The organism is Pseudomonas sp. AKS31 (genome assembly GCF_023634765.1).
In the GTDB taxonomy this organism is placed as follows: Bacteria; Pseudomonadota; Gammaproteobacteria; order Pseudomonadales; family Pseudomonadaceae; genus Aquipseudomonas.
Genome location: NZ_JAMLFX010000005.1, coordinates 227847 through 283136, shown reverse-complemented (window position 1 = coordinate 283136; position 55290 = coordinate 227847). Strand labels below are relative to the sequence as shown.

Genomic DNA, 55290 nt, shown 5'->3' with positions numbered 1-55290 from the left:
GCGAAGGCGGCCTGTACAGCACATCAATACTTACTGAATTGCTATAAACCTCGATTGCGCCCCAATCAAACCTTGCGCAAACATCACAACGATCAGCGATCTCCAGCGCAATAAAATCCCGCAAAAACCCGCTTTCCGAGTATTCCTCTCAATTTTTTCCGACTGCTTGCCATCCTCTCCCCTCGCGGTTAGGGTTGAAGGCATGAAAACCTCTCACACCCTCATTCAGCTTCGCCAGCACCGCAGCCTGTGCCTCGTCAGCGCACGACTGCCAGGCTGAATCGCTGCGCCTCGTCCCACGCTTTTCCAAGAACATTCGTAACACCGGCAGGCCGCCTCTTTTCGGCCCAGACAATAAGGAATTTCCCGATGAGCATGCTCAAAGATCCGTCTTCGAAATACCGCGCGTTTCCCGTCATCAACCTGCCGGATCGTACCTGGCCGTCGAAAACCATCGACGCCGCGCCGATCTGGTGCAGCTCCGACCTGCGTGACGGCAACCAGTCGCTGATCGAGCCGATGGACGCGGCGAAAAAGCTGCGCTTCTGGAAGACCCTGGTGCAGGTGGGCGTGAAGGAAATCGAAGCGTCGTTCCCGGCTGCTTCGCAAACCGACTTCGACTTCGTGCGTACGCTGATCGAAGAAGGCCACATCCCGGACGACACCACCATTCAGGTGCTGACCCAGGGCCGTGAAGACTTGATCGAGCGCACCTTCGAATCCCTGCGCGGAGCGAAGAAAGCCATCGTTCACCTGTACAACGCCACTTCGCCTTCTTTCCGTCGCATTGTCTTCAACCAGGACAAGGACGGCATCAAGGCCATCGCGGTCAACGCCGCCAAGCTGTTCGTCAAGTACGCAGCGATGCAGCCAGACACCGAGTGGACCTTCGAATACTCGCCGGAAACCTTCAGCGCCACCGAACTGGAATTCGCCAAGGAAGTCTGTGACGCGGTGATCGAGGTGTGGAACCCGACGCCTGAGCACAAGATGATCCTCAACCTGCCCGCCACCGTTGAATGCGCGACGCCGAACGTCTACGCCGACCAGATCGAGTGGTTCGGGCGCAACATCAACCGTCGTGACAGCGTGATCATCAGCCTGCACACCCACAACGACCGTGGTACCGGCGTCGCCGCTACCGAGCTGGGCCTGATGGCCGGCGCGGATCGCGTCGAAGGCTGCCTGTTCGGCAACGGCGAGCGTACCGGTAACGTCGACCTCGTCACCGTCGCACTGAACATGTACACCCAGGGTCTCGACCCGCAGCTGGACTTCTCCGACATCGACGGCGTGCGCAAAGTGGTCGAGGAGTGCAACCAGATTCAGGTTCACCCGCGTCACCCGTACGTTGGCGACCTGGTGCACACCGCGTTCTCCGGCTCGCACCAGGATGCGATCCGCAAGGGCTTCTCCCAGCAGAAACCGGACACCCTGTGGGAAGTGCCGTACTTGCCGATCGACCCGGCCGATATCGGTCGCAGCTACGAGGCGGTGATTCGCGTCAACAGCCAGTCGGGCAAGGGCGGCATCGCTTACTTGCTGGAGCAGGAATACGGCATCAGCCTGCCACGTCGCATGCAGATCGAATTCAGCCAGGTCGTGCAGCGTGAGACCGACCGTTTGGGTCTGGAGATGACCGCCAAGCAGATCCACTCACTGTTGATCAGCGAATACCTGCAAGCCAACACCCCGTATGCGCTGGTCAGCCATCGCCTGCAGGAAGAAAACGGCAACAGCGCCGTCGAAGTGGAAGTGGCGAGCAAAGGTCAGGGCGAAACCAACCTGCACTGGCGTGGCAAGGGCAACGGTGCGCTGGAAGCACTGGTCGCCGGCCTGCCGATTCCGGTGGAGATCATGGACTACAACGAACACGCGATCGGCGCGGGCACCAACGCCAAAGCAGCGGCTTACATCGAACTGCGGGTGAACGGCGAACGTGCGGTACACGGTGTGGGCATCGATGAAAACATCACCACTGCCAGCTTCAAGGCGCTGTTCAGCGCGCTGAACCGCTCGCTGAGCCAGCCTGAGGCGAAAGCGGCGTAATCGATCGCTGAAATGCAAAAGGCCCCGGAGTGCGAACTCCGGGGCCTTTTTGTTGAAGATCAAAAGATCGCAGCCTTCGGCAGCTCCTACATTGTGATGTCGTACGCCATGTAGGAGCTGCCGAAGGCTGCGATCTTTTGCTTTTCAGGTGAACTCAAATGTGTCGGCATCCAGATTCGCTGGAAAGCGTTCACGATAAGCCGCCAATGGTGCGGCTTCCAGAACCACCTTGAACACGCCGTCCGCCTCCCCCGCCGCCAGCAAGGTTTCACCCTGGAAATCCAGCACCTGACTGTCACCGGTGTAAGCGAAGCCCTTGCCATCGGTGCCGACGCGATTCACCGCCGCCACATAGCAAAGGTTTTCGATAGCGCGTGCCGGCAACAGGCGATTCCAGTGCAGACGCCGCGCACCCGGCCAGTTGGCGGTGTACAGCAGCAGATCGGTGTCCTGGGCATCGCGGCTCCACACGGGGAAACGCAGGTCGTAGCAGATCAGCGGGCGAATCCGCCAGCCCTTGAGTTCGAACTGCACCTGACGCTCGCCGGGTGTGTAGTGGTTGTGCTCACCGGCCATGCGGAACAGGTGACGCTTGTCGTAATGCAGCACTTCGCCGTCCGGCCGCGCCCACAGCAGGCGGTTGCGATGGCTGCCGTCGGCGGCCTGAATGATCACGCTGCCGGTAATCACTGCATTGAGCTTCGCCGCCTGAACCCGCAACCATTTGCTGGTCGGGCCATTCTCGGCTTCGGCGAGGGTTTCGGACTCCATGGAGAATCCGGTGGTGAACATTTCCGGCAGGATGATTAAATCCGCCCCCTGGGCCTGCTCCAGCAACACCTCGAAATGCTCAAAGTTGGCCTGGCGGTCATGCCAGGCCAGGCTGGTCTGGATCAGCGCAAGATTCAGATCGGGCAACGCACTCAAATCACGCATAGTTTTGCCGCTGCTTCGCGCAGCGTCTCCTCGCGTTTGGCAAAGCACAGGCGCACCAGGCGCTGGCCTTGCGGTGGGTTCTGGTAGAACACCGACACCGGGATACTCGCCACGCCGTGTTCGCGGGTCATCCACATGGCCATCTCGACGTCATTGAGATCAGGGCGAATCTGCGAGTAATCGACCAGTTGGAAATAGGTGCCGGTGACCCGGGTAAAACTGAAGCGCGACGGCGCCAGCAGATCGCAGAACAGATCGCGCTTGGCCTGATAGAACCCCGGCAGTTCTTCGACGTGTTCCGGGTGCTCGACCATGTAATCGGCCAGCGCGTACTGCAACGGCGTGACGCCGCAGAAACTGACGTACTGGTGCACCTTGCGCAGTTCGGTAGTCAGCGCGGGGGGCGCGACGACGTAACCGGTTTTCCAGCCGGTGACGTGATAGGTCTTGCCGAACGAGCTGACCACGAAGGCGCGCTGATACAGCTCTTCATGGGCCAGCACGCTGACATGCGGCACGCCGTCGAATACCAGGTGTTCGTAGACTTCGTCGCTGATCAGGTAGATGTCGCGACCACGGATCAACTCTGCCAGTTGATCAAGCTCGGCACGACTGATCAGCGCGCCGCTCGGGTTGTGCGGGGTGTTGATGACGATCATTTTCGTGCGCGGGCTCAGGGCCGCGGCGAGCTGGTCGAAATCGATGGAGAAGTCGTCCGGGTTCAGCTGCACATGCACGCAACGACCGCCCGCCAACTCCGTCGCCGGTTCGTAGCTGTCGTAGCACGGATCAAACACGATGACTTCGTCGCCGCTGTGGATAACCGCCTGAATCGCACAGAAGATCGCCTGGGTTGCGCCCGGGGTTACGGTCACTTCGTTATCAGCATCGACGTTGACGCCGTAACTACGAGCGATTTTCGCCGCAATCTGCTCGCGCAAGGCCGGCAGGCCGGTCATCGGTGAATACTGGTTATGACCACTGGCGATGTGCCGAGCGACCGCGTCACGCAGGGACTGTGGGCCGTCGAAGTCAGGAAAACCCTGGGACAGGTTGATCGCTCCGGTTTGCGCCGCGAGCTGAGACATCTGCGTGAAAATAGTGATGCCGACATTCGGCAGCTTACTGGTGATCATCGGGGGTTCCCTGCTCAACACCCGGCTCTGACGACGGCGCGGGAGAGCCCGAGGATAGCCCATCCGGCGCCCATAAAAAAAGGGCGCTCTGGTGAGCGCCCTTCTTATCGCCGAACCCATGTAGGAGCTGCCGAAGGCTGCGATCCTTTGATCTTGTCTTTGAAGCAAAATCAAAAGATCGCAGCCTGCGGCAGCTCCTACACGAAGTGATAAATCACTTCTTGTCGCGGCGCTTCTTGCTGGCTTTCTTGTTGTGCGACATCAAGCGACGCTTCTTGTTGACCTGGCGGTCGGTCAGCGTGTTCTTGTTGCCTTCGTACGGGTTCTCGCCGCCCTTGAACTCGATGCGGATCGGCGTACCGACCAGCTTCAGCACACGACGGTAAGTGTTTTCCAGATAGCGCACGTACGACTTCGGCACTTTCTCGATCTGGTTACCGTGGATCACGATGATCGGCGGGTTCGCACCACCCAAGTGAGCGTAACGCAGCTTGATCCGGCGGTTGTTGACCATCGGTGGCGCGTGCTCGCCCACCGCATCTTCCAGAATCTGGGTCAGACGGTTGGTCGGCCAGCGGGTGACCGCCGATTTGAACGAGTTCTGTACGGACGCGTAGAGGTTACCCACGCCAGTGCCGTGCAGGGCCGAGATGAAGTGGATGTCGGCGTAGTCAACGAAGAACAGCCGACGTTGCAGCTCGACCTTGACGAAGTCGCGCTCGCTCGGCGTCATGCCGTCCCACTTGTTGATCGCGATCACCAGTGCACGACCGGATTCGATCGCGAAGCCCAGCAGGTTGAGGTCGTGATCGACCACGCCTTCGCGGGCGTCCATCACGAAGATCACCACGTTGGCGTCTTTGATCGCCTGCAGGGTTTTGACCACGGAGAATTTTTCGACTTCTTCGTGGATCTTGCCGCGCTTGCGCACACCGGCGGTGTCGATCAGCGTGTACTTCTCTTCATTCCGCTCGAACGGGATGTAGATACTGTCGCGGGTGGTGCCGGGCTGGTCATAGACGATAACCCGATCTTCACCGAGCATGCGGTTGACCAGGGTCGACTTGCCGACGTTCGGACGGCCGATGATGGCGATCTTGATCCCGTCTTTTTCGCTCGGGCCAGGAATGCGCTTGGCTTCCTCGCCTTCGGCAACGATCTCTTCCTCGCCTTCTTCCGGCTCTTCTTCGTCTCTGGGGAAATCACCCAGGGCGATTTCCAGCAACTGGGTGATACCGCGACCGTGGGCACCGGCGATCGGGATCGCGTGGCCCATGCCCAGCGGAGCGAATTCAGCGCGGGCCATTTCCGGGTCGATGTTGTCGACCTTGTTGGCGACCACGTGAGAACGCTTGTTACGCTTGCGCAGGTGTTCGGCGATCATCTGGTCGGCGGCGGTGAAACCGGCCTTGGCATCTACCAGGAACAGCACAACATCCGCTTCTTCAATGGCCAGCAGCGACTGCTCAGCCATTTTTTCGTCCATACCATGCTCGTCACCGGAGATACCGCCGGTGTCGACCAGAATGTAGGAACGCCCTTGCCACTTGGCCTCACCGTACTGGCGATCACGGGTCAGACCGGACAAGTCGCCGACGATGGCGTCACGAGTCCTGGTCAGGCGGTTGAACAAGGTGGACTTGCCGACGTTCGGTCGGCCCACCAGGGCGATTACGGGAACCATGCGGCTCTCCACTTCGTTATTTCAGAAAATACAAAAGCCGCTGCGAGGCAGCGGCTGGTGCTCGGGGCAACACTGCGGAAGTGAACAGGTCCACTTCCACAAGTGAAGCTGCCTGGGGTGTTATCCCCAAGCATAGTTGTTACTTGATGGTCAGGGCTTCCAGTTTGCCGCTGTTGCCATAGACATAAATCGTGTCACCCACCACCAGCGGACGGGCACGCAGGCCGTCGCTGTCGATGCGCTCACGGCCGACGAAACGACCGTCAACCTGACTCAGCAGGTGCAGATAACCTTCCAGGTCACCCACTGCAACATAGCTGGAGAACACTTCCGGAGCCGACAGTTGACGGCGAGCCAGCGAGTCGTTGCTCCACAGTGCTGTGGTGGAACGCTCGTCGACGCCTTCAACAGTGCCCGAGGACAGGCTCACGTAAACGCTGCCGAAACCCTGAGCAATACCGGCGTAGCTCGACGCATCGCGCTGCCAGAGTTGACGACCGCTTTCCAGATCCAGTGCCGCAACGCGACCCTGGTAGCTGGCGACGTACAGCGTCCCGCCGGACAACAGCAGACCGCCGTCGATGTCCACCACGCGCTCCAGTTCCGAACGGCCTTGCGGGATCGCAATCCGTTGTTCCCACACCGGCACGCCGTTGGAAATATCCAGAGCGACCACTTTACCGGTCGACAGGCCAGCCACCGCGAGGCGGTTGGTCACGAGCGGAGCACTGGTGCCACGCAGGGTCAGTACGGCTGGCGTGCTGTCATACACCCAGCGCTGGGTACCGGTGGAAGCATCCAGACCGATCAGACGATCGTCCTGAGTCTGTACCACTACCACGTCACCGTTGTTGGCCGGCGGCGCGAGAACTTCGCTGTTTACACGAGCACGCCACTTCTCTTCACCATTGCTGGTGTCCAGAGCGACGACTTCGCCACGCAGCGTACCGATCAGAACCAGACCGTAACCCACGCCAACAGCGCCGGAGACAGGCAGATCAAGATCCTGCTTCCACTTCACGTCGCCATTGCTGCGATCCATGGCCATTACCACGCCGGTCACATCAGCGGCGTAGATGGTGTCACCGTCGATCGCCGGTACGAGCATGTTGTAGGTTTCGCCCTGACCGTCACCGATCGAACGACTCCACTGCTTGTGCAGAACCACTTCTTCTTTGAAGTCGGTCAGTTCAGCCGGTGGCAATTCTTTCTTGCTGTTGCTGCTGCAACCCGCGGCCAGAAGGGCCAGAGCCAGCAATGCTGCATGCTTCCAACGGATCACGTCACGCATCCCCTTTGGCCAGGTCGTCGAGCTTGATTTGAAGGCCACCGACCGCCGCTTCATCCGACAGTGCCGCCTTGGCTTTTTGATACGCCTTGTTTGCGTCATCGGTACGGCCCAGCTGCACCAGCAGGTCGCCCTTGAGTTCTTCGCGAGTGGCCAGGAACGCTTTGTCGGCATCGCCGTCGAGCAGTTTCAGGGCATCTTCAGCCTTGTTCTGCGCGCCGAGCACCTGCGCCAGACGCTGACGGGCGATTTCGCCCAGCGCCGGGTTGGCCGGTTTGTCGACAATGGCTTTGAGTTCGGTCGCGGCGTCATCCAGCTTGCCGCTGTCGACCGCCACTTTGGCCACGAACAGGCTGCCGTACTGCGCGTAGGCAGAACCGCCGAACTCGCTGTTGAGCTTGCCGGCCAGATCCGCAACGCGGGCCGCATCAGGCTTGCCGTCAGGCGTCAGCGTGGTTTCCAGCAGTTGCTGATAGAGCACCGAGGCGCCTTGCGACTGGTTGCTCTGGTATTTGTGATATGCCTGCCAGCCGAACACGATGACCAGCGCCAACAGGCCGCCGGTGACCAGAGGTTTGCCGTTGCGTGTCCACCAGTCCTTCAAATCCGCCAACTGTTCGTCTTCGGTACTCGACACCCCAATACTCCTTAATCGCTAAATCGGCTGTTTGGACAGCTTCAACCCTGCACGACGCAGGTGGCCAGGTGAGCGGCGAGCGCGTCCCAGGCAATGCTTTGTTGTTCGCCCTGGCCACGCAGGGGTTTGAAACCTACCACTTGCTGGGCCATTTCGTCGTCGCCGAGGATCAGTGCGTACAGCGCACCGCTCTTGTCGGCCTTCTTGAACTGGCTTTTGAAGCTGCCGGCGCCGGCATTGACTTGCAGGCGCAGGTTTGGAAGTTGATCGCGAACACGTTCAGCCAGGGCCAGACCGGCCAACTCGGCTTCTTCGCCGAAGGCGCACAGATAGACATCAACCTGACGGGAGATTTCTTCCGGGATCTGCTCCAGGGTTTCGAGCATCAACACCAGACGTTCGATGCCCATGGCGAAACCCACACCAGTGGTCGGCTTGCCGCCCATCTGCTCGACCAGACCGTCGTATCGGCCGCCCGCGCAGACAGTGCCCTGAGCGCCGAGCTTGTCGGTGACCCATTCGAATACGGTTTTGCTGTAGTAATCGAGGCCACGTACCAGTTTCGGGTTGAGCACGTAAGGAATGCCGACGGCATCCAGACGGGCCTTCAGGCCTTCGAAGTGGGCACGGGATTCGTCATCGAGGTAATCGGCCATTTTCGGCGCATCGACCAGCACCGCTTGGGTGTCGGCATTTTTCGTGTCGAGCACGCGCAGCGGGTTGGTTTTCAGGCGACGCTGGCTGTCTTCGTCGAGTTTGTCGTGGTGCGCCGAGAGGTACTCGACCAGCGCTTCACGATAGCGACCACGGGACTCGCTGGTACCGAGGCTGTTGAGTTCGAGCTTGACCGCATCACGAATGCCCAGCTCGCCCCACAGGCGCCAGGTCATGGTGATCAGCTCGGCGTCGATGTCCGGACCGTCGAGGTTGAAGACTTCCAGACCGATCTGGTGGAACTGGCGATAACGGCCTTTCTGCGGACGCTCGTGGCGGAACATCGGGCCGATGTACCAGAGTTTCTGCACCTGGCCACCGCCGGTGATGCCGTGTTCGAGCACAGCACGCACGCACGCTGCGGTGCCTTCCGGACGCAGGGTCAGGGAGTCGCCGTTGCGGTCTTCGAAGGTGTACATCTCTTTTTCGACGATGTCGGTCACTTCACCGATCGAGCGTTTGAACAGCTCGGTGAATTCAACGATCGGCATACGGATCTGCTTGTAACCGTAGTTATCCAGCAGCCGCGCAACGGTGCCCTCGAAATATCGCCACAGCGGGGTCTGCTCGGGCAGGATGTCGTTCATGCCACGAATGGCTTGCAGAGACTTGCTCACTATAAATCCTTAAATTCGTTCGGCGTTCAGTCAGGCTCAGCCGCGCGCGATAACTGCTGCGTCGGCTTCGACCTTTTCGGCCGCTTTCTGGCGGATCAGCTTTTCCAGCTCGTCCACCAGATTGTCATTCGTCAGTTTCTGCGACGGCTTGCCGTCGATGTAAATCAGGTTTGGCGTACCGCCGGTCAAGCCGATATGGGCTTCCTTGGCTTCGCCGGGGCCGTTGACCACACAACCGATCACCGCGACATCCAGCGGCACCAGCAGGTCTTCAAGACGCCCTTCCAGCTCGTTCATGGTTTTCACCACATCGAAGTTCTGCCGCGAGCAGCTCGGGCAGGCGATGAAGTTGATGCCACGGGAACGCAGATGCAAAGACTTGAGAATGTCGTAACCGACCTTCACTTCCTCGACCGGGTCGGCCGCCAGCGAGATGCGAATGGTATCGCCAATCCCCTCGGCGAGCAGCATACCTAGGCCCACGGCGGATTTCACTGTGCCCGAACGCAATCCACCGGCTTCGGTGATGCCCAGGTGCAGCGGCTGGACGATTTCTTTCGCCAGCAAGCGGTAGGCTTCGACGGCCATGAACACGTCAGAGGCCTTCACGCTGACCTTGAAGTCCTGGAAATTCAGGCGCTCCAGGTGTTCAACGTGACGCAGAGCGGATTCGACCAGTGCGGCCGGGGTCGGCTCGCCGTATTTCTTTTGCAGGTCTTTTTCCAGGGAACCGGCGTTGACGCCGATGCGGATCGGAATGCCGCGATCACGGGCAGCATCAACGACAGCGCGAACCCGGTCTTCACGACCGATGTTGCCCGGGTTGATGCGCAGGCAATCGACACCCAGCTCGGCGACGCGCAAGGCGATCTTGTAGTCGAAGTGAATGTCGGCAACCAGCGGCACCTTGACCAATTGCTTGATCTTGCCGAACGCCTCGGCGGCGTCCATGTCCGGCACCGAAACGCGGACGATGTCGACGCCAGCGGCTTCCAGACGGTTGATCTGCGCAACAGTGGCGGCAACGTCATTGGTGTCGCTGTTGGTCATGCTCTGCACAGCGATAGGCGCATCGCCACCCACCGGCACATTACCGACCCAGATCTTGCGCGAAACGCGACGTTTGATTGGAGATTCGCCGTGCATGACTTATTGACCCAACTTCAGGCGAGCAGTCTCGCCACTGGTGAACGGAGCGATATCGACCGGCTGGCCGTTGTAGCTGACCTGTGCGGCACGGGCAACACCCAGACGCACGGCAAGCGGTGGCTTACCGGAAACAGAGACGCTATCGCCTTTGTGCTTCAGACCACTGAACAATACTTTGCCACGGCCATCGGTGACCTGTGCCCAGCAGTCGGCGCTGAACTGCAGTTGTACCTGACCGTCGCCAGCAACAGGAGCAGCCGCTTCAGCGGTTGGCGCGGGCGTTGCAGGTACTACCGGAGCGGTAACGGTCGGGGCTGGCGTGGCTGGAACGTTTGGCGCCGGGGTGGCCGGAGTAGCGACAACCGGCGCTGACGTATGAACCGGGGCGGTCGGCGTTGCACCCGGAGCACCCAGAGCAACCGGTGCTGCCGGTGCTGCCGGTGCTGCCGGAGCAGTCGCTGGCGCGGCAGCTTCGGCACCGGTGGACTCAGCGGTGGTTGCAGACTGAGGCAGCGCCAGTGCCGTCGAACTGTCGGCCTGGTTTTCCTCGACAGCCTGGTCTTCCGGCTCGTCGATCGGGTGAATCTGGGTGGTGCCGTCAGCACCTTCGACTTCAACGTGCTCAGGCGCCAGAGACGTCAGGTCCTTGGTGCGCTGCGACGTCTGATCCTGCCACCAGACGAAACCGCCGCCGATGACCGCGATCAGCAACAGCAGGCTGACAATACGCAAAATGGTGTGAGAGACCCGCACAGGCTCTTCGATACGGCCGAGGGCATGCACGTTGCTGCCCTGGGAATCGGTGCCGGTGGACTGGTCGAATTGCTGAACCAGCACGGTCTGGTCCATGCCGAGCAATTTGGCATAGGCGCGAATGTAACCGCGAGCGAAGGTATGCCCCGGCAGCTTGTCGAAAGCGCCGGCTTCAAGATTGCTCAGGGAAGTCACGGTGAGGTTGAGCTTGAGGGCCACTTCGGCCAGCGACCAGCCATTGCTTTCGCGGGCCTGGCGCAGGGTCTCACCGGGGTTAACGCGATTCGCTGCTACAACTTCGGGATGCGCCGCTTTCATCATTGCTCCGACAGGTATTGCTGATATTCCGGCGTACCGGGATAGAGTCGTTTTAATTGCAGGCCATAACTGGCGGCCTTGTCGCGATCTTCAAACACTTTTGCCAGCCGAACGCCGAGCAATAGACTACGTGCATTTTGTTCGGTCAGCAGGCTGAATCGGTCGTAATAATCTCGCGCGGGCACATAATGCCTGTCTTCGAAGGACAACTCAGCCATTTCCAGCAATGCGCGGGGCTGTTGGCGGTTCAAACGCAGCGCCTTTTCCAGTTGCTGCTGCGCCAGATCACGCTGACCGAGTTTTGCCGCCGTCATGCCGAGGTTTTCGAACACACGCGAACGCTCAGGATACAGGGTATCGGCGGCGGCCTGTTCAAAACGCTCGTAGGCTTCTTTATAACGCTGTTGTTCGTAGAGAAAACTGCCGTAGTTGTTGAGGATGCGCGCATCGGCGGGACGGGAGGACAAAGCCTTGCGGAAGTGTTCGTCGGCCAGCTCAGGCTCCATTTCGGACTGAAACACCAGGCCGAGGGCAGCGTTGGCGTCAGGATCGGAACCGTCGATTTCCAGCGCCTTTTTCAGCGGCACCTTGGCCCGCTCGGTCATGCCCTGCTGCAAATAGCCCAGCCCCAGTTGCACGTAGGCAGCCCGCGCTTCATCGCGGCCCTTGCTGGTCTTCATCGGGTTGTAGTCACCCGACAGGACACAACCAGCACACAGGCTGGCCAACAGCAACAGCAGCGCAAAGCGCAGGGACATAGAGATCCTCTCTTAATTTGTGTTCGCGGCGTTCTGTGCCAGATCGCTGTCGGCGCTCAACTCGCGCACGGCGATGTAACGTTCGCTGCGACGGGTGCGATCCAGCACCTGCCCTACCAATTGACCACATGCAGCGTCGATGTCTTCACCACGGGTGGTGCGGACAGTGACGTTGAAACCGGCCTGATGCAACTGATCCTGGAAACGACGGATCGCGTTGTTGCTTGGCCGCTCGTACCCGGAATGCGGGAACGGGTTGAACGGAATCAGGTTGATCTTGCACGGGATATCTTTCAACAGCGCGATCATTTCCACCGCGTGCTCGACCTTGTCGTTGATGTCCTTGAGCAAGGTGTACTCGATGGTCAGCACACGTTTCTCGCCAAGGGCGGACATGTAGCGCTGGCACGACTCGAGCAGCATCTTAAGCGGATACTTCTTGTTGATCGGCACCAATTGGTTACGCAATGCGTCATTCGGTGCGTGCAGCGACAACGCCAGGGATACGTCAATGTGCTTGGCCAGCTCATCGATCATCGGCACCACACCCGAGGTGGACAGGGTCACGCGGCGCTTGGAGATCCCGTAGCCGAGGTCGTCCATCATCAGGTGCATGGCGGCGACGACGTTGTCGAAGTTCAGCAGCGGCTCACCCATGCCCATCATCACCACATTGGTGATGGCACGGTCGACGGTTGCCGGGACGCTGCCGAAAGATTTGTTGGCAATCCACACCTGGCCGATGACTTCGGCGGCGGTGAGGTTGCTATTGAAGCCTTGCTTGCCGGTGGAGCAGAAACTGCAATCCAGGGCACAGCCTGCCTGGGACGAAACGCACAGAGTGCCGCGTTTGCCCTGGGGAATGTACACGGTCTCGACGCAGCTGCCGGACGCCACGCGCACCACCCACTTACGGGTGCCGTCGCTGGAGATGTCCTCGCTGACCACTTCCGGACCACGGACTTCAGCAATCGCCTTGAGCTTGTCGCGCAAGGCCTTGCTGACGTTCGTCATGGCGTCGAAATCATCGACGCCAAAGTGGTGAATCCATTTCATTACCTGACCGGCACGGAAACGCTTCTCCCCGATTGAGTCGAAGAATTTTTCCATTTCCTGTTGAGTCAGACCCAGCAGGTTGGTTTTTACAGTCGATGTAGTCATGGATTCACCTTCACTCTTAAGCCAATGCTTAGCGAGTGGTTACTTCAGTAGCTGCGAAGAAGTACGAGATTTCACGAGCAGCTGCGGCTTCGGAGTCCGAACCGTGAACAGCGTTGGCGTCGATGGAATCAGCGAAGTCAGCGCGGATGGTGCCGGCAGCAGCTTCTTTAGGGTTGGTAGCGCCCATCAGCTCACGGTTCAGAGCGATAGCGTTTTCGCCTTCCAGAACCTGAACAACAACAGGACCGGAGATCATGAAAGCAACCAGGTCGCCGAAGAAACCGCGCTCTTTGTGCTCAGCGTAGAAGCCTTCAGCTTCAGCTTTGGACAGTTGCTTCAGTTTCGAAGCTACAACGCGCAGGCCGGCTTTTTCGAAACGAGTGGTGATTTCGCCGATGACGTTTTTTGCAACAGCGTCAGGCTTGATGATGGAGAAAGTGCGTTGAACAGCCATGGTGTAACTCCAGAAACGGTAATTTGCGAAAAATTAAACCCGCGAATTATACGCGGGTTCTTGGGTATTGCCTAACCTGCGAGGACGATCAGTCCAATTCTTCAGCCCAGAGCGTCTGAACCGCTTCCAACACCTTCTCGCCTACGCGACCAGAGGTGTTGTCGAAATCCGGCAGCTCTTTGATCCATTGCTGCAGATCGACGAAATTGACAGAAAACGGATCTACGCCCGGCTTGGCCTCGGCCAATTCTTCTGCAATACGTTGAACATCATTCCAACCGTAGCTCATGACAGTCTTACCAGTCAGTGCGGCGCTTCAGCCGCATGGTTAAGCGAATATTTCGGAATTTCGACGGTGAGATCTTCTTCACCGACAATTGCCTGACAAGCCAGACGCGATTGCGCTTCCAGGCCCCAGGCGCGATCGAGGAAGTCTTCTTCCAGCTCGTCAGCCTCTTCCAGCGAGTCGAAACCCTCGCGGATGATGCAGTGACAAGTGGTGCAAGCACACACGCCGCCGCAGGCGCTTTCCATCTCGATGTGGTGTTCGTGGGCCAGTTCGAGAATCGATGTGCCGGGCTCAGCCTCGACCACCATGCCTTCCGGGCAGAACTTCTCGTGGGGCAGAAAAATGACCTGCGGCATCAGATATCCTCGATTTCATTCAGATTGCGCCCCGACAGAGCGGCTTTCACCGTCAGATCCATGCGGCGGGCAGCAAAAGCATCGGTCACTTGCGACAGACGCTTGGTCTGCTGCTCGATGGCGTAACCATCAGTGCCTTTCATCAGTTCGGCCAGTTCCTGCAACTGCAGATCGATGACCATGCGCTCTTCGGCGTCGAGCAAACGCTCGCCATCCGCCTCCAGAGCGCCCTGCACCGCTTCAATCAGGCGCTGGGCATCGACTTGCTGCTCGCGCAGGACGCGGGCGACTTTGTCGTCATTGGCGTGCTGGAACGAATCTTTCAGCATCTTGGCGATTTCGCCGTCGGTCAGACCATAGGACGGTTTGACCTGAATGCTTGCCTCAACGCCTGAACCCAGTTCACGGGCAGACACGCTTAGCAGACCGTCGGCATCGACCTGGAAGGTCACGCGAATCTTCGCTGCACCGGCCACCATCGCCGGAATGCCGCGCAATTCGAAGCGCGCCAGCGAGCGGCAGTCGCTGATCAGCTCGCGCTCACCTTGCAGGACGTGGATCGCCATGGCCGACTGGCCGTCTTTATAAGTGGTGAAATCCTGTGCACGCGCGACGGGGATGGTGGTGTTGCGCGGAATCACCTTCTCCATCAGGCCGCCCATGGTTTCCAGCCCCAGGGACAGCGGAATCACGTCGAGCAGCAACAGTTCGCCGCCATCGCGCTTGTTGCCAGCCAGCGTATCAGCCTGGATCGCGGCACCGATGGCCACCACTTGATCCGGGTCGATTTCAGTCAGCGGCTGACGACCGAAGGCTTCGGCAACGGCTTCGCGAACACGCGGAACGCGAGTCGAACCGCCGACCATGACCACGGCGTGCACGTCTTCCAGCTCGACACCGGAGTCACGAACGGCGCGACGGCAGGCTTTCAGGCTACGAGCGACCATCGGCTCGATCAGCGCATCGAATGCTTCGCGGGTCAGCTGTGCCTTCCAGTCGCCATAGGCCACTTCAACGCTGGCCGCATCGGTCAGGGTTTCTTTGGCCGCACAAGCAGTTTGCAGCAGATTGCGTTGTGCGCCCGGGTCGAGATCGGCGGACAGACCAGCGCTCTCGATGATCCAGCCAGCAATCGCGTGATCGAAGTCATCGCCACCCAGCGCGCTGTCGCCGCCGGTTGCCAGCACTTCGAAAACGCCGCCAGTCAGACGCAGAATGGAAATATCGAAGGTGCCGCCGCCCAAGTCATAAATCGCCACCAGGCCTTCGGCGTGTTGATCCAGACCATAAGCCACGGCGGCTGCGGTCGGCTCGTTGAGCAGACGCAGCACGTTCAAACCGGCGAGTTTCGCCGCATCCTTGGTGGCTTGGCGCTGAGCATCATCGAAGTACGCCGGAACGGTAATTACCGCGCCAACCAGCTCGCCACCCAAGGTCGCCTCAGCGCGTTGACGCAGCACCTTGAGGATGTCGGCGGAGACTTCGACCGGGCTTTTCGGGCCTTGCACGGTGTCGATGAACGGCATGTGCGATTCGCCACCGACAAAGCGGTATGGCAGTTGTTCGCCCAATTGCTTGACGTCGGACAGACCACGACCCATCAAGCGCTTGACCGACAGCACGGTGTTCAAAGGATCGGAAGCGGCGGCCAGCTTGGCCGACTCGCCGACTTCGATATGATCGGCGTGGTAACGCACGGCGGACGGCAGGATGACCTGCCCGTTTGCGTCAGCCAGCGGCTCGGAAAGACCACTGCGCAACGCAGCGACCAGCGAATTGGTAGTGCCCAAGTCGATCCCCACAGCCAGACGACGCTGGTGCGGTTGAGGACTTTGGCCGGGTTCGGCGATCTGCAGTAGGGCCATCGTGATCAGGACTTATCTGTATATCAGGCGTGCGACCGGAGCGGCACTGGGTTAATCGTCGAGGCGCTCTTCTAACTGGCGCACTTCGTAGGTGAGCTTGTCGAGAAACTGCATGCGCCGCATCAGGCGTTCGGCCTGTTCGCGTTGCGCCGCGTCATCCCAGCAAGCTGCGAAACTTTCGTTGAGTTCTTCCTGAGCCACTTTCAAGCGCCGCTTGAAAACGGCGACGCCGTCGAGGTCGGCACTGTCCTGGAGGTCTTCAAGTTCTTCGCGCCATTGCATCTGCTGCAGAAGAAACTCGGGGTCGTGGACCGTGACTTCCATCGGCACTTCATGCCCGCTGATGGTCAGCAGGTAGCGTGCGCGCTGGGCCGGACTCTTGAGCGTCTGATAGGCGTCGTTGAGCCGCGCAGACTGCTCAAGCGCCGACCGCTGCTCACGCTCGGAAGCGTCGGCAAATCGGTCAGGATGAACGCCGCGCGCCAACTCACGATAGCGCGTGGCCAACTGCTCGAGATCCAGACGGAAACCCGGTTGCAGCTCGAATAAAGCGAAATGACAAGGAATACCCACGACAAGCCTCAGATGTTGAAGCTTTCGCCGCAGCCACATTCACCGCGTACGTTGGGGTTGTTGAACTTGAAGCCTTCGTTCAACCCTTCCTTGACGAAATCGAGCTCGGTGCCGTCCAGGTAGGCCAGGCTTTTCGGGTCGATGATCACTTTTTCGCCGTGACTTTCGAACACCTGATCCTCTGCAACCACCTCGTCGACAAACTCCAGCACGTAGGCAAGGCCGGAACAGCCTGTGGTGCGAACACCCAGACGAATCCCTTCACCTTTGCCGCGCCCGTCGAGGGAGCGCCGCACGTGTCGAGCAGCCGCTTCTGTCATGCTGATAGCCATCGGTGACTCCTTACTCGTCGCCAAATCCAGAAAGTCAGATCAAGCCTTTCTTCTGCTTGTAATCGCGAACAGCCGCTTTGATAGCGTCTTCAGCCAGTACCGAGCAGTGAATCTTCACTGGCGGCAGGGCCAGTTCTTCGGCCAGCTGGGTGTTCTTGATGGTTTCGGCTTCGTCCAGGGTCTTGCCCTTCATCCACTCGGTGGCGAGGGAGCTGGAAGCGATGGCCGAACCGCAACCGTAGGTCTTGAACTTGGCGTCTTCGATAACGCCCTGATCGTTGACCTTGATTTGCAGACGCATCACGTCGCCGCACGCCGGAGCGCCGACCATGCCGGTGCCGACATCAGGATCTTCCGCGTTCATCTTGCCGACGTTGCGCGGGTTTTCGTAGTGGTCGATGACCTTGTCGCTGTAAGCCATGATTCTCAATCCTCACTCATCAGGGCCGCTCTTGAGACCCTGCAACTGCGCTGCGTAAACCGCCGCGTCGCTACAGGATCTGTATCTGGCGGCTTCTATATTTAGTGTGCCGCCCACTCGATTTTCGAGATATCGACGCCGTCTTTGTACATGTCCCACAGCGGCGACAAAGCGCGCAGCTTGGTAACGGCCTCGCAGACTTTCTGCGCGGCGTAGTCGATTTCTTCTTCAGTGGTGAATCGGCCGAAGGTGAAGCGGATCGAGCTGTGTGCCAGCTCGTCGTTGCGGCCCAGGGCGCGCAGTACGTACGACGGCTCCAACGATGCCGAGGTGCAGGCCGAACCGGACGATACCGCCAGATCCTTGAGCGCCATGATCAGCGACTCGCCTTCAACGTAGTTGAAGCTCAGGTTCAGGTTGTGCGGAACGCGGGCGGTCAGGCTGCCGTTGACGTACAGCTCTTCCAGATGCTCGACCTGTTTGTAGAAACGGTCGCTCAAGGCTTTGATACGGACGTTCTCTGCAGCCATGTCTTCCTTGGCTACGCGGAACGCTTCACCCATGCCGACGATCTGGTGGGTCGCCAGGGTGCCGGAACGCATGCCACGCTCGTGACCGCCGCCGTGCATGGTCGCTTCGATGCGCACACGCGGCTTGCGGCTGACGTACAGCGCGCCGATGCCTTTAGGGCCGTAGGTTTTGTGGGCGGAGAACGACATCATGTCGACTTTCAGCTTCTGCAGGTCGATTTCGACCTTGCCAGTGGACTGAGCGGCGTCGACGTGGAACAGAACGCCCTTGGCGCGCAGCATTTCGCCGATCGCGGCGATGTCGTTAACGGTGCCGATTTCGTTGTTCACGTGCATTACGGAGACCAGAATGGTGTCTTCGCGCAGTGCAGCTTCAATCATGGCCGGGGTGATCAGACCGTCTTCGGTCGGCTCGAGGTAAGTAACCTCGAAACCTTCACGCTCCAGTTGGCGCATGGTGTCGAGGACAGCCTTGTGCTCGATCTTGGAGGTGATCAGGTGCTTGCCCTTGGAGCCGTAGAAATGTGCCGCACCCTTGATTGCCAGGTTGTCGGACTCGGTGGCACCGGAAGTCCAGACGATTTCACGCGGGTCGGCGTTGACCAGATCGGCCACCTGACGACGGGCGTTTTCAACGGACTCTTCAGCCTTCCAGCCGAACACGTGGGAACGGGACGCCGGGTTACCGAAGTTTCCGTCGACCAGCAGGCATTCACTCATTTTTTGCGCAACACGCGGATCAACCGGGGTGGTCGCAGAGTAATCAAGGTAAATCGGCAATTTCATGGACTATCTCCTAAATCAGGGCTGGCGTGCCGCTAGCTCTTTGGCTGTCATTCGACGGCGGACGCTTCAATCTTGTCCAGGCGTGGCGCCTTGCTGTTGCAACGACGCTGGTCCTGACGCTGGGCTACTTCTTGCACCTCACGGCGAGTCACAAGATCAGCCAAGCTGATACCACTTAGAAATTCGTGAATCTGCAGGCTCAGGTCGCACCACAGATGATGGGTCAGGCAGGTGTCGCCGGAATGGCAATCGCCTTGGCCCTGGCATTTGGTGGCATCAACCGATTCGTTTACCGCATCGATCACCTGAGCGACCTGGATGCCCTGCATGTCGCGGGACAACTGGTAGCCACCACCCGGGCCGCGAACGCTGGAAACCAGGTTGCTGCGGCGCAGCTTGGCGAACAGCTGTTCGAGGTAGGACAGGGAGATGCCTTGGCGCTCGGAGATATCGGCCAGGGACACGGGCCCGTGCTGCGCGTGCAACGCCAGGTCAAGCATGGCGGTCACGGCGTATCGGCCTTTTGTAGTCAGTCGCATGGACAGTTACCACGGAGTTCAGAATGGGGCGAGTATGCAATTCCCGAGTATTTAAGTCAACTTTAAGACCTAGTACTTTAGTCAGGTTTACCCGCAAAAGAGCGCGCGAATGATAGCAGGGTCTGCGGCTTAATGGCACACCGGCTGGCGCAAGCCTTTCTAGGAGCTGCCGCAGGCTGCGATCTTTTGATTTTGCTCTTTAGAAGATCAAGGGATCGCAGCCTTCGGCAGCTCCTACAGGGGGCGTTAGCTGGCCTTGGACTCGTCTTTGCCTTTGACGCAGGCGAAGTCTTCTTCACGCAGCTCAGGCAGATCTTTCGCACAGTAATTGCTGCCCAGATCCTTCAGAGCCCCGCACATCCCCTCCAGCCGCCCGTCCACCGCTTGCAAGTGATCGAGCAACTGACCAATGGCGCGCGCCACCGGGTCAGGCATGTCTTCGCTGACGCCGTAGGCATCGAAACCGATCTTCTCGGCCATGGCCTTGCGCTTGGCGTCCTGCTCTTCGTCGGATTTGACGATGATGCGCCCCGGAATACCGACAACAGTGGCGCCCGGCGGCACTTCTTTGGTCACCACGGCGTTGGAACCAACCTTGGCGCCGGCGCCGACCGTGAACGGGCCAAGCACCTTGGCGCCCGCGCCCACGACCACACCATCACCCAGCGTCGGGTGGCGCTTGCCTTTGTTCCAACTGGTGCCACCCAGGGTCACGCCCTGATAAATGGTCACGTCATCACCAATCTCGGCGGTCTCACCGATGACAATGCCCATGCCGTGGTCGATGAAGAAGCGACGACCGACCTTGGCCCCCGGATGAATCTCGATCCCGGTCAACCAGCGACCGAAATTCGACACCAGCCGCGCCAGCCATTTCAGCTCATTGCGCCAGAGCATGCCGGCCAATCGATGGATCCAGATCGCATGCATGCCGGGGTAGCAGGTCAGGACTTCAAAAGCGTTACGCGCCGCCGGGTCTCGATGGAATACGCTCTGGATATCTTCACGCAAACGCTCAAACATCATTTAGTCCTTCCGCTTAAGAAGCTCACCACGGGCCGCTTTCTGGGTTTCCGTGAGGATGCCACGCAAAATATTCATTTCCGCCCGGCTGACCGAGCTGCGTCCGTACAACCGGCGCAGGCGCGCCATCAAGTGCCGCGGCTTTTCCGGATCGAGGAATTCGATGGCGACCAGCGTCTGCTCCAGATGCTCATAGAATCGCTCCAGCTCATCCATGGTCGCCAGCTCGGCACTTTTCACCGAAGCCACTTCTTCTTTCTCGATCTTGCTCGGCTGACCTTGGGCGGCCAGCCAGGCCATGCGCACTTCGTAGCTCAACACCTGCACCGCCGCGCCGAGGTTCAGCGAACTGAACTCAGGGTCGGAGGGGATGTGCACGTGAAAGTGACATCGCTGCAGCTCGTCATTGGTCAGGCCGGAATCTTCGCGACCGAACACCAGGGCGATTTCAGCGCCCTGCCCGGCTTCCTCGACCACTTTGGTGCCGCACTCGCGCGGATCCAGCAGCGGCCAGGGAATACGCCGGTCACGGGCGCTGGTGCCAAGCACCAGATTGCAGCCGACCAAGGCGTCTTCCAAAGTGGCGACGACTTGCGCATTTTCAAGGATGTCACCGGCACCGGAAGCACGAGCGTCGGCTTCGTGATGCGGGAAGACCCGCGGTTCGACCAGCACCAATCGCGACAGACCCATGTTTTTCATGGCGCGCGCGGCCCCGCCGATGTTGCCGGGGTGGCTGGTATTGACCAGGACGACACGAATGTTCTGCAGCAAGGGAGGCGCTCTCGGACACAGGAAAGGGGTGCAAATCTTACAGAACAGCCTACCGTTAAGCTATGAAAGCGAACAGCGTCCTTCACCTGAAGAAAAGTTCTGATAGAATGCGCGGCTTTCTTTAACAACCTTAGGTGACACATCCATGCAGCCCATGCTGAATATCGCGCTGCGCGCCGCCCGCAGCGCCAGTGAACTGATCTTCCGCTCCATCGAGCGCCTGGATACCATCAAGGTCGACGAAAAAGACGCCAAGGATTATGTATCCGAGGTCGATCGCGCCGCTGAACAGAAAATCATCGACGCCCTGCGCAAGGCTTACCCGAATCACTCGATCCAGGGTGAAGAGACTGGCCTGCACGCCGGCACCGGCATCGAAGGCGAAGAGTACCTGTGGATCATCGATCCACTGGACGGCACCACCAACTTCCTGCGTGGCATTCCGCACTTCGCTGTCAGCATTGCCTGTAAGTACCGTGGCCGCCTGGAACACGCAGTGGTTCTGGACCCGGTTCGCCAGGAAGAATTCACCGCCAGCCGTGGTCGCGGCGCTCAACTGAACGGTCGCCGTCTGCGCGTCAGCGGTCGCACCAGCCTCGACGGCGCTCTGCTGGGTACTGGCTTCCCGTTCCGTGACGACCAGATGGACAACCTCGACAACTACCTGGGCATGTTCCGCGCCCTGGTTGGCCAGACCGCCGGCATCCGCCGCGCCGGTTCCGCCAGCCTGGACCTGGCTTACGTCGCTGCCGGTCGTTTCGACGCGTTCTGGGAATCGGGCCTGTCCGAGTGGGACATGGCTGCAGGCGCCCTGCTGATTCAAGAGGCCGGCGGCCTGGTGAGCGACTTCACCGGTGGTCACGACTTCCTTGAAAAGGGCCACATCGTTGCCGGCAACACCAAATGCTTCAAGGCAGTTCTGACGGCAATCCAGCCGCACCTGCCGGCTTCGCTGAAGCGCTAAGCTTTTCGCGAAACGCAAAAAGCACCCTTCGGGGTGCTTTTTTTATGCCTGGAATTCGATCTTCAGATCACCAAAATCTTCATGTGGGAGCGAGCCTGCTCGCCCCCACAAGGGATCACGGCACAGCCAGAAATGGCGGGCACAAAAAAAGCACCCCGCAGGGTGCTTCTTGTTAAAACAGTCGGACCTTACTGAGCCGGCTCATTCTGCGACAGAATCAGCTTGCCTTCCTTGTCGACCGGAATCTGGTTGCCCGGATCGCGATCCATCCGCACTTTGCCTTCCTTGCCATCGAGCGAGTAACGCACGTCGTACCCGACAACCTTGTCACTGATGTCATTAACCGTATTACAACGGGTTTGCGTGGTGGTGTAGGTGTCACGCTCTTGCATGCCTTCCTGCACCTTGTTGCCCGCATAACCGCCACCGACCGCACCGGCCACCGTGGCAATTTTCTTGCCGGTGCCGCCGCCAATCTGATTACCCAGCAAACCACCTGCCAGCGCACCGACAACGGTACCGGCAATCTGGTGTTGATCTTTTACCGGTGCCTGACGCGTCACTGTCACGTCCTTGCACACTTCACGTGGAGTCTTGATCTGTGTTTTAACCGGTTCGACGGCCAATACTTGCGCATACTCAGGGCCGCTTTTAACCAGGCTGTAGGTGGCAACAGCACCCCCGGCAGTCACACCGACAGCACCCAATACCGCACCAACCAGCAACGACTTGTTCACATGAACCTCCTGACCATCACATGCGGGACGCGCCCGCGCTTCTCCCAGCCTTGGAGCATAAAAAAAGGCGCGAGTTCAACTCGCGCCTTTCTTGGGCTGACAGCCGGGAAAACGATGGCCGTTATGGACGGTCGTCGACTTCCTTCTCGGTGTTCGCCGGAGGAATCAGATCCTCGGTGCTCAGGTTCAGCCAGATCAGCACCACGTTAGCGATGTAGATCGACGAGTAAGTACCCGCCAGAACACCAATAAACAGCGCGATCGAGAAGCCGAACAGGTTATCGCCACCGAAGAACAGCAGCGCTGCGATCGCCAGCAAGGTGGAGATCGACGTCGCCATGGTGCGCAACAGGGTCTGCGTGGTCGAGATGTTGATGTTCTCGATCAGCGTTGCCTTGCGCAGCACACGGAAGTTCTCACGAACTCGGTCGAATACCACGATGGTGTCGTTCAGCGAGTAACCGATGATCGCCAGCACCGCCGCCAGTACGGTCAGATCGAAGGTGATCTGGAAGAACGACAGGATACCAATGGTCACGATCACGTCGTGAATCAGCGAAACGATGGCGCCGACCGCGAACTTCCACTGAAAGCGGAAAGCCAGGTAGATCAGGATGCCGCCGAGCGCCAGCAGCATGCCGAGGCCGCCCTGGTCGCGCAGCTCTTCACCGACCTGCGGGCCGACGAACTCGACACGCTTGACCGTTGCCGGGTTGTCGCCGCCGAGCTTCTGCAGCGCCTCCGCGACCTGATGGCCCAGCTGCGGGTCTTCACCCGGCATGCGCACCAGCAGATCGGTGGTTGCACCAAAGCTCTGCACGATGGCTTCGTGGTAACCCGAAGTCACCAGCTCTTCACGCACCTTGGTGACATCGGCCGGACGCTCGTAGGTCAGCTCGATGAGCGTACCGCCGGTGAAGTCCAGACCCCAGTTCATACCCTTGGTCACGACACTGAATATAGCCAGCAACGTGAGAAACACTGTGACGCCGAACGCGAAGTTGCGAACGCCCATGAAGTTGATTGTACGTAACATGGCAGCCCCTTAAATCCACAACTTCTTGAAGTCACGTCCGCCGAAGATCAGGTTGACCATTGCGCGGGTCACCATGATGGCCGTGAACATCGAGGTAAAGATCCCGAGGGACATGGTCACCGCGAAACCTTTGACCGGGCCGGTGCCCATGGCAAAGAGAATCCCGCCGACCAACAACGTGGTCAGGTTGGCGTCGAGAATCGCGGTGAATGCCCGGCCGAAGCCTTCGTTGATTGCGCGCTGCACGGTCATGCCGGCGGCGATCTCTTCACGGATCCGCGAGAAGATCAGCACGTTGGCGTCGACCGCCATACCCATGGTCAGCACGATACCGGCGATACCCGGCAGGGTCAGCGTTGCCCCCAGCAGCGACATCAGGGCCAGCAGCAACACCATGTTCACCGCCAGTGCGACGGTGGCGATGATGCCGAAGAAGCGGTAGATGGCGATGATGAACAGCGACACGAACAGCATGCCCCACAGCGACGCATCGATACCTTTGGTGATGTTGTCAGCACCCAGGCTCGGGCCGATGGTGCGCTCTTCAGCGAAGTACATCGGAGCAGCCAGACCACCGGCACGCAGCAGCAGCGCCAGTTCGGACGATTCGCCCTGACCGTTCAGGCCAGTGATGCGGAACTGAGCACCCAGCGGCGACTGAATGGTCGCCAGGCTGATGATCTTCTTCTCTTCTTTGAACGTTTGAACGGCAACGTCTTTCTCGACGCCATCAACCACTTGCTTGGTGTAAGTGGTGACCGGACGCTGTTCGATGAAGATCACCGCCATGCTGCGACCGACGTTCGAACGGGTGGCGCGGCTCATCAGCTCGCCGCCGTGACCATCCAGACGGATGTTCACTTCAGGTGTGCCGTGCTCGCCGAAACCGGCCTTGGCGTCGGTAACCTGGTCACCGGTGATGATCAGGCCACGCTCGATCTGCGCTGGCGGACGATTGCCTTCACGGAACTCGAAGGTTTCGGAAGTGGCTTTCGAAGCGCCAGGCTCTGCAGCCAGACGGAACTCAAGGTTGGCCGTCTTGCCGAGAATACGCTTGGCTTCGGCAGTGTCCTGCACGCCCGGCAGCTCAACCACGATGCGGTTGGCGCCCTGACGCTGAACGATCGGTTCGGCAACACCCAGCTCGTTGACGCGGTTACGTACCGTGGTCAAGTTCTGCTTGATGGAGTATTCACGGATTTCCGCCAGCTTGGCCGGGGTCATCGCCAGACGCAGCACCGGTTGACCGTTGAGGTCGGCCGGAACAATGTCGAAATCGTTGAAGTTCTTGCGGATCAGTGCACGGGCCTGTTCGCGGGAGTCTTCATCGCTGAAGCCCAACTGAATGGCACCGCCCAGTTGCGGCAGACTGCGATAGCGCAGCTTCTCTTTGCGCAGCAGGCTCTTGACGTCGCCTTCGTAGACTTTCAGGCGTGCATCGAGGGCTTTGTCCATGTCCACTTCCAGCAGGAAGTGCACACCACCGGACAAATCCAGACCCAGCTTCATCGGGTGCGCGCCCAGATTGCGCAGCCATTGCGGGGTGGTCTGTGCCAGGTTCAGCGCGACGACGTAGTCATCACCCAATGCCTTGCGCACAACGTCTTTGGCCGGCAACTGATCTTCAGCCTTGCTCAGACGGATCAGACCGCCCTTGCCGTTGGCGGCCAGCGTGGCTGCCTTGACGTTGATCCCGGACTCTTTGAGCGCTGTGCTTACGCGATCAAGATCGGCCTGATTGACCTGCAGGGCCGTGCTGGCGCCGCTGATCTGAATGGCCGGGTCATCGGGGTATAGATTGGGAGCGGAATAAATCAGACCGATCGCCAGCACCGCCAGGATCAGAATGTATTTCCACAGAGGATATTTGTTCAGCATCACGCCGCCCGTTATGAACGCGGGGCGCCTTGCGCGCCCCGTCGATTGAGTAGAAGTTGGAACCTTAGATCGCTTTCAGCGTGCCTTTTGGCAGCGTGGCGGCGATGGCGCCTTTCTGGAACTTCATTTCCACGGTGTCGGAAACTTCCAGAACCACGAAGTCATCGGCCACTTTGGTGATCTTGCCAGCGATGCCGCCGGTGGTGACCACTTCGTCGCCCTTCTGCAGGCTGCTCAGCAGGTTCTTCTGCTCTTTGGCGCGCTTGGCCTGTGGACGCCAGATCATCAGGTAGAAGATGACCAGGAAGCCGACCAGGAAAATCCACTCGAAACCGCCGCCCATTGGGCCGGCAGCAGCCGGTGCAGCCGCGTCAGCCATGGCGTTAGAGATAAAAAAGCTCATTTAGCACTCCAGTTGCAAATGTTGAATCTTGGGGTCAGAAAACTCAGTCCAAAGGCGGAACGGGGAGCCCGCGTTTGGCGTAGAAGGCATCGACAAAGGCGGCCAATGTACCCTGTTGAATAGCCTCGCGCAAACCAGCCATCAGCACCTGATAATGGCGCAAGTTATGGATGGTATTGAGCATGCTTCCCAGCATTTCGCCGCACTTGTCCAGGTGATGCAGATAAGCGCGGGAGAAGTTCTGGCAGGTATAGCAATCGCAGGTCGGATCCAGCGGCGATTCATCATGGCGATGGAACGCGTTACGGATCTTCAGCACGCCTGTATCAATGAACAGATGCCCATTGCGAGCATTACGGGTTGGCATCACGCAATCGAACATGTCCACACCGCGGCGCACACCCTCAACCAGATCTTCCGGTTTGCCAACGCCCATAAGGTAACGAGGTTTGTCAGCCGGCATCATGCCCGGCAGATAATCCAAAACTTTGATCATCTCGTGCTTCGGCTCGCCCACCGACAGACCGCCGATAGCGAGGCCATCGAAGCCGATCTTGTCGAGGCCTTCGAGCGAACGCATGCGCAGATCCTGGTGCATGCCGCCCTGCACGATGCCGAACAACGCTGCGGTGTTGTCACCGTGAGCATTTTTCGAACGCTGAGCCCAGCGCAGCGACAATTCCATCGATACGCGCGCGACGTCTTCGTCAGCCGGATATGGCGTGCATTCGTCGAAGATCATCACGATGTCAGAGCCGAGATCGCGCTGCACCTGCATCGATTCTTCCGGGCCCATGAACACTTTGGCGCCGTCGACCGGAGAGGCGAAGGTCACGCCCTCCTCCTTGATCTTGCGCATCGCGCCGAGGCTGAACACCTGAAAACCACCGGAGTCGGTGAGGATCGGGCCTTTCCACTGCATGAAATCGTGCAGGTCGCCGTGTTCCTTGATCACTTGGGTGCCAGGACGCAGCCACAGGTGGAAGGTGTTGCCCAGAATGATTTCTGCGCCAGTGGCAACGATGTCACGCGGCAACATGCCCTTGACCGTGCCGTAGGTGCCCACCGGCATGAACGCCGGGGTCTCGACGGTGCCACGCGGGAAGGTCAGACGACCACGACGGGCCTTGCCATCGGTAGCAAGGAGCTCAAAGGACATTCGACATTCGCGACTCATTCTGTTTCCTCTGGGCCGGTTTCTTTAGGGGCAGTCGGTGCGGGATTGCGGGTGATGAACATGGCATCACCGTAGCTGAAAAAGCGGTAACCGTTGTCGACGGCAGCCTTGTAGGCCGCCATGGTTTCGGGATAACCGGCAAACGCCGAAACCAGCATCAGCAGCGTGGATTCCGGCAAATGGAAATTGGTCACCAGGGCGTCGACCACATGGAACGGCCGGCCCGGGTAGATAAAGATGTCGGTGTCGCCGCTGAACGGCTTGAGCACACCATCGCGCGCCGCACTTTCCAGCGAACGCACACTGGTGGTGCCGACCGCAATCACTCGACCACCGCGCGCACGGCACGCTGCGACTGCATCGACCACGTCCTGGCCGACTTCCAGCCACTCGGTGTGCATGTGGTGATCTTCAAGCTTCTCGACGCGCACCGGCTGGAACGTCCCCGCGCCCACGTGCAACGTGACAAACGCGGTCTCGACGCCCTTGGCGGCAATTGCCTCCATCAGCGACTGATCGAAATGCAGCCCGGCGGTCGGCGCCGCCACCGCGCCCAGACGCTCGGCGTACACGGTCTGATAACGCTCGCGATCCGAGCCTTCGTCCGGGCGGTCTATATAAGGAGGCAACGGCATGTGCCCGACGCGATCGAGCAGCGGCAACACTTCTTCATCAAAGCCCAGCTCGAACAACGCGTCATGACGCGCGAGCATCTCGGCTTCGCCACCGCCGTCGATGAGAATCTTCGAACCCGGCTTCGGCGACTTGCTGGAACGCACATGGGCCAGCACGCGGTGCGAATCGAGCACCCGCTCAACGAGGATTTCCAGCTTGCCGCCCGAGGCTTTCTGCCCGAACAGCCGCGCCGGAATCACCCGGGTATTGTTGAACACCATCAAATCGCCCGGGCGCAAATGCTCAAGCAAATCAGTGAATTGACGGTGTGCGAGGGCGCCGCTCGGCCCGTCAAGGGTCAGCAGGCGACTACCGCGACGCTCGGCCAAAGGGTGGCGGGCGATCAGCGAATCAGGGAGCTCGAAAGTAAAGTCAGCAACGCGCATGATGGGGTTCGTCTAGCAGGGCCGGAAAGTCTAGCGGAAATATCGAAAATTCTCTATGTACCTGATTGACCGACGGTAATCTCATCTCTATACTTCGCCGCCATTGAGCCCTGATGGCGGAATTGGTAGACGCGGCGGATTCAAAATCCGTTTTCGAAAGGAGTGGGAGTTCGAGTCTCCCTCGGGGCACCAAAATTAAGAAAGGTCTTGCTTAGCAAGGCCTTTTTTTTCGTCTGCAGTAAAGTCCCTCTCTTCACTCAACGGGCACCTGCTAACCGGCGATGAGACCGGCTGCGCGATAAACCTGGCGAAGCATGGATAGCTAAAAGCGAAGAGTTCCAAACCCTATCCACAAGATCAAAGTCTGCTGGCGATCTCTTCCCACATATAGTCGTAGTTGTATTTCAGCCAACGAACCAGCAATTTGTCGAACAGCCTACGAGACCAATTACGCTGCCGCGCCGCGAGCCTTTCCTCTATCTCGGCCCTGAGCCAATCAGGGTCAAAACCTGTCCAGACAGTAGGCAAGACCGCTGCAATGTTCGTAAAGCACACTGGCGCTACTTCTGAGTAAAAAATCTCATAGAGCACCGCTGGATCGACGCCTTTGAGCTGGCGTGCGATGTAATCGTAATCAGTGGGAAAATGGTTGAAAGGTTCGGACAGTGCAGCTCTGACGTCTGTCAGCTGTGGTTCAGTCAGAAAATGTCCCAATGGGAAAACTCCTCAAGTTCCTCATCTAGCGAGCCCGCGACCAGTCTTCCCACTACGGTCGGCTTAGCAGTGACTCAGGTGCCGGAGTCGTTTGCAGTCTCAGCCTGGGCACCTCCCCCAAACAACCGCGCCGCTATCGCCCGCCCCCGCTCCAGCCCCTCCTCCGTCAACCAGACCGACTTGTTCCTGTTCACCGGGTTACTGATGAAACCCTGCTCATGCAATCGGTTCATGATCTCGAAGTCGAACCCTTTCCAGGCATTTCCTTTATCGGAGCTGAGTGCTGCCAACAGGGCAAGCACGGCGTCTTCCATCAGTTTGTCGTCGTATTCCATGGTCGTCACTCCATTCGTATCCAACAGTTAACGTCGAGTGTGTGAAGGCACACCATAATACTCACCGGCCTCCGATGGAAATACCGCTCAATCCCGTGGAGGTTATTGATCGGCTTCAGTGTGCCCGGCCTCGCCTTTGGGCTGCACTTGTTGATCCCGCTCCGTATAATCCCGCCACTCTGAAGGCAGCCCAGCGCATCTTGCACCTAACGGTGGCTGCCTCCAGACATCAACTCTCACACTGACGGACGTCGCTAAAGGCACCCCATGGAAACGTCTCTGGAAACAGTCGCCCTTTTCTCCCTCAAACTCGCTTACGAGGAAGAAGGCCTGAGCCCGATTTTGCGGGACGACATGGTCATGGGTGATTACCAGAAAGACATTTTCGAACTATTGGTACGGCGCGGGGATGTCGAGACTATTCAGTTCAAGATGAACGAATGCCTTGGCCTAGCGATGGACGCCTTGGGCGGTATCGAGAAACCGCTGGGGCGCGAGCTACACAAATTGTCCGCCGAGTTCAGCGAGGCGCGTTCGCTGGAGCAGCTGGATCAGCCGCTCCTCGCGCTCAAGGGCTATTTGAAAGACATCTTGTAATGGGCTGAGCCGTTAGAGCAGATGCTTGGAAATGTACTTGGATATCTCCACCATCGACGTCTTCCCGGTGAACTCGAACTTCACTTTCCCCAGTGACGAGAAGTAAATCTCCAGCTCCGAGTCAAGATCGAAGGTGCCCGAGGTTTCCACGGAGTAGGCGACGATGTTCTTGTACGGCAGGGACGTGAAATCCTTCTTGCTGCCGGTAATACCCTGAACGTTGACGGCGATGATGCGTTTGTTGGTAAACACCACGCCGTCACGCATGGCCTTGTAAGAGTCGATCACTTCCTCGCCGTCGAGCAACAGCGCGCTTACGCGTTCGGCGTACTCATCGTTTTGCTTGAGTTTGAAGAAGCCTTTGTTGTTGAAGTCGATCATCTGTCCATCCTCATATTCAAGAAAACATCCCGGTATTTCTTTGGTTCAACGACGGGCTTTCAGCACGCGGATATCGGTTGGGAACCCATCAGCGCCAACAAGCTTTTTCCAGCCCAGATACTGAAACTCGCCCTTCTCATCAATGTAATCACCCTTCTCCACCGATCGGCCGCCAACCACCGCGACGCGTTTCACTTCGCCGCATCCGCCGTCCGAAGGACTGACGGTATAGATCACATACGGCTTCACGTATTGCGTGGCGCGGAAGTATTGGCCGCAGATTTCGTCGACGGTGATCAGCATGGTCTTCAGGCGTGCTTCGCCGTCGGTGTCTTCGTGCAGTTTCAGGAAGGAGATGTCACCGACGTCGCTGTAGCCGAGGGCGCGGGCGCGTTGGTATTCGGGGGAGTTCTGGTGGGCGATGCGGCCTTCCTCCGCAGCACCTTGCATTTTCGCGGCGAACTCGGCTTTGCCTTGGGCGATCATTGCTTCAGCCTGGCCTGCGAAGTTTTCGCATTCGGCGAATTCTCGCGAGCCCAGATGATTGGGCGTCAGGTTGGAACGGTGTTCATTCATCGTCCGCAGGTTGCTTTCCAGTGCAAACATCACGTCATAAGCCGTGGTTCGACCGCTTTGCACATCGGCCATTTTCTCCAGCACGCGCTGGCAGTTGCCGGCGTAATACTTCCAGCTGTTTTCCGGGTGTTCTTGCACGGCGGCGAATGCCGGGGTCATTGCAGCGGCGAGTGTGATTGCGCAGAGCAGGCGCAAACAATGGGTATTGACTGGCATAGGTAGTCCGTTACGGAGATGGGCAGTGGCGCGACGCTACTATTTTGCTATCTTGCCGTCCACTGCCAGTAACGAGGTCGCCAGGGCCTTGATGGAGTCAATTTTCAGAGGGAGAAACACCTTGATGGCCGTGTTGTACTTTTTCGTCTGGGCAGCCGTTTGGGCTTGGGTCGTGCAGACCCGTGGTGCCTGGAACCTGATCCTCGCCAACCTGGCGGGTGCCGCCAGCGGCTTCATCGTCGCGATGATTTTTTCTGTGGTCTGTTCGGGCCTTTTCCCTTCGCACGTGCCTCCTTCACCGGAAAACCTGGCCAGTAGCGTGTTGCAAATGATCACCACGTTCGGTGTGTTGGCGGGCGTCTGGATGTGGCTGGTCAGGCGTCCTCGGCCAGAGCATCCGTTGGCACGGCAACTTTTCGCTGGCATCTGTGGCTTGGCTGCGGGTGTGACGACGCTGGCGTTTTTCGCGCACAATTTCCACTGAGCGCCGCTATCGTCACTGGCATTACCCGTCTGTTTTGTTATCTTGCCGCCCATCGTCAGCGTTCACCTTGGGCGTGCGTTGATTTCAGGTTTTGAAGGTTTAAGGAAAGGATCAAATGGAGTTTCTGCGTTTTCTGGCGTTTGTCGCGGTGTGGGGGTTCATGTGGCGCTGGGTGGTCAAGAACCGTGGCAGCTGGAATATCTTCTACGGCAACATCGTTGGCGCAGCGGGTGGGTTCATTGTCGCGATGGTAGTGCTGTCGATCACGTTGTCGTTGTTTCCTTCGGCGCATGATGACCAAGCGGCGCAGACCGAAAACACGCAGGCGCAAGTCATCGAGCCGACCTCGCTATTGCCTGAAGCCGAGGCCGTTACACCCGCTGCCGAACTGAAGGATGCGCCGGCTTTTGCTGCCATCGAGCCGGACGACAAGCCCTCTCCCGCCGACTCCGCATTGCTGCCGAACTACGCCGGCCGGGCGCCGAAATCAATCGGCTTACAGACCGTGCTGGATCAAAGCGACTATCAGGGGCGCATGGCCCTGGCAGCGCTGAACAAGAAGTTGCGCGGCGACGCGCAGGCCGACAAATCGATGATCGCGTATGTCATGTGCAGCCCGTTTGTGACCAGCACGTTGCGCTTTCCCGGGTCGGCGCGCTTTGCTGACAGCAAAGCGCTGGTCAGCCACCGCTTCAAGGACCAGGTCTACACCTTCAACAACACCGTCACCGCGCGCAACATGAACGGCGACGATGTCACCTACCGTTTCGATTGCTCCGTGCAAGAACAGCCGCGAACTGACGCGCTACCGGCGCAATGGCGTTTGTTGGCGCTGAAACTGGAAAAAGCCGCCTCTTAAGCCTCATTTAAGGGATCAAGGCGCCGGCTGCGCTATCATCGCCGGCCTGTGCGCCTTGAGCTTTGCCCTCGATGTTTTCGACACCCGCTGACCTGATCCCGCTGCCTCCTGTCCTGGCCGGCCCGCTGATGCGACGGCTGGAGCCAACGCGCGTGGTCATGTGGCTGGTCGGCACACGGCCACTGGCGCTGACCTTGCGCCTGCAAGGTGTAGGAGACATTCCTCTCGACGCCGGGAAATGCACGGTCATTCCAGTAGGCCGCGAGGCCTTTGTTCATCTCATCGATGTTGCTCTCGATAGCGCCCTGCCCTGCGACACACGTATCGACTATGACCTGCTGATCGACAATGCAGAGGGCATCGCCGACTGGGCGGCGCATCTGCTATACGGCGATGCAACCAGCCCGAACTTCGTCTTGCGCTCGCGGATCGATCAACTGTTGCACGGCTCCTGCCGCAAACCGCATCACCCGGCGACGGATGGTTTGCTGTGCGTCGATCAACTGCTGGCAACGGAAACCGATGCGCAACAACGGCCGGCGCTGTTGATGATGAGCGGTGATCAGGTCTACGCCGACGATGTCGCCGGCCCGATGTTGCGGGCGATTCATGCCTTGATCGAACGGCTCGGCCTGTTCGACGAACACCTCGAAGGCGCCGTGGTCAGCGACAGCGCCAAGCTCTACGAACACCCGGCCAGTTACTACCACCGTGCGGATTTGTTACCGGCGCTGGAGAGCAACGAGACCTTGCGCGAGCGTTTTTTCGGCGGTGCGCGTAAGCCGATTTTCACCAGCAGCAGCGCTGACAATCACCTGGTGACCTTCGCCGAAGTCATGGCGATGTACCTGCTGGTGTGGTCGCCGACGGCCTGGTCGCTGATCGATCCGCAAGCGCCCGAACTGACGCCCGAACGCCTCAAGCGCTACACCCTCGAACAGACTCGCATCGATGCCTTCAAGGCTGGATTGGACAAGGTCGCCCGCGCGTTGGCGCATCTGCCGAGCCTGATGATTTTTGACGATCACGACATCACCGATGACTGGAACCTGTCCGCGCAATGGGAGGAAACGGCCTACGGCCATCCGTTCTCCAAACGCATCATCGGCAACGCGCTGATCGCCTACATGTTGTGTCAGGGCTGGGGCAATAATCCCGATGCGTTCAAGGATGTCTTGGAGAAAACACTGGGGCTGAGCGCCAGCGGTGATGATCAGTATCTCGACAGCCCGGTGCAAGATGCTCTGATCGATGATTTGCTGCGCTTTCAGCAATGGCATTTCGTCCTGCCGACCAGCCCGGCGCTGGTGGTCATCGACACCCGCACCCGACGCTGGCGCAGTGAGATGGCGCTCAAACAACCGTCGGGCCTGCTCGATTGGGAGGCGCTGAGCGAACTGCAACAGGAACTGCTCGATCACCCGTCAGCGATCATCGTTTCTCCGGCGCCGATCTTCGGCGTGAAGCTGATTGAAACCGTGCAGAAGGTTTTCAGTTGGTGCGGTTATCCGCTGCTGGTCGACGCGGAAAACTGGATGGCCCATCGCGGTGCCGCGCAAGTGATCCTGAATATTTTCCGCCACTCGCGCACGCCGGGGAACTACGTGGTGCTGTCCGGCGATGTGCATTACTCCTTCGTCTACGAAGTGCTCATCCGCCACCGCAAGGCCGGGCCGCGGATCTGGCAGATCACCAGCAGCGGGATCAAAAACGAGTTTCCGAAAACCCTGCTGGAATGGTTCGACCGCCTCAACCGCTGGCTCTATTCGCCACGCTCACCGCTGAACTGGTTCACCAAACGCCGCCGCATGCGCATCGTGCCGTACACGCCAGAACATGCCGAGGCTGGCGAACGCCTATGGAATTCGGCGGGCATCGGTCAGGTGTTTTTCAATGAGCAGGGGCAGCCGCGCGAGATTATTCAGCACAATTCGAATGGCAAGGCGAAGACACGGATGCTGGCGCCGGATCTGGCGGATTATCCGGACTGAGGCCTACACCGAAAATGTGGGAGCGAGCCTGCTCGCGAAAGCGGTCGATCATCCAGCAGAGATGTCGACCGACAGTTCACCTTCGCGAGCAGGCTCGCTCCCACAGTGCTACCTGCAAGCCATCAATGCGCGATCAGTGCTCGCCCCACACCTCTGACAATCATCTCCACCTCACGCTCATCAATCGTCAACGGTGGCAGCAGCCGTATCGTCTTGCCACGCGTGACGTTGATCAACAGTCCATGATCCCGCGCGGCGATCAGGGTCAGATCACGTACCGGTTGTTTCAGCTCGATACCGATCATCAAGCCCTGCCCGCGAATCGCCAGCACATTGGGATTGTCCGCCAGCTCTGCACGCAGACGAGTCAAAAGGCGTTCACCCTGAATCCGGGCATTTTCCAGCAGGCCCTGTTCTTCGATGATATCCAGCACCGTGCAAGCGACCCGGCACGCGAGAGGATTGCCGCCGAAGGTGCTGCCGTGACTGCCGGGGGTGAACAGATCTGCCGCCCGCCCCCGCGCCAGGCACGCGCCGATCGGCACGCCGTTGCCCAGCCCTTTTGCCAGGGTCATGACATCCGGGACAATGCCTTCATGTTGAAACGCAAACCAACGCCCGGTGCGGCCAATACCAGTCTGGATTTCATCGAACATCAATAGCCACGCGTGGCGATTGCACAGTTCGCGCAGGGCTTTCAGGTAACCGGGCGGCGCGATCTGTACACCGCTTTCGCCCTGAATCGGCTCGATCAGAATCGCCACGATGCGCTCGCCGTGCTTTTGCTGCACCTGTTCCAGCGCAGCGAGATCACCAAATGGCACTTTGAGGAAATCCCCCGGCAATTCGTTGAAACCCAGGCGCACCGCCGGGCCATCGCTGGCCGACAAGGTGCCGAGTGTGCGGCCATGGAACGCGTTGGTCATGACCACCACCAGCGGCTGCTCGATGCCTTTGCGCCAGCCGAACAGACGCGCAAGCTTCAGCGCCGTTTCATTGGCTTCCGCACCGGAATTATTGAAGAACGCGCGCTCCATGCCCGACAGCTTGGTCAGTCGCTTGGCCAGTTGCTGCTGCCAGTCGATGCTGTACAGATTAGAGGTATGCAGAAGCAATCCCGCCTGCTCGCTGATCACTGAAACGATCCGCGGGTGCGAGTGGCCGACGTTGGTCACCGCGACACCGGCAACCGCATCCAGATATTCGCGACCGGCCTGGTCCCACAGGCGAGTGCCGAGGCCTTTGGTGAAACTCAGGGCCAGCGGTTGGTAGGTGTTCATCAGGGCGGCGGTCATGACTTCAAACTCCAGTGAAGGTCGGTGTGCTGGCAGTATGGTTAGCCACCGAAACTGGATAAACTCGGCAAAACTTCATTCATTTAAAAGCAGGGCTTGATAATGGACCTGTTCCAGTCGATGAGCGTGTACGTCAAAGTCGTCGAAACCGGGAGCATGACGGCGGCCGCGTTGCAGTGCGACATGTCGACGACCATGGTTGGCAATCATCTGCGTGCGCTAGAACGACGGCTGGGCGTGCAACTGCTGCAACGCACGACCCGCCGTCAGCGACTCACTGAATTCGGCAGTGTTTATTACCAGCGCTGTCTGGAAGTGTTGGGATTGGTCGCCGATTCCGAACGCCTCGCCGAGCAGACCCTCGATCAACCCCGAGGCATGCTGCGCCTCACCGCGCCGCTGACGTTCGGCGTTGAACGGCTGGCGCCTGCGCTGAGTGAATTTTCACTGCTTTATCCACAGGTCAAACTCGATGTGGTGTTGACCAACAGCCGTCCCGATCTACTGGAAAGCGGCCTCGATGTCGCGTTTCGGCTGGGCAATTTCGAGCAGTCCAACCTGATCGCCCGGCCCTTGATCGACTACACCCTGACCGCGTGCGCGTCGCCGCAATACGTCGCCCGGCGCGGCATGCCGAAAACGCCGGAAGACTTGCAACAACACGACTGCCTGTCGTTCGCCTATCCCGCCGGTGACGACTGGCAATCGGTGGAAAAGCGTTGGCGCCTCAGCGGCCCCGACGGGGAGATCATGGTCGACGTCAGCGGGCCTATGCTGATCAACAGTTCCGCCGGGCTGCATCAGGCTGCCCGCACCGGCATGGGCATCGTGATGTTGCCGGATGCGCTGGTGGAACAAGACCTGCGCGAAGGCCGACTGGTGAAAGTGATCGCCGATTACCAGCCACCCAGCCGACCGATGCATCTCCTCTACGCGCCGGATCGCTATCGCTTGCCGAAACTGCGTCGTTTCGTAGAGTTTGTCATGCAGCGATGGGGCAAATCCTGACGTCACCTGCACCAGCCTCCCCGGAAGAATCGCTGACAAGGACCCGAACAGCAGATGAACAACACACTCAACGTACGCAATTTACAGCCCGCCGAAACGGAATCGGTGAGGCAGTTTCTCGGGCAGCATGGCTGGGGCCATCGCACCGGCTCAGCTGAACACTTCGCCCGGTTGATCGAGCACTCTCAGCGCACGGCCGTCGCCGTTCAGGGTGAGCGCATCATCGGTTTCGCTCGTGGGATCACCGATGGTTTGTCCAACGGTTACCTGTCGATGGTGGTGGTCGATGACCAGCATCGGCGTGAAGGGATTGGCCGCGCACTGGTTGAGCACATCATGGGCGACAACGCGGATATCACGTGGGTACTGCGCGCCGGGCGCGAAGGCGCAGAGGCTTTTTTCGCCAGCCTGGGTTTCGAGACCTCGGTGATTGCCATGGAACGCCCGCGCCGGAAATAGTACACGCCGGCAAAAAACTCGACCGGCAGACCGTTGCTCCGTGACAACGCCGCCCCGCTCCCCTAAATTAGTCGGCCTGAAAAAGCCCGCGGCTTTCTCATCTCCACTCAAGTTAAAAAGTAGTGAAATTTCAATGTCCGATTTCAACACCGCTGAATCCGTAGTCACCGAATCGTCCAAAGCGGAATACGAAAACTCCATCAATCTTTCACAACACCTGCCGCAAGCCAAAATCATCAGCGAGATGGTCCTGGACGCATTCCAGTCGACCCGCGAGAGCGACCAGATCCGCGAACTGCGCGCGGCGATCCGTCAGGCTCACGACAGCTTCGATGACGACAAGGCCTACGAACTGATGGGCCAGCTCAAAGCCCTGAAAGACGCCGAAGCCGCTGACCTCGCCGCCCTTGAAGACCTGAGCAGCAAGTTCTCGATCGGCCGTATCCTGTCCAGTTTCAAGGACGATCCGGCGTTCCAGGAAATCGTTTATGGTCTGGCCCTCAAAGTGCTGAACCAGACCCACCAAGCGATCAGCAACCCGAGCGGCGGCAAGAGCAAAGCGGCGAAGAAGAAAGAAGTCGAGATCTTTACCATCAGCAAGGACGGCATCAGCGTAACCCTGCCGCTGCGCACACCGCGCTCGCGCCTGAACGTTGACCGTGCAGCGCTGGAGTTCCTCGGTTTCACCTTCGTCGGTGAAGGCGAAGAAGCGGAGCTGGAGAGCGAAACGTTCCTCGACAACGCCGGCACCGAGCAGGCGGTAAACCGCAAGAACATCATCACCGCGCTGCAACAGCAGACCGCGTTTGATGGCTATAGCATCGCCGCGCAGTAATAGCGCAGCTGCTGTACGAAAAAGCCCCGCACTGGGATTCAGTGCGGGGCTTTTTGCTGTCCGGCTTGGGATTCGTGAGGAGGCGAAAATCCTCGCCCCTCATCGGAACGTCGCCCGCCCAGCCCTCTCCCGAGGGAGAGGGAGCCGATCGGGAGATATTCAAGAGATACACCGAAATGAAAGTGCAGTGTCGAATCCACAATCGCCTCGGTCTCTCAGGTCGATGTATAGCGGGAGACACCTCCGTCAGTCCCCTCACCCTCTGGGAGAGGGCTAGGGTGAGGGCAAGCCGAGAAGTTACTCTCAAGCCGAAGGATGCAACGCTACAATCATGTCCACTTCAATCGCCGCGTTCTTCGGCAACTGATACACACCGACCGTGCTGCGCGTGTGCCGGCCGGCATCGCCGAGCACATGGCTGAACACGTCCGACGCGCCGTTGGCCACTTCGCTAAGGTCAACGAAGTCCGGCGTCGACTTCACGTAAACAGTGACCCGCAACAACGCCTTGATCTTGTCCAGCGAACCCACCGCGTCGACGATCAACGCCAGGCAACGCATTGCACTGATGCTGGCGGCGGCTTGCGCATCCTTGAGGTTCAGTTCCAGCCCGACGCGACCCGGGTACTGAATCTTGCCGTTAGTGCGCGGCACCATGCCGCTGATGTACAACTCATCGTGATGACGGATCAGCGGCGCGTAATTGCCACCAGCGGTGTTCTCACCATAAATGTCGTAGTTAAGCTCTTGGGCCAGGGCAATAAAACGCTCGTCGCAGGTCTTCCTCTCAGTCATTTCGCCCAGCCTTTTGATCAGTGCATGAAGAACCGCAGGTCAAGACAGCCAAACAGCGGCCAGTGGCATGGCGCTATCACTGGCATGGTTGGATCCAAATCTAGGGGATTTATACAGAGCAAGCAACGGCGAAAACTAAAAAGCCCTATTATCTTTTGAAATACAGGGCTTCGTGATGATCGATAAGGTTGAGCGGCTATTGACCCTTCAGATTGGTGATTGAATAAGGGTTGTTATTCAAGGACGGTGGAGCAGTGACAGTCCCATTCTCATTCAGCCTGCTCCTCACAATCTTATCTCCTCCCTTGACGAGTACCCCGCCCATCTTCGAATAACTCAGGGTGAACTCCTTATCGTAGGTGGTCCAATAGATTGTTACCCCATCCGTCGTAGCCCCTTTGAATATCCCTTGCCGCTGCGCACCTCCCTCTTTTTCGATGAGCACTATTTCTTCGTCAATTTTTACGTTTGAAAATGAACTCTGCGCATAAACCATGATTGTTGCTCCTTAAGAAAACAAGGTCATAGCTTCCTTCTAGTCGCCCTATTATTCACCTGTAAAAAATGACAGTTTTTTAGGCGAATTCGCTTCTAAATTCTTTTTTTCATGCTCATTCAGTCTATTGCCTATGCCATCCACAGAATCACTTCGATTTCCATAATCACAAAAAAACCCCGCACATCTCTCGATGTGCGGGGTTTTTCTTCAAGCCTTTGAGCCTTACGGCGCGTACGTCAGCAGCAACTCTGCAGGCACCTTGAAGTCCAGGGACATCATGACGCTCAATGCAGTGATGGTGAAGATCGAGAACACGAACAGCTTGCGTGCCCAGACCGTGTCATCCACTGCCTTGTAGCCGGTCCAGGCCATGTACAACCAGTACATGCCCATGGCCGCAGCCACTGCGAGGTAGCTCATGCCAGCGTAACCGCTGAAGGTCAGCATCAAGGTCGCTACGAGGAACGCCAGGATGTAGAGCAGGATGTGCTTCTTGGCCACTTGAATCCCGCGCTTCACTGGCAGCACCGGAATCGATGCGGCCAGGTAATCGTTGAAGCGGAAGATCGCGATGGCGTAGGAATGCGGCATCTGCCACAGGCTGAACATCACCAGCAACGTCAGCGCGGCCATGTCGAAGCTGTTGGTGACGGCGACGTAACCGATCACTGGCGGCATGGCGCCCGACAGACTGCCCACCAGCGTGCCGTGAACCGACTTGCGCTTGAGGTACAGGCTGTAGAAGCCGACGTAGATGATGAAGCCGATGACCGCGAACAGCGCGGCCAACGGATTGGCCACCTTGTACAACAACGCAACGCCGAGAACACCAAGGATGGTCGCATAGACCAGGGCCAGTTTCAGGGAGATCAAGCCCTGCACCAGCACCCGGTTTTTAGTGCGTTCCATCTTCAGGTCGATGTCGCGGTCGATGCAGTTGTTGAACACGCAACCGGAGGCAACAACCAGGGATGTACCGATCATGGCAGCCAGAAACACCGCCAGATCCACATGCCCTTTCGAGGCCAGGAAAAACCCGCCTGCCACAGAAAGCACGTTACCGAAAATGATCCCCGGTTTGGTGATTTGGATAAAGTGCTTGAGCGACATCGGGTCTTACCTCACTTCGCCATCATGTAGGTGTGGATGCTGAACATGATCCACAACGACAGGCCAACCAGCAGCACGATTACGATCGCCGTAAAGACGAATGCAATCACGTTGTTACGCTGAGCAATGGAACGGTCCAGGTGCAGGAAGTAATACAGGTGAACGATCACCTGGATCACGGCGAACAACAGAACGATTGCCAGCGTGGTGGCCTTCGGCAGGCTCGGGTACATCACCAGACCAAAAGGAATCACGGTCAGGATCACCGACAGGATGAAGCCAATGGCGTACGACTTTACGCTGCCGTGGCCAGCATCATGGCTGTCATGGGAGTGTGCATTAGCCATTACAGAGTCCCCATCAGGTAAACAACGGTGAATACGCAGATCCACACCACGTCGAGGAAGTGCCAGAACAGGCTCAGGCAGCTCAGACGGGTCTTGTTGGTCGCCGTCAGGCCGTGCTTGTTGACCTGGTACATCATGATGCCCATCCAGATCAGACCCGCAGATACGTGCAGACCGTGGGTACCGACCAGGGTGAAGAACGCGGACAGGAAGCCCGAACGGCTAGGACCGAAGCCCTCGGAGATCAGCAGGTGGAACTCGTTGATCTCCATGGCGATAAAGCCTGCGCCGAGCAGGAAGGTCATGAACAACCAACCCAGGACCGCCTGCTTCTTGCCTTTGTACAACGCCAGCATGGCGAAGCCGTAGGTGATCGAACTGAACAACAGCAGAGCGGTTTCGCCCAGCACGTATGGCAGTTCGAAGATGTCGTGGCCCGACGGGCCACCGGCTACGTTGTTTACCAGTACTGCGTACACCGCGAAGATCGACGCAAACAGAATGCAGTCGGTCATCAGGTAGAGCCAGAAACCGTATACGGTCATCTCGCCCGAGTCGTGGTGATGGTCATCGTGCCCATGGTCACCATGGGCGTGTCCAACATTGGTCACTAAGTTCGACATGGTTTAAGCCTGTTCCAACGAGGTTTCAACACGGGTGGCACCGGCCGGGATTTTCCCTGCCGCAACCAGACGCTTGTGCTGCTCGGCTTCGATGCGCTCGATCGTTTCAACCGGAACCATATAGCCCTGGTCGTCACGTGCAGCGTGGATCACGAAGTAGATGACGGTGCCGGCCAGGCTGGCGATCGCCAACCACCAGATGTGCCAGATCATCGCGAAACCGAAGACGGTCAACAGTGCGCCCATCACCACGCCAGTGGCGGTGTTGTTCGGCATGTGGATCGGCTCGTACTTGGCCGGACGCTGGTACGCAGTACCGTTTTCCTTGGCTTCGGTGAACGGGTCGATGCAGTCAGCCTTAGGCAGCACAGCAAAGTTGTAGAACGGAGGTGGCGACGAGGTCGACCATTCCAGGGTGTGTGCATTCCACGGGTCACCGTGATCGCAAACGTTCTCTGGCTTGTTGCGGTCGCGCACACTGACGTACAGCTGGATCAGTTGGCAGGCGATACCGACAGCGATCATCACCGCACCGAACATGGCAACGTACAGGTACGGTACCCACTCAGGGTTGGTGGTGGCGTTCAGACGACGGGTCATGCCCATGAAGCCCAGTGCATAGAGCGGCATGAACGCGACGAAGAAGCCCGAGATCCAGAACCAGAACGCTGCTTTACCCCAGCCTTCGTGCAGCTTGAAGCCGAACGCTTTCGGGAAGTAGAACGCGAAACCAGCGATGTAACCGAATACCGCACCGCCGATGATCACGTTGTGGAAGTGCGCGATCACGAACAGGCTGTTGTGCAGCACGAAGTCAGCACCCGGGATGGCCAGCAGTACGCCGGTCATGCCGCCGATGGCGAAGGTCACCATGAAGCCCAGGGTCCACAGAACCTGGCTGGTGAAGCGCAGACGGCCCTGGTAGATGGTGAACAGCCAGTTGAACAGCTTCACACCCGTCGGGATGGAAATCAGCATCGTCGCCAGACCGAAGAAGGCGTTGACGCTGGCACCCGAACCCATGGTGAAGAAGTGGTGCAGCCAAACCATGAAGCCCAGTACCGAGATCGCGCCCGAGGCGTAGATCATCGAGTGGTGGCCGAACAGTTTCTTGCCGGTGAACGCCGAGATCACTTCCGAGAAGATGCCGAAGGCCGGCAGGATCAGGATGTAAACCTCAGGGTGGCCCCAGGCCCAGAACAGGTTGACGTACATCATTGGATTGCCACCAAGTTCATTGGTGAAAATGTGGAAATCCATGTAACGGTCAAGGGTCAGCAGTGCCAGGGTAGCGGTCAGGATCGGGAACGAAGCCACGATCAGAACGTTTGCCCAGGTGCAGGTCCAGGTGAAGATCGGCATGTCCATCAGTTTCATGCCAGGGGTACGCATTTTCAGTACGGTCGCGAGGAAGTTAACCCCCGTTAACGTCGTACCTAACCCGGATAGCTGTAGCGCCCAGATGTAGTAGTCCATACCCACGCCAGGGCTGTATTGCAGACCCGACAGCGGTGGATAGGCAACCCAACCGGTCTTGGCGAATTCGCCGACGCCCAGGGACAGGTTGATCAGCACAACGCCGGACACCAGCAGCCAGAAGCTCAGGGAGTTCAGGAACGGGAACGCAACGTCACGCGCGCCGATCTGCAGCGGCACTGCAAGGTTCATCAGGCCGGTGAAGAATGGCATCGCCATGAAGATGATCATGATCACACCGTGAGCGGTGAAGATCTGGTCATAGTGTTCAGGTGGCAGGTAGCCAGGCGAACCCTCGGTGGCCATGGCCAACTGGGTACGCATCATGATGGCGTCGGCAAAACCGCGCAGCAGCATGACCATGGCGACGATGATGTACATCACGCCGATTTTCTTGTGGTCGACCGAAGTCAGCCACTCGGTCCACAAGTAGGTCCACTTCTTGAAGTAGGTGATTGCAGCGAACAGCGCCAGACCACCGAGGGCGATCATGGCGATGGTCACCATCACGATCGGCTCGTGGAATGGGACTGCTTCCCAACTTAATTTACCAAACATCGTTTACTCCTCTGCCCCGGCAGCTGAATGCGAACTCGAGTCAATTTCCGTGGCCGCCACTTCTTTCTCTTTCTTCTCGTGCTTCAGCGGCTTGCCCGGCTTCATACCTTCGTACTTGTCGACGATGATCTGGAACTGGTTCGGCGTGACCGAGGAGTAGAGCTCGACTGGGTTGTTCTGGCTCGGTTTGGCAAGGGCCGCGTATTCAGCTTGATCAAGCTGTTTAGGTGACTTCTTGACTTCACTTACCCAGGCGTCGAAATCTTCCTGAGTGGTGGAGATAGCCTTGAATTTCATACCGGTGAAACCCGCGCCGCTGTAGTTGGCGGAGATACCGTCCATTTCAGCGTTGCGGTCAGCGATCAGGTGCAGCTTGGTCTGCATGCCCGCCATCGCGTAGATCTGGCCGCCCAGACCCGGGATGAAGAACGAGTTCATCACAGCGTCAGAGGTGATCTTGAAGTTGATGGGCGTGTGCGCCGGGAACACGATCTTGTTGACCGTGGCGATGCCTTGTTCCGGGTAGATGAACAGCCACTTCCAGTCCAGCGCGACCACTTCGATGGTCACTGGCTTGACGTCGGATTGAATCGGACGATACGGGTCCAGTTCGTGGGTCGAAATGTAGGTGATGTAACCCAGGGCAATGATGATCAGGACCGGGATGGTCCAGACTGCCACTTCGATCTTGGTCGAGTGCGACCATTTCGGGGTGTAGACGGCGTTCTTGTTCGACGCGCGGTACTTCCAGGCGAACAGGAAGGTCATGACGATAACCGGCACGACGACCAACAGCATCAGCAGGGTCGCGGTGATGATCAGGTTTCGCTGTTCCAGGCCAACCTGGCCCGTTGGATTGAGCAAGGTCATGTTGCAGCCTCCCAGCAACAACGTGCCGAGCAGCGGCACTAGGCCTAGTAATCTGGGGTACCTGTTTTTACTCATCTCACGACCTCTAAAGCAGCTTGCGCAATGCAGTTGGGTTTTGATCGCCAACACTTCACCCTGCCAAGGGTTGGCATTTTCTTTGGATTGAATAAGGGCCGCCCGTCGCGCGTCAGACGCTCGACAAAACCTGGGACAGCGGTCAGTTCTTATTCGAATTCGTGGTCAAAGGCCTTGTTACAGACCAATTCCATTTGGTGCGGAAAGTTGGAAGGCACCGACACCTGGGTGTCTTGAAAGCCTTTCGACTCACTCGACACCCGACTTCCTGCTCGCCTCCTTAATAAAGGCTGAACAGTGCCGGGAATTCAGTGCGGGCGATTGTAGATAGGTAGCGCCCTATACACCATGTCTTATCCCGAAATAATTTTTATCCGTTCGAGCAACAATGCATCACCATTTTTGCAAAAGTTCCACATGTTATCGAAATAGATTCTCAACAAAAACACCAAAAATTGTGGGTGTACCCGCGTCAGTTCAGACAGCTCCGAAGGCCTTTTCCGAACGCTGGAACAGCGCAAAGCCCGATAACCCAAGGCTTTTGGCCATCTGCCAGCGCTTGTTAAAACTGCCTGCTCTGGCACTCGCGTGCTAAAGCCAAAAAACCCTGAAACTGACCAATCCTTTTTTGTAACAACGACCAATTCCGCGTCATCGAAGCGGCCTGCGACACGGCGCGTGTGACAACATGTCGCACACTTGCCACACCCTTCCTTGCCACCCGTCACGGTGTTTTCACAAACACCTCGAAATGCAAAACGCCCCGACATGCTGATACGCAAATCGAGGCGTTTTCTGTATCGGCCAGACAGCCGATTAGTTGACTCAGCGCAGTGCTTTTCGGTTACGCGAGGTCAGCAGCGGGACCAGAATCACCACCAGCACGAACGCCAGCAATGCCCATTGTGCCAACGACAGACCGAGGATCGGCGGGTACGGCGTCGAGCAGAAACCGTCGACCTGGAAGCCAAGCGGGAAGATCTTCGCAAGCGGCAGGTCATCGACAATCGGCTGCAGCACATCGATGCCGCAGCTCACCGCCGGGTAGAACTGGGTGTACACGTGATGCCCGGCCACACCGGCCCCGGCAACCGCGCAGATCACCACCAGCACTTCGAATGCGGTGATGCTGCGGCGCGTGCGCATGGCTGCGCCGATGAACGCGAACAGCGCGATCAGCAGCAACGCGTAGCGCTGCAAAATGCACAGTGGGCACGGCGCCTCGCCGAGCACGATCTGCATGTACAGCGCACCACCGATCAGTGCCAGGCAGATGATGCCCAGCAACACCAGAAAGCGCCGCTCACGTCCCAGTCGAATCGTTTCCTCGCTCATCGCGTTTCCCTTATATGTCCATGGTTCAGCTGGATGGCGGCTGCGCCTGCAGTTGCGCCATCAAGCTGATGTTGTCTTCGATATGCCAATTGGCCGCGATGCGACCGTTGTCGATCTGATAGATATCGGTTGCCCGGAAGTCTACACGCTGGCCCTGCCCTTTGAGAGCCTTGAACGTACCGCTGAAGTGCCCGCGAAAGTGCAGATGCACCACCACGCGATCACCGGCGATGATCATTTGCTCGATGTCGCAACTCAAGTCCGGAACAGCCGTGCGAAAGAACTTCGACGCCAGCAACGGCCCGGTCGGCCCCTGCACCCGACCTTCGGGCGGCGTCTGGTCGACAAACTGCGGCGACAACGCCGCTACGGCCAACGCCTCTTCACCGGAATTCCAGAAACTGCCATAACGCCGCGCGGCCAGGGTCATGGCTTCTACCTGCGCCTTCGGCAGGCTCTGATCGACGATCAGCGTCTGCGGCTTTATCAAGGCAGATTCGGCAGCAGCAAACGGGCTGGCCAGCCACGCGACCGAAAGACCGATGGCTGCAAAGCTGAAACGACGGGCGAAGATGAAATGCGACATGGGGGCGATCCTGATCATGTAAACGAACGAGCGCCTATCATCAGCATCGGGGAATAAACGATAAACCGGTTAAGAAACGATTAACCTTTAAACACTTTTTAAGAATCAGCACCGCGTAACGGCCTTCGCGAGCAGGCTCGCTCCCACATTGGATCTGCGTCGAACACAAATCCTGTGGGAGCGAGCCTGCTCGCGAATGAAGGCAACCCGGTTCTGAATTATTCCAAAGCCGCAGCCGGCCCGAAGAACTCATAACGACTCTGCTTCTCAGGCACACCCAAGGCTTTCAGATGGCGCTTGATCGCCCCCATGAATCCCTTCGGCCCAAGGAAGTAAGCGTCGACATCACGCTGAGCCGGCAACCACTCGCCCAGCAGCGCCTGATCCAGCATCCCGACCTTGTCCGCCGCCGGGCTCACGCCGTCATCTTCGGCATAGCAGTAAAAACGCTTGAGTTGCGGATGACGCGCCGCCAGCTCATCAATCCAGTCGCGGAACGCGTGCACGCGGCCATTGCGCGCGCAGTGGATAAAGTGCACCGGACGCTCGGTTTCCAGCGCCGCTTCAAGCATTGCCAAGGTCGGCGTAATGCCAACACCACCACTGATCAGCACCAACGGTTTGTCGCTGGCGGTCAAGGTGAACTCGCCCGATGGCGGGAACAGTTGAATGCTGGCGCCGACCTGCAGTTGATCGTGCAAGTGGTTGGACGCCCGGCCACCCGGTTCGCGCTTGACGCTGATGCGGTACTGACCGTTGTTCGCCAGTGCCGACAGCGAGTAGTTGCGGCGGATTTCCTCGCCATCAAGGATCAGCTTCATGCCAATGTACTGACCCGGTTCGGCCGCGAGAATCGGGTCTTTGTCTGCTGGCTCGAAGTAGAACGAAACGATTTCCGCACTTTCCTCGACCCTGGCCGCGACGATGAACTCACGCGCCCCGCGCCAGCCGCCGACGGCGTGTTCTTTCTGGTCGTAAATCGCGGTTTCGGCGCCGATCAGAATGTCCGCCAGTTGCCCATAAGCCGCGCCCCACGCGCTCATCACTTCCGGTGTGGCGATCTCTTCGCCAAGCACTTCAGAAATCGCACGCAGCAGGCAGGCGCCGACAATCGGGTAGTGCTCCGGAAGGATCTGCAGGGCGACGTGCTTATTGATGATCTTCGCCACCAGATCGCCCAACTGATCGAGTTGATCAATGTGCCGCGCATACATCAGCACGCCATTGGCCAAGGCGCGTGGCTGGTCACCGCTGGCCTGGTGGGCCTGGTTAAACAGCGGCCGGACTTCCGGGTATTCGGAGAGCATCATGCGATAGAAGTGGGTGATCAGCGCTTCACCGCCGCTTTCCAGCAGAGGCACGGTGGATTTGACGATGGCACGATCCTGAACGCTAAGCATAAGGTGACTCCTGAGCTTCTTGGAAAAGTTACCTTTGGGTTATCAGTATTCGTGCCAACTAATTTATTCATATAAATCAATGATTTGAGGTTTACGTAGTCATAAAGACTCAAAGAGCCTTATAGTCATCCCGACTACATCTTGTCTCTTTGACTACAAGACCATGACCGCAAAATCCCTGCTCACCGCGCTGCTGCCTCTAGTGTCCGACCTGTCCCGCGAACTTCCCGAGGGCGAGCGTTATCGGCGCTTGCTCGAAGCCATGCGCGCGCTACTGCCGTGCGATGCCGCCGCATTGTTGCGCCTCGACGGCGAAGCGCTGGTGCCGCTGGCCGTGGACGGTTTAAGTACGGACACCCTCGGTCGGCGCTTCAAGGTCAGCGAGCACCCGCGCTTCGAAATTCTCCTCAGCGGAACCGGCCCCACGCGCTTCGCCGCCGACAGCGACTTGCCCGATCCTTATGACGGTCTCGTCGACGGACTCGACGAACACCTCGAAGTCCACGATTGCCTCGGCTGCCCATTATTTGTCGATGAAAAACTCTGGGGCCTGATCACCCTCGACGCCCTCGACCCCGAGCGTTTCGAACCGATCGAACTCGACGCCCTGCAAGCCTTCGCCAGCCTCGCCTCGGCCACGGTCAACGCCGCCGAACGCATCCAGCGTTTAGCCAATCGCGCTGAAGACGAGCACCAGCGCGCCGAGGTTTATCGCCAGGCCAGCGGTCAGCAGAACCGCGAAATGATCGGCCAGAGCAAGGCGCTGAAAAAACTGGTGGAGGAAATCAATCTGGTCGGCGGCAGCGATCTGACCGTATTGATCACCGGCGAAACCGGGGTCGGCAAAGAGCTGGTCGCCCAGGCGATTCACGCCGCTTCAGCGCGCGCCGACCAACCGATCATCAGCCTCAACTGCGCCGCCCTGCCCGACACACTGGTCGAAAGCGAACTGTTCGGCCACGTGCGCGGCGCCTTCACCGGCGCCACCAGCGACCGGCGCGGCAAGTTCGAACTGGCCAATGGCGGCACGCTGTTTCTCGATGAAGTTGGCGAGTTGTCACTGACCGTACAGGCGAAATTGCTGCGCGTTTTGCAGAGTGGTCAGTTGCAGCGTTTGGGTTCGGACAAGGAGCATCAGGTCGATGTGCGCCTGATTGCCGCGACCAACCGCGACCTGGCCGAAGAAGTGCGCAGCGGTCGCTATCGCGCCGACTTTTACCATCGCCTGAGCGTGTACCCGCTGCGTGTGCCGGCGCTGCGCGATCGCGGCCGCGATGTGTTGTTGCTCAGCGGCTTCTTTCTTGAGCAGAACCGTTCGCGCATGGGCCTCAACAGCCTGCGCCTGAGCAGCGACGCCCAGGAAGCGTTGCTCGCCTACACTTGGCCGGGCAACGTGCGTGAACTGGAACACCTGATCGGGCGCAGTGCGTTGAAGGCGCTGGGCAACTGCAAGGTGCGGCCGAAGATCCTCAGCCTCAGTGCGGCGGACCTGGATTTGCCGCGTGAGATTGTGGATAACTCGGTTGAGGCTGTTGTTGGTGCGGTGACCGAGATGCCGCTGATCAGCGGGGATTTGCGCAGTGAGACCGAGCAGTATCAGCGGCGTTTGATCAGTGCGGCGCTGGAGCGTAATCAGGATAACTGGGCGAGTGCGGCGCGGGAGTTGGGGCTGGATCGGGCGAATCTTGGGCGGATGGCCAAGCGGTTGGGGATGAAGAGCTAAAAGCACACCCTCACCCTAGCCCTCTCCCAGAGGGAGAGGGGACTGACCGAGGTGTCTTTCGCCATACGCCGACCTGAAATATCGAGTCGATTATGGATTCGGCAGAGCAGGTTCAGGTCGGTGAATTACTACAATATTCCCCAATCGGCCCCCTCTCCCTCCGGGAGAGGGCTGGGGTGAGGGGCTTTGGCTTTAGATCGAAACACAACCCGACAACTAACCTAAAGCCCAACCTTTTGACGCCGATAACCCGGCATCAATAGTTTCTGGCGATTCCCACCCTCGCCCACCACCTTTCCACAGAAGGTTCATATGTCCTCCACCAAAGCCCGCGCAGATTCACTTTCGCTTCTGCTGTTTACCTTGCGCAGCGGCAAGCTGATGGCGATCAACCTGCTGAAAGTCAGTGAAATCATCCCCTGCCCGCCGCTGACCAAACTGCCGGAGTCGCACCCGCACGTGAAAGGCATCGCCACGTTACGCGGTGCTTCCCTGTCGGTGATCGACCTCAGCCGCGCCATCGGCGAGCGCCCGCTGGAAGACCCGAACGGCGGCTGCCTGATCGTCACCGACGTCAGCCGCTCGAAGCAGGGTCTGCACGTGCAGGCGGTGAGTAAAATCGTCCACTGCCTGACCACCGACATCAAACCGCCGCCGTTCGGCTCCGGCGGCTCGCGCGCCTACATCACCGGCGTGACCTCGGTGGACGGCACGCTGGTGCAGGTGCTGGATATCGAAAAGGTTATCCACAGCATCGCCCCGGCGCAGATCGAAATGGCCCCGACCGACCTGACAATGGAAGACGCCGAAGTGCTCGGCAATGCGCGCATTCTGGTGGTCGATGACAGCCAGGTGGCGCTGCAGCAATCGGTGCACACCCTGCGCAATCTCGGCCTGCAATGCCACACCGCACGCAGCGCCAAGGAAGCCATCGACTGCCTGCTCGACCTGCAAGGCACCGCGCAGCAGATCAACCTGATCGTCTCCGATATCGAAATGTCCGAGATGGACGGCTACGCCTTCACCCGCACCCTGCGCGAGACTCCGGACTTCGCCCATTTGTACGTGCTGCTGCACACCTCGCTCGACAGCGCGATGAACAGCGAGAAAGCGCGGCTGGCCGGGGCGAACGGCGTGCTGACCAAGTTCTCCTCGCCGGAACTGACCCACTGCCTGATCGAAGCGGCCAAACACGTCGCCGCCCACGGGCACTAAGTCTTGGCCGAGAGATATTGTTTCCTGATGCGGCGCGACCTCGGTAAGGACGCGCCGGATGCTTTTATGCCTCAAGGTATTGAACTGTGCACGTACTCCGTCGAACTGGCGGCGGACGCGCATGACTTGATGCAACTCGGCTACCGCGAAGGTGGTGGCCGAGTGCCGGCGCTGGACGTTTGGCAGCGGCAGTTCGAAAGCGATCCTGAATACGATCCGAGCCTGTGTTTAATTGCCCGCGATGCCGAAGGCGTGGTCGGTGTGGCGCAGTGCTGGACCAGCGCCTATATCAAGAATCTGGTGGTGCATCCGCGCATGCAGGGGCGCGGATTGGGCCGGGCGTTGTTGCTCAATGCATTCAAGGTGTTTCAGCAACGCCGCGAAGGGTTTGTTGATCTGAAGGTGCTGGAAGACAACCGGCGGGCGCAGCGGTTGTATGAAAGTGCGGGGATGTACGTGGTCCGCCGCGAGCTGGTGCCGGACTGATTAAAGTCAAAAGATCGCAGCCTTCGGCAGCTCCTACAGGGAACCGCATATCCATGTAGGAGCTGCCGAAGGCTGCGATCTTTTAATGGTGTCCCAGGCAACAAAACTCTTTAGGCATACTCCAACCTTGGCCACCCACGCCCAAGGACGCCCATCATGAAAGCCATCACCTTAAGCCTGCTCTGCCTCACCGCCCTCGCCTCCCAGGTCCAAGCCTCGAGCCCCGACGCCTGGGCCGCTTACGACAAAACCGTACTCGCCAGTTGCACCAAGGCCAGCGGTCTGAAAAGCGCCAAACCGGTCGGCACGCCCGCACAATTCGATGACCGCGTCGGCTATACCGCCGTCCTGCTGCAAGGCCAATACCCGCAAAAACACATGAAAGGCCAGCAAGGCACCGAGCTGTGCCTGTACAACAAACAATCGAAAACCGCCTTCGTCACCGAGTGGGACTCGATCCGTCCGACCGCCAAAGCCCAGTGAGTGGCGCATAACTTGCTTCGATCCGCGCCTGTGCGGTGGTTTTCCGCCACCGTTTCACACCCTGATTGAAGACAGATCGCTCAATGAATACGACGTTTTCCTGCGTAGGCTGCGGCAAATGCTGCACCGACCACCATGTCCCGCTGACCCTGGCCGAAGCCCGCATGTGGGCGGCGGATGGCGGTCAGGTGATCGTGCTGGTGGAGGCTTTTCTCGGTAATGGCCTGGGTTTGCCGGCGCAGCAGCGGGAACATGCCGAACGTCGCTCAACGCACGTTCGCAGCGGCACGACAGACGCCCATGTAGCAATCACCTTCGCCGCTTACAACGTCGGCCGCTGCCGGAATCTTGACGAAGAAAACCTGTGCCGGATCTACGAGCGACGGCCGTTGGTGTGCCGCATTTATCCGGCGGAAATCAATCCGCATATCCCGCTCAACCCTGCCGCCAAGGATTGCCCGCCGGAGTCCTGGCAACAGGGGCCGGTGCTGATTGCCGGGGGCGAGTTGGTCGATCAGGAGCTGATTGAATTGATTCAACGTTCGCGCCAGGCCGATCGCGACGACATCGGCATCAAGGACGCGATCTGCGCGGCGCTGGGGATTCGCACCACAGCGCTGAAGGGTGACGGCTTTACTGCGTATTTGCCGAACATGGATGCGTTTGCGGCGGTGATTGATCAGGTAACGGCCCAACCGTTGACGATGGCGTCGAGTGAGTGGGTGTTTCATCTGTCGGGCGATGATGTGGCCGGGCAGGTGTTGGCGACCGGGGCACAGGTGGTGACTGAGCCGGCGCAGACCTATGCGTTTATCTCGCTGCGGGCGGCTTGATCGGGGTTTTGCAAGATCGAACTGGCCTCATCGCTGGCAAGCCAGCTCCAACAGGTATCTCGGGCATTCACATAATTTGTGTACGACACAGAACCCTGTGGGAGCTGGCGGGAATAAAACTCAGCGCTTGCCCATCGAACGACGGGTGCCCGGCGGCGCCATGCCCGGGGTCTTGGTGTGGCCGTTCTTGGCGCCGTTCTTGTACCAAGGCTGGTTCGAGCCTTTGGCAGCGGCCAGTTCGCCCGGTTTGAAGGGGAACTTGAATGCCGGGATTTCGGCTTTGGTTTCACTGGTATCGGCCAGTTCAGCCGAGACATCGCTCACGGCGTCGTCAACCGGCGGCAGGGTCGGGGAAGTCATAAAAGCTCCGGAAAGCAAAAAGTCGGGCCCGATCAGTGAGCCGCGAAGGCGCGCAGTATACCTGTGCGCCATGGCTCGGCACCTGAAGATTTGCAGCGCACGCCGAACGGTTTACAGATAACTGATGATGACAATGCCTTTGTCGTTCGAGGTCTTCAGCGCTTCGTAGCGCATGGAAATCGGCAGCGCCTGATGACTGCAAGCATTGCGATCGGTGTCGACATCGACTTTCACGCCGGGCGTGATTTCGATCTGACGAGAATCACGAGCAACAAACGCCCCGACCGGTCCGACCTGACAACCCGAATCAACGATTTGCCCGCTGAAGCGGATCTCACCGGATTGACTGGCCGGCGCGGCGAACGCTGTGAGTGGAAGCAAGAGAAGCACAGACGGCAGAGCGGTTTTCAGCTTCATTTCAAGACACTCCCGAAGTGGACGGCCCAGAGAGATTTGGGCCGTGCGCGGCCTGAGCCATACAAGCTGTATCCGCTCATAGAGGCGGATCTTTAAGAGATTAGTCAGGATCGCAAGCCGTGCCGGATGTCAGTTAATTCGTTGCTGGACGTTACTCAATAATTGCGAGGTGCCTTCCAACAACTGCGCCAGAAGCGCGTCATCCTCATCCATATACCCTTCGTATTCTGCGAGATTGCGCCGCTCATGACACAACGCGAACAATCGCACCTGAACCTTGCTGATATGCGCCGTATGCACCAGACACTGAAAGACCAGATAGCGTTTATCCGATCGATAGCCACTCAATCGGAGCGCAGTCAGCGCCAACGCGTGCGCTGCGTTATAAGCCAAGTCGAAACGGCTGGAAAAAGACAATGTAGAAGTTTGCGCATCCTTGAGCCGATCCACGGCCGAGCGCATCAAGCCCTCACACTCCTTGCGATCCGGCGGCTCCGCTTTCAGCCCACCGCTACGTAGAAGATTCTCCAGACTCTCGTTGCTGCCCATCCTTGGACTCCAAAGGGTTTGCCCCTAACAGATCGATTTTTTCCTGCTGCACCACCCGCACGACAAAGCTGTTTTGCGCAGCCAGTTTCGCCGCCCAGTCTTGCGGGGTGTAAAGCGTCGGATTGATGGGACGACCCAATTGCTCCTCCATGGGCATGAGCCGTTCCATGACGTCACTGTAGTGCAGGCCTTCGCCGATCAGCATGAGATCAATGTCACTGAGTGTGTTTGCTGTGTCCTTGGCGATGGAGCCATAGACAAACGCCCAGGTGATCTGCTCGGTAAATGGCTGCAATGCCTGACGCAGAGGCTCGGCGATGCCAAACGTCTTGCGGGCGATGCCCAGTAGTTCGGCATAGATGGGACAGGTGGGATTGGCCTGGTAATGGTTCTGATTGCCCACTCTCGTCATGCGCAACACACCGGCTCGCTGCAGACGGTCGAGTTCACGCATGAGACTGCCTTTGCCAACACGCGCCCAGCGCGCGATCTCATTGGCATAGAAAGTCTGGTCAGGCTTACCGAACAGCAGACCCAACACTTTTTGTTGAGTGGTGGTAAACAGCGCTTCGCTTAGAGAGATCGTTTCCACTGTGAAGCCCAAAGAGTCCCAAAAAGGGAACGATAGGTCCCTTTTTGGGACTTATCAACCTTGAGAATATTTCCAGAGACAGCGGCCACAGACCAATAGCCATCGCGAACAGGCTCACACCCACATTTGGAATGCGATCCCCTTGTAGGAGCGAGCCTGCTCGCGAAGAACGATGACGCGGTGCTCAGACGGATTACGTCTGCGGATCAACCCGATCCAGCGCCCGGTTTACCGCCAGCTCGGCGAGCATGACGATCTGCTGAATCGCCAGCGCCGTACTGCGCTGCGGACGACTGAGCTGATCGGCCAGATCACCGGCCATGACATTGGCTGAAGCCAGCGATTCGCAGGCGTGGGCCAGCAGGCTTTCGGTGTCGATGTTCGGGTGGATGAGGAACATCGTACTGGGCTGACGCGGCTTGACCGGTTCGGGGCAGAGGTAGAAATCGAGAGCGCGCTTGATGGCTTCGCGGGTTTTGATCTGATCGTCGGCGCGGAGGGCGTCTTCGAGTGGGGTGGTGGGATCGATGGGTGGATCGGGAACTGGCTTAGTCATTGATTCAGTCCTTACTGATTGGAGCCAACAATTACCGTTTCTCACGCGGCGAATTGGGTGGCAGCTACGTACGGGGTGAGAAACCGGGCAAGGACCAGTACAACCTCCGGCCGGACCGAAGTCCGCCCGCACATAGCTGCCATAAAAAAGCAGGCAGCAATCAGCTGGCGCCGATTATGACGGTACTGGTGTTGGAATAATACTTAGCCCGGGTTCTCACACCCGATCACCGAGTTTTCGGCGACACCCAAAGA

The 55290-nt window shown here is 58.7% G+C and carries 61 protein-coding genes and 1 tRNA gene; 15 read left to right on the top strand and 47 right to left on the bottom strand.

The features are described from left to right. Window positions 1–369 precede the first annotated feature (369 nt). Window positions 370–2049, top strand: coding sequence for a 2-isopropylmalate synthase (gene leuA / locus M9827_RS16980; protein WP_250606278.1), 1680 nt, complete (start codon window positions 370–372; stop codon window positions 2047–2049). 144 nt (window positions 2050–2193) lie between these two features. Here the strand turns inward: leuA and M9827_RS16975 are convergent, their stop codons facing one another. The 21 genes from M9827_RS16975 to trmJ all read right to left on the bottom strand — a co-directional run bounded on the left by M9827_RS16975 (window position 2194) and on the right by trmJ (window position 21142). Further along, a complete protein-coding gene (locus M9827_RS16975; RefSeq protein WP_250606277.1) occupies window positions 2194–2985 on the bottom strand; it encodes an amidohydrolase in 792 nt (263 codons plus the stop codon). Next, complete coding sequence (locus M9827_RS16970) at window positions 2973–4121, bottom strand: pyridoxal phosphate-dependent aminotransferase (protein WP_250606276.1); 1149 nt, start codon at window positions 4119–4121, stop codon at window positions 2973–2975. The genes M9827_RS16975 and M9827_RS16970 overlap by 13 nt, the downstream gene beginning before the upstream one ends. A gap of 214 nt (window positions 4122–4335) precedes the next feature. Continuing rightward, window positions 4336–5805, bottom strand: coding sequence for a ribosome biogenesis GTPase Der (gene der, locus M9827_RS16965; RefSeq protein ID WP_250606275.1), 1470 nt, complete (start codon window positions 5803–5805; stop codon window positions 4336–4338). A gap of 139 nt (window positions 5806–5944) precedes the next feature. Further along, window positions 5945–7096, bottom strand: a complete 1152-nt coding sequence (bamB, locus tag M9827_RS16960) for an outer membrane protein assembly factor BamB (protein WP_108226539.1) — start codon at window positions 7094–7096, stop codon at window positions 5945–5947. Continuing rightward, window positions 7089–7730 (bottom strand): YfgM family protein, encoded by a 642-nt coding sequence (locus tag M9827_RS16955; protein ID WP_038362971.1) that lies wholly within the window; start codon window positions 7728–7730, stop codon window positions 7089–7091. The genes bamB and M9827_RS16955 overlap by 8 nt, the downstream gene beginning before the upstream one ends. Before the next feature lie 41 nt (window positions 7731–7771). Beyond that, on the bottom strand, window positions 7772–9061 hold the full coding sequence (hisS, locus tag M9827_RS16950; RefSeq protein ID WP_016984369.1) for a histidine--tRNA ligase: 1290 nt from the start codon (window positions 9059–9061) through the stop codon (window positions 7772–7774). 36 nt (window positions 9062–9097) lie between these two features. Beyond that, a complete protein-coding gene (gene ispG, locus M9827_RS16945; protein ID WP_003227888.1) occupies window positions 9098–10207 on the bottom strand; it encodes a flavodoxin-dependent (E)-4-hydroxy-3-methylbut-2-enyl-diphosphate synthase in 1110 nt (369 codons plus the stop codon). Window positions 10208–10210: 3 nt separating this feature from the next. Further along, the gene (locus M9827_RS16940; RefSeq protein WP_250606274.1) at window positions 10211–11281 is read right to left on the bottom strand and encodes a RodZ domain-containing protein; all 1071 of its coding nucleotides are present in this window, start codon (window positions 11279–11281) and stop codon (window positions 10211–10213) included. Continuing rightward, on the bottom strand, window positions 11281–12039 hold the full coding sequence (gene pilW, locus M9827_RS16935) for a type IV pilus biogenesis/stability protein PilW (protein ID WP_007916880.1): 759 nt from the start codon (window positions 12037–12039) through the stop codon (window positions 11281–11283). The genes M9827_RS16940 and pilW overlap by 1 nt, the downstream gene beginning before the upstream one ends. 12 nt (window positions 12040–12051) lie before the next feature. Continuing rightward, window positions 12052–13200, bottom strand: a complete 1149-nt coding sequence (rlmN, locus tag M9827_RS16930; RefSeq protein WP_025109218.1) for a dual-specificity RNA methyltransferase RlmN — start codon at window positions 13198–13200, stop codon at window positions 12052–12054. A 28-nt stretch (window positions 13201–13228) separates the two neighbouring features. Next, on the bottom strand, window positions 13229–13654 hold the full coding sequence (ndk, locus tag M9827_RS16925) for a nucleoside-diphosphate kinase (RefSeq protein ID WP_250606273.1): 426 nt from the start codon (window positions 13652–13654) through the stop codon (window positions 13229–13231). A gap of 88 nt (window positions 13655–13742) precedes the next feature. Continuing rightward, a complete protein-coding gene (gene iscX, locus M9827_RS16920) occupies window positions 13743–13943 on the bottom strand; it encodes a Fe-S cluster assembly protein IscX (RefSeq protein ID WP_008084655.1) in 201 nt (66 codons plus the stop codon). A gap of 14 nt (window positions 13944–13957) precedes the next feature. Next, a complete protein-coding gene (gene fdx / locus M9827_RS16915) occupies window positions 13958–14299 on the bottom strand; it encodes an ISC system 2Fe-2S type ferredoxin (RefSeq protein ID WP_041071821.1) in 342 nt (113 codons plus the stop codon). Next, on the bottom strand, window positions 14299–16164 hold the full coding sequence (gene hscA / locus M9827_RS16910; RefSeq protein ID WP_250606272.1) for a Fe-S protein assembly chaperone HscA: 1866 nt from the start codon (window positions 16162–16164) through the stop codon (window positions 14299–14301). Before hscA ends, fdx begins: the two co-directional genes overlap by 1 nt. 51 nt (window positions 16165–16215) lie before the next feature. After that, window positions 16216–16737: a co-chaperone HscB gene (gene hscB / locus M9827_RS16905; RefSeq protein ID WP_007916889.1), complete on the bottom strand. Its 522-nt coding sequence runs from the start codon at window positions 16735–16737 to the stop codon at window positions 16216–16218. Between the two features lie 8 nt (window positions 16738–16745). Continuing rightward, complete coding sequence (gene iscA, locus M9827_RS16900; protein ID WP_003227904.1) at window positions 16746–17069, bottom strand: iron-sulfur cluster assembly protein IscA; 324 nt, start codon at window positions 17067–17069, stop codon at window positions 16746–16748. 34 nt (window positions 17070–17103) lie between these two features. Continuing rightward, complete coding sequence (iscU, locus tag M9827_RS16895) at window positions 17104–17490, bottom strand: Fe-S cluster assembly scaffold IscU (protein ID WP_250606271.1); 387 nt, start codon at window positions 17488–17490, stop codon at window positions 17104–17106. Between the two features lie 101 nt (window positions 17491–17591). After that, on the bottom strand, window positions 17592–18806 hold the full coding sequence (locus tag M9827_RS16890) for an IscS subfamily cysteine desulfurase (protein WP_007916899.1): 1215 nt from the start codon (window positions 18804–18806) through the stop codon (window positions 17592–17594). Between the two features lie 47 nt (window positions 18807–18853). Continuing rightward, window positions 18854–19345 carry a Fe-S cluster assembly transcriptional regulator IscR gene (gene iscR, locus M9827_RS16885; protein ID WP_003227911.1) on the bottom strand — a complete coding sequence of 164 codons (492 nt, stop codon included), beginning with the start codon at window positions 19343–19345 and terminating at the stop codon, window positions 18854–18856. 246 nt (window positions 19346–19591) lie between these two features. Then, entirely contained in the window at window positions 19592–20368 is a 777-nt protein-coding gene (gene cysE, locus M9827_RS16880; protein ID WP_007916901.1) for a serine O-acetyltransferase, read from the bottom strand. A 3-nt stretch (window positions 20369–20371) separates the two neighbouring features. After that, a complete protein-coding gene (trmJ, locus tag M9827_RS16875; protein ID WP_095122505.1) occupies window positions 20372–21142 on the bottom strand; it encodes a tRNA (cytosine(32)/uridine(32)-2'-O)-methyltransferase TrmJ in 771 nt (256 codons plus the stop codon). A gap of 145 nt (window positions 21143–21287) precedes the next feature. On the opposite strand from trmJ, the gene suhB reads away from it, so the two are divergent. Further along, window positions 21288–22106 carry a type III secretion system regulator SuhB gene (gene suhB / locus M9827_RS16870; RefSeq protein ID WP_016773320.1) on the top strand — a complete coding sequence of 273 codons (819 nt, stop codon included), beginning with the start codon at window positions 21288–21290 and terminating at the stop codon, window positions 22104–22106. A gap of 188 nt (window positions 22107–22294) precedes the next feature. Here the strand turns inward: suhB and M9827_RS16865 are convergent, their stop codons facing one another. The 6 genes from M9827_RS16865 to queA all read right to left on the bottom strand — a co-directional run bounded on the left by M9827_RS16865 (window position 22295) and on the right by queA (window position 28398). Beyond that, window positions 22295–22843 carry a glycine zipper 2TM domain-containing protein gene (locus M9827_RS16865; RefSeq protein WP_007916907.1) on the bottom strand — a complete coding sequence of 183 codons (549 nt, stop codon included), beginning with the start codon at window positions 22841–22843 and terminating at the stop codon, window positions 22295–22297. A gap of 121 nt (window positions 22844–22964) precedes the next feature. Beyond that, window positions 22965–23879, bottom strand: coding sequence for a protein translocase subunit SecF (gene secF, locus M9827_RS16860; RefSeq protein ID WP_250606270.1), 915 nt, complete (start codon window positions 23877–23879; stop codon window positions 22965–22967). Window positions 23880–23888: 9 nt separating this feature from the next. Beyond that, a complete protein-coding gene (secD, locus tag M9827_RS16855; protein ID WP_123453936.1) occupies window positions 23889–25757 on the bottom strand; it encodes a protein translocase subunit SecD in 1869 nt (622 codons plus the stop codon). A gap of 64 nt (window positions 25758–25821) precedes the next feature. Next, on the bottom strand, window positions 25822–26160 hold the full coding sequence (gene yajC, locus M9827_RS16850; protein WP_007916913.1) for a preprotein translocase subunit YajC: 339 nt from the start codon (window positions 26158–26160) through the stop codon (window positions 25822–25824). Between the two features lie 43 nt (window positions 26161–26203). After that, entirely contained in the window at window positions 26204–27319 is a 1116-nt protein-coding gene (gene tgt / locus M9827_RS16845; protein WP_162130185.1) for a tRNA guanosine(34) transglycosylase Tgt, read from the bottom strand. A 14-nt stretch (window positions 27320–27333) separates the two neighbouring features. After that, entirely contained in the window at window positions 27334–28398 is a 1065-nt protein-coding gene (gene queA / locus M9827_RS16840) for a tRNA preQ1(34) S-adenosylmethionine ribosyltransferase-isomerase QueA (RefSeq protein ID WP_250606269.1), read from the bottom strand. Window positions 28399–28505: 107 nt separating this feature from the next. On the opposite strand from queA, the gene M9827_RS16835 reads away from it, so the two are divergent. After that, window positions 28506–28590, top strand: a tRNA-Leu gene (locus M9827_RS16835). A gap of 165 nt (window positions 28591–28755) precedes the next feature. Here M9827_RS16835 and M9827_RS16830 read toward each other — a convergent pair. Both M9827_RS16830 and M9827_RS16825 read right to left on the bottom strand, forming a co-directional pair. Continuing rightward, a complete protein-coding gene (locus tag M9827_RS16830) occupies window positions 28756–29112 on the bottom strand; it encodes a DUF7079 family protein (protein WP_250606268.1) in 357 nt (118 codons plus the stop codon). Window positions 29113–29186: 74 nt separating this feature from the next. Further along, a complete protein-coding gene (locus tag M9827_RS16825) occupies window positions 29187–29447 on the bottom strand; it encodes a DUF6429 family protein (protein WP_250606267.1) in 261 nt (86 codons plus the stop codon). A gap of 267 nt (window positions 29448–29714) precedes the next feature. On the opposite strand from M9827_RS16825, the gene M9827_RS16820 reads away from it, so the two are divergent. Next, entirely contained in the window at window positions 29715–30044 is a 330-nt protein-coding gene (locus M9827_RS16820; protein ID WP_064392109.1) for a hypothetical protein, read from the top strand. A gap of 12 nt (window positions 30045–30056) precedes the next feature. Here M9827_RS16820 and M9827_RS16815 read toward each other — a convergent pair whose 3' ends face one another. Next, the gene (locus tag M9827_RS16815) at window positions 30057–30425 is read right to left on the bottom strand and encodes a PH domain-containing protein (RefSeq protein ID WP_034156100.1); all 369 of its coding nucleotides are present in this window, start codon (window positions 30423–30425) and stop codon (window positions 30057–30059) included. 45 nt (window positions 30426–30470) lie between these two features. Beyond that, window positions 30471–31217 (bottom strand): hypothetical protein, encoded by a 747-nt coding sequence (locus M9827_RS16810; RefSeq protein ID WP_250606266.1) that lies wholly within the window; start codon window positions 31215–31217, stop codon window positions 30471–30473. Window positions 31218–31242: 25 nt separating this feature from the next. On the opposite strand from M9827_RS16810, the gene M9827_RS16805 reads away from it, so the two are divergent. The 3 genes from M9827_RS16805 (at window position 31243) to M9827_RS16795 (ending at window position 34551) form a co-directional block, all read left to right on the top strand. Further along, window positions 31243–31701 carry a hypothetical protein gene (locus M9827_RS16805; RefSeq protein ID WP_250606265.1) on the top strand — a complete coding sequence of 153 codons (459 nt, stop codon included), beginning with the start codon at window positions 31243–31245 and terminating at the stop codon, window positions 31699–31701. 115 nt (window positions 31702–31816) lie between these two features. Continuing rightward, window positions 31817–32560 carry a hypothetical protein gene (locus M9827_RS16800; protein ID WP_250606264.1) on the top strand — a complete coding sequence of 248 codons (744 nt, stop codon included), beginning with the start codon at window positions 31817–31819 and terminating at the stop codon, window positions 32558–32560. Window positions 32561–32631: 71 nt separating this feature from the next. Beyond that, window positions 32632–34551, top strand: a complete 1920-nt coding sequence (locus M9827_RS16795) for an alkaline phosphatase D family protein (protein ID WP_250606263.1) — start codon at window positions 32632–32634, stop codon at window positions 34549–34551. Window positions 34552–34673: 122 nt separating this feature from the next. Here the strand turns inward: M9827_RS16795 and M9827_RS16790 are convergent, their stop codons facing one another. Beyond that, on the bottom strand, window positions 34674–35846 hold the full coding sequence (locus tag M9827_RS16790; protein ID WP_250606262.1) for an aspartate aminotransferase family protein: 1173 nt from the start codon (window positions 35844–35846) through the stop codon (window positions 34674–34676). Between the two features lie 102 nt (window positions 35847–35948). Here M9827_RS16790 and M9827_RS16785 point away from each other — a divergent pair, with 102 nt between their 5' ends. The 3 genes from M9827_RS16785 (at window position 35949) to M9827_RS16775 (ending at window position 38148) form a co-directional block, all read left to right on the top strand. Further along, on the top strand, window positions 35949–36854 hold the full coding sequence (locus tag M9827_RS16785) for a LysR family transcriptional regulator (RefSeq protein WP_250606261.1): 906 nt from the start codon (window positions 35949–35951) through the stop codon (window positions 36852–36854). Window positions 36855–36908: 54 nt separating this feature from the next. Then, window positions 36909–37313, top strand: coding sequence for a GNAT family N-acetyltransferase (locus M9827_RS16780; protein WP_250606260.1), 405 nt, complete (start codon window positions 36909–36911; stop codon window positions 37311–37313). Between the two features lie 133 nt (window positions 37314–37446). Next, window positions 37447–38148, top strand: a complete 702-nt coding sequence (locus M9827_RS16775; RefSeq protein WP_250606259.1) for a hypothetical protein — start codon at window positions 37447–37449, stop codon at window positions 38146–38148. Between the two features lie 303 nt (window positions 38149–38451). On the opposite strand, the gene M9827_RS16770 is transcribed toward M9827_RS16775, so the two are convergent. From M9827_RS16770 to hmpA, 10 genes are all read right to left on the bottom strand, one after another. Further along, window positions 38452–38943: a RidA family protein gene (locus tag M9827_RS16770; RefSeq protein ID WP_250606258.1), complete on the bottom strand. Its 492-nt coding sequence runs from the start codon at window positions 38941–38943 to the stop codon at window positions 38452–38454. Window positions 38944–39139: 196 nt separating this feature from the next. Next, entirely contained in the window at window positions 39140–39439 is a 300-nt protein-coding gene (locus M9827_RS16765; RefSeq protein WP_250606257.1) for a hypothetical protein, read from the bottom strand. A gap of 225 nt (window positions 39440–39664) precedes the next feature. Beyond that, the gene (cyoE, locus tag M9827_RS16760) at window positions 39665–40552 is read right to left on the bottom strand and encodes a heme o synthase (protein WP_007916939.1); all 888 of its coding nucleotides are present in this window, start codon (window positions 40550–40552) and stop codon (window positions 39665–39667) included. Window positions 40553–40563: 11 nt separating this feature from the next. Beyond that, window positions 40564–40899: a cytochrome o ubiquinol oxidase subunit IV gene (gene cyoD, locus M9827_RS16755; protein ID WP_007916940.1), complete on the bottom strand. Its 336-nt coding sequence runs from the start codon at window positions 40897–40899 to the stop codon at window positions 40564–40566. Beyond that, window positions 40899–41522, bottom strand: a complete 624-nt coding sequence (gene cyoC / locus M9827_RS16750; protein ID WP_007916943.1) for a cytochrome o ubiquinol oxidase subunit III — start codon at window positions 41520–41522, stop codon at window positions 40899–40901. Before cyoC ends, cyoD begins: the two co-directional genes overlap by 1 nt. Window positions 41523–41525: 3 nt before the next feature. Continuing rightward, the gene (gene cyoB, locus M9827_RS16745; RefSeq protein ID WP_007916945.1) at window positions 41526–43556 is read right to left on the bottom strand and encodes a cytochrome o ubiquinol oxidase subunit I; all 2031 of its coding nucleotides are present in this window, start codon (window positions 43554–43556) and stop codon (window positions 41526–41528) included. A gap of 3 nt (window positions 43557–43559) precedes the next feature. Further along, on the bottom strand, window positions 43560–44501 hold the full coding sequence (gene cyoA / locus M9827_RS16740; RefSeq protein WP_007916947.1) for a ubiquinol oxidase subunit II: 942 nt from the start codon (window positions 44499–44501) through the stop codon (window positions 43560–43562). 825 nt (window positions 44502–45326) lie between these two features. After that, entirely contained in the window at window positions 45327–45836 is a 510-nt protein-coding gene (locus M9827_RS16735) for a disulfide bond formation protein B (protein ID WP_250606256.1), read from the bottom strand. A gap of 25 nt (window positions 45837–45861) precedes the next feature. Further along, the gene (locus tag M9827_RS16730; RefSeq protein ID WP_250606255.1) at window positions 45862–46422 is read right to left on the bottom strand and encodes an ester cyclase; all 561 of its coding nucleotides are present in this window, start codon (window positions 46420–46422) and stop codon (window positions 45862–45864) included. 218 nt (window positions 46423–46640) lie between these two features. After that, window positions 46641–47822, bottom strand: a complete 1182-nt coding sequence (gene hmpA, locus M9827_RS16725) for an NO-inducible flavohemoprotein (RefSeq protein WP_250606254.1) — start codon at window positions 47820–47822, stop codon at window positions 46641–46643. Window positions 47823–47985: 163 nt separating this feature from the next. Here hmpA and norR point away from each other — a divergent pair, with 163 nt between their 5' ends. The 5 genes from norR to M9827_RS16700 all read left to right on the top strand — a co-directional run bounded on the left by norR (window position 47986) and on the right by M9827_RS16700 (window position 52562). Beyond that, a complete protein-coding gene (gene norR / locus M9827_RS16720; protein ID WP_250606253.1) occupies window positions 47986–49545 on the top strand; it encodes a nitric oxide reductase transcriptional regulator NorR in 1560 nt (519 codons plus the stop codon). Between the two features lie 312 nt (window positions 49546–49857). Then, window positions 49858–50760, top strand: coding sequence for a chemotaxis protein CheV (locus M9827_RS16715; protein WP_008084803.1), 903 nt, complete (start codon window positions 49858–49860; stop codon window positions 50758–50760). Between the two features lie 27 nt (window positions 50761–50787). Beyond that, complete coding sequence (locus M9827_RS16710) at window positions 50788–51246, top strand: GNAT family N-acetyltransferase (RefSeq protein ID WP_250606252.1); 459 nt, start codon at window positions 50788–50790, stop codon at window positions 51244–51246. A gap of 156 nt (window positions 51247–51402) precedes the next feature. Beyond that, a complete protein-coding gene (locus tag M9827_RS16705; RefSeq protein WP_250606251.1) occupies window positions 51403–51729 on the top strand; it encodes a hypothetical protein in 327 nt (108 codons plus the stop codon). Between the two features lie 83 nt (window positions 51730–51812). Continuing rightward, window positions 51813–52562, top strand: coding sequence for a YkgJ family cysteine cluster protein (locus M9827_RS16700; RefSeq protein ID WP_250606250.1), 750 nt, complete (start codon window positions 51813–51815; stop codon window positions 52560–52562). A 120-nt stretch (window positions 52563–52682) separates the two neighbouring features. On the opposite strand, the gene M9827_RS16695 is transcribed toward M9827_RS16700, so the two are convergent. The 5 genes from M9827_RS16695 to M9827_RS16675 form a co-directional block, all read right to left on the bottom strand. After that, window positions 52683–52922 carry a hypothetical protein gene (locus M9827_RS16695; RefSeq protein WP_250606249.1) on the bottom strand — a complete coding sequence of 80 codons (240 nt, stop codon included), beginning with the start codon at window positions 52920–52922 and terminating at the stop codon, window positions 52683–52685. A gap of 111 nt (window positions 52923–53033) precedes the next feature. Continuing rightward, on the bottom strand, window positions 53034–53339 hold the full coding sequence (locus M9827_RS16690) for a class I SAM-dependent methyltransferase (protein WP_250606248.1): 306 nt from the start codon (window positions 53337–53339) through the stop codon (window positions 53034–53036). A 129-nt stretch (window positions 53340–53468) separates the two neighbouring features. After that, entirely contained in the window at window positions 53469–53888 is a 420-nt protein-coding gene (locus M9827_RS16685; RefSeq protein ID WP_250606247.1) for a hypothetical protein, read from the bottom strand. Further along, a complete protein-coding gene (locus M9827_RS16680; protein WP_250606246.1) occupies window positions 53851–54480 on the bottom strand; it encodes a nucleotidyltransferase domain-containing protein in 630 nt (209 codons plus the stop codon). Before M9827_RS16680 ends, M9827_RS16685 begins: the two co-directional genes overlap by 38 nt. A gap of 193 nt (window positions 54481–54673) precedes the next feature. Next, complete coding sequence (locus M9827_RS16675) at window positions 54674–55036, bottom strand: DUF6124 family protein (RefSeq protein WP_123595730.1); 363 nt, start codon at window positions 55034–55036, stop codon at window positions 54674–54676. Between the last annotated feature and the right edge of the window lie 254 nt (window positions 55037–55290).

What these genes read in the sequence shown, in the direction of transcription:
- M9827_RS16810 (WP_250606266.1), bottom strand. Translation starts at nt 31,217, where the DNA reads ATGCCAGTCAATACCCATTGTTTGCGCCTGCTCTGCGCAATCACACTC.
- M9827_RS16800 (WP_250606264.1), top strand. Translation starts at nt 31,817, where the DNA reads ATGGAGTTTCTGCGTTTTCTGGCGTTTGTCGCGGTGTGGGGGTTCATG.
- secD (WP_123453936.1), bottom strand. Translation starts at nt 25,757, where the DNA reads ATGCTGAACAAATATCCTCTGTGGAAATACATTCTGATCCTGGCGGTG.
- M9827_RS16765 (WP_250606257.1), bottom strand. Translation starts at nt 39,439, where the DNA reads ATGGTTTATGCGCAGAGTTCATTTTCAAACGTAAAAATTGACGAAGAA.
- M9827_RS16700 (WP_250606250.1), top strand. Translation starts at nt 51,813, where the DNA reads ATGAATACGACGTTTTCCTGCGTAGGCTGCGGCAAATGCTGCACCGAC.
- tgt (WP_162130185.1), bottom strand. Translation starts at nt 27,319, where the DNA reads ATGTCCTTTGAGCTCCTTGCTACCGATGGCAAGGCCCGTCGTGGTCGT.
- M9827_RS16715 (WP_008084803.1), top strand. Translation starts at nt 49,858, where the DNA reads ATGTCCTCCACCAAAGCCCGCGCAGATTCACTTTCGCTTCTGCTGTTT.
- iscR (WP_003227911.1), bottom strand. Translation starts at nt 19,345, where the DNA reads ATGCGACTGACTACAAAAGGCCGATACGCCGTGACCGCCATGCTTGAC.
- M9827_RS16815 (WP_034156100.1), bottom strand. Translation starts at nt 30,425, where the DNA reads ATGATCGACTTCAACAACAAAGGCTTCTTCAAACTCAAGCAAAACGAT.
- cyoB (WP_007916945.1), bottom strand. Translation starts at nt 43,556, where the DNA reads ATGTTTGGTAAATTAAGTTGGGAAGCAGTCCCATTCCACGAGCCGATC.
- hmpA (WP_250606254.1), bottom strand. Translation starts at nt 47,822, where the DNA reads ATGCTTAGCGTTCAGGATCGTGCCATCGTCAAATCCACCGTGCCTCTG.
- M9827_RS16675 (WP_123595730.1), bottom strand. Translation starts at nt 55,036, where the DNA reads ATGACTAAGCCAGTTCCCGATCCACCCATCGATCCCACCACCCCACTC.
- M9827_RS16785 (WP_250606261.1), top strand. Translation starts at nt 35,949, where the DNA reads ATGGACCTGTTCCAGTCGATGAGCGTGTACGTCAAAGTCGTCGAAACC.
- M9827_RS16685 (WP_250606247.1), bottom strand. Translation starts at nt 53,888, where the DNA reads ATGGGCAGCAACGAGAGTCTGGAGAATCTTCTACGTAGCGGTGGGCTG.
- M9827_RS16975 (WP_250606277.1), bottom strand. Translation starts at nt 2,985, where the DNA reads ATGCGTGATTTGAGTGCGTTGCCCGATCTGAATCTTGCGCTGATCCAG.
- M9827_RS16705 (WP_250606251.1), top strand. Translation starts at nt 51,403, where the DNA reads ATGAAAGCCATCACCTTAAGCCTGCTCTGCCTCACCGCCCTCGCCTCC.
- secF (WP_250606270.1), bottom strand. Translation starts at nt 23,879, where the DNA reads ATGTTACGTACAATCAACTTCATGGGCGTTCGCAACTTCGCGTTCGGC.
- M9827_RS16825 (WP_250606267.1), bottom strand. Translation starts at nt 29,447, where the DNA reads ATGGAATACGACGACAAACTGATGGAAGACGCCGTGCTTGCCCTGTTG.
- M9827_RS16890 (WP_007916899.1), bottom strand. Translation starts at nt 18,806, where the DNA reads ATGAAATTGCCGATTTACCTTGATTACTCTGCGACCACCCCGGTTGAT.
- M9827_RS16970 (WP_250606276.1), bottom strand. Translation starts at nt 4,121, where the DNA reads ATGATCACCAGTAAGCTGCCGAATGTCGGCATCACTATTTTCACGCAG.
- cyoA (WP_007916947.1), bottom strand. Translation starts at nt 44,501, where the DNA reads ATGAGTAAAAACAGGTACCCCAGATTACTAGGCCTAGTGCCGCTGCTC.
- M9827_RS16695 (WP_250606249.1), bottom strand. Translation starts at nt 52,922, where the DNA reads ATGACTTCCCCGACCCTGCCGCCGGTTGACGACGCCGTGAGCGATGTC.
- bamB (WP_108226539.1), bottom strand. Translation starts at nt 7,096, where the DNA reads ATGCGTGACGTGATCCGTTGGAAGCATGCAGCATTGCTGGCTCTGGCC.
- norR (WP_250606253.1), top strand. Translation starts at nt 47,986, where the DNA reads ATGACCGCAAAATCCCTGCTCACCGCGCTGCTGCCTCTAGTGTCCGAC.
- iscX (WP_008084655.1), bottom strand. Translation starts at nt 13,943, where the DNA reads ATGAGCTACGGTTGGAATGATGTTCAACGTATTGCAGAAGAATTGGCC.
- M9827_RS16730 (WP_250606255.1), bottom strand. Translation starts at nt 46,422, where the DNA reads ATGTCGCATTTCATCTTCGCCCGTCGTTTCAGCTTTGCAGCCATCGGT.
- queA (WP_250606269.1), bottom strand. Translation starts at nt 28,398, where the DNA reads ATGCGCGTTGCTGACTTTACTTTCGAGCTCCCTGATTCGCTGATCGCC.
- cyoE (WP_007916939.1), bottom strand. Translation starts at nt 40,552, where the DNA reads ATGTCGCTCAAGCACTTTATCCAAATCACCAAACCGGGGATCATTTTC.
- M9827_RS16735 (WP_250606256.1), bottom strand. Translation starts at nt 45,836, where the DNA reads ATGAGCGAGGAAACGATTCGACTGGGACGTGAGCGGCGCTTTCTGGTG.
- suhB (WP_016773320.1), top strand. Translation starts at nt 21,288, where the DNA reads ATGCAGCCCATGCTGAATATCGCGCTGCGCGCCGCCCGCAGCGCCAGT.
- M9827_RS16795 (WP_250606263.1), top strand. Translation starts at nt 32,632, where the DNA reads ATGTTTTCGACACCCGCTGACCTGATCCCGCTGCCTCCTGTCCTGGCC.
- rlmN (WP_025109218.1), bottom strand. Translation starts at nt 13,200, where the DNA reads ATGACTACATCGACTGTAAAAACCAACCTGCTGGGTCTGACTCAACAG.
- cyoD (WP_007916940.1), bottom strand. Translation starts at nt 40,899, where the DNA reads ATGGCTAATGCACACTCCCATGACAGCCATGATGCTGGCCACGGCAGC.
- iscU (WP_250606271.1), bottom strand. Translation starts at nt 17,490, where the DNA reads ATGGCTTACAGCGACAAGGTCATCGACCACTACGAAAACCCGCGCAAC.
- M9827_RS16775 (WP_250606259.1), top strand. Translation starts at nt 37,447, where the DNA reads ATGTCCGATTTCAACACCGCTGAATCCGTAGTCACCGAATCGTCCAAA.
- cyoC (WP_007916943.1), bottom strand. Translation starts at nt 41,522, where the DNA reads ATGTCGAACTTAGTGACCAATGTTGGACACGCCCATGGTGACCATGGG.
- fdx (WP_041071821.1), bottom strand. Translation starts at nt 14,299, where the DNA reads ATGCCGCAGGTCATTTTTCTGCCCCACGAGAAGTTCTGCCCGGAAGGC.
- der (WP_250606275.1), bottom strand. Translation starts at nt 5,805, where the DNA reads ATGGTTCCCGTAATCGCCCTGGTGGGCCGACCGAACGTCGGCAAGTCC.
- leuA (WP_250606278.1), top strand. Translation starts at nt 370, where the DNA reads ATGAGCATGCTCAAAGATCCGTCTTCGAAATACCGCGCGTTTCCCGTC.
- iscA (WP_003227904.1), bottom strand. Translation starts at nt 17,069, where the DNA reads ATGGCTATCAGCATGACAGAAGCGGCTGCTCGACACGTGCGGCGCTCC.
- pilW (WP_007916880.1), bottom strand. Translation starts at nt 12,039, where the DNA reads ATGTCCCTGCGCTTTGCGCTGCTGTTGCTGTTGGCCAGCCTGTGTGCT.
- M9827_RS16790 (WP_250606262.1), bottom strand. Translation starts at nt 35,846, where the DNA reads ATGACCGCCGCCCTGATGAACACCTACCAACCGCTGGCCCTGAGTTTC.
- ispG (WP_003227888.1), bottom strand. Translation starts at nt 10,207, where the DNA reads ATGCACGGCGAATCTCCAATCAAACGTCGCGTTTCGCGCAAGATCTGG.
- yajC (WP_007916913.1), bottom strand. Translation starts at nt 26,160, where the DNA reads ATGAGCTTTTTTATCTCTAACGCCATGGCTGACGCGGCTGCACCGGCT.
- M9827_RS16690 (WP_250606248.1), bottom strand. Translation starts at nt 53,339, where the DNA reads ATGAAGCTGAAAACCGCTCTGCCGTCTGTGCTTCTCTTGCTTCCACTC.
- M9827_RS16820 (WP_064392109.1), top strand. Translation starts at nt 29,715, where the DNA reads ATGGAAACGTCTCTGGAAACAGTCGCCCTTTTCTCCCTCAAACTCGCT.
- M9827_RS16940 (WP_250606274.1), bottom strand. Translation starts at nt 11,281, where the DNA reads ATGAAAGCGGCGCATCCCGAAGTTGTAGCAGCGAATCGCGTTAACCCC.
- M9827_RS16770 (WP_250606258.1), bottom strand. Translation starts at nt 38,943, where the DNA reads ATGACTGAGAGGAAGACCTGCGACGAGCGTTTTATTGCCCTGGCCCAA.
- M9827_RS16710 (WP_250606252.1), top strand. Translation starts at nt 50,788, where the DNA reads ATGCGGCGCGACCTCGGTAAGGACGCGCCGGATGCTTTTATGCCTCAA.
- M9827_RS16780 (WP_250606260.1), top strand. Translation starts at nt 36,909, where the DNA reads ATGAACAACACACTCAACGTACGCAATTTACAGCCCGCCGAAACGGAA.
- hscA (WP_250606272.1), bottom strand. Translation starts at nt 16,164, where the DNA reads ATGGCCCTACTGCAGATCGCCGAACCCGGCCAAAGTCCTCAACCGCAC.
- cysE (WP_007916901.1), bottom strand. Translation starts at nt 20,368, where the DNA reads ATGTTTGAGCGTTTGCGTGAAGATATCCAGAGCGTATTCCATCGAGAC.
- ndk (WP_250606273.1), bottom strand. Translation starts at nt 13,654, where the DNA reads ATGGCTGTTCAACGCACTTTCTCCATCATCAAGCCTGACGCTGTTGCA.